Consider the following 47,707-nt stretch of genomic DNA (forward strand, 5'->3'; position numbering starts at 1 on the left):
GCCGACCGTTGAGGTTTCCACCATGCCCCAGACGTGCACGACGTCGACGCCGTAATGCTCCTCCCACATCTTGATAAGCTGCGGCGGTACAGGGGAGCCGCCGGCGAAAATTTCCGTCAGCGTCATGCGCTCTGGCGGATTGTGCATGTAGTGCACGAAGAGCTGGATCCAGATGGTGGGCACGCCGTGGGCCACGCGCGGCGACGTGGCTGCAATGACCTTGGCGAGGGTGGGGGCGGAGACATCGGCATCGGGAAGCACGAGCGGGGTGCCCGTCATGAAACACGTAAAGGGAACGCCCCAGCTCAGCACGTGGTAGATGGGAATGCAGCACAGGAAGGTCTCGCCGTGGGTAATGCACAGCGAATCCGAGGAACGCAGCTGCATGGCCTCGAGGTAAAGCGAGCGATGGGAATATAAAACGCCCTTCGGCGCGCCGGTGGTGCCGGTGGAATAACACAATGCGGCGGCGGTGCGCTCATCGAGCTCGGGCCAATCGTAGATGGTAGAGCGGCCATCCAGCAGCGCCTCGTAGGAATAAAACTCGATGCCGCGCGGGAAATGGTGGGCAAAGCGCTGCGGCGATTGGGAACCGGTAAAAATCACCGAATGCACAGATGGCGCGCCGTTTAAAACCGTGCCCAACTGCGGGGCGAGCCGGGGATCGCACACGATGACGGAGACCTCGGCGTGGCTGATGATGTGGCGAATCTGGTCATTCATTAGCTGCTTATTCAGCGGGGTGAAAACCGCGCCCTTGCAGGCAGAGCCAAACATGACCTCGAGGTGCTCAGCGCAATTCCACATGAAGCTACCCACGCGCTGATCGCCGGTGATGCCAAGGTCATCGTGTAAAACATGGGCAAAGGCTGCTGCGCGTGCAGCGATATCGCGGAAGGTAACCTTTTCTGCGGGGCCAAACTCGGACCCGGTTCCCTCGCCGTGCCAAGTGGTAACAGTGGTATTGCCGTGCACTGACGCGCCGTATTCCAAAATACGGGTTAAAGACAGGGGAATATCCATCATCGTGGAAAGCATGCTTCCACTGTAGCGGTGTCCAAGTACTCACCGCGAAGCGAATGCGCTATAATGGCCTTCGACTGATAGGAAAGCGGGAAAATCTTCCCAATCCTATGCAATCGGGCCCAGTGACAGGTCCCATCGTTATACATTGCCCACAGTCGTTTCTTGAATTCTTCCGCCCCCGCGTACTGGCTACAAGGGGGATTTCCCTTAAGGTAACCGGAAGAGGCCTCATGCTTATTGCCCCGGCAAGGCGCGTTAGCGCCTTGGCACGAGGGCGAAAAGATAAGAAAAATACACATCGGCTTCCAGTGCACCCGCCCAAGCTTCCCTGAAGTGGGGGAGGGCGGATCCCAACTATGGACCTGGTCAAGCAACGAAAGGATATCCGTGAGCGATACGGACAACACCGCGGCACAGGATCTCGCATCCCTGAAGCTGCCGGAATTGCGCAAAATGGCCGCCGAGCGCGGTCTTCGCGGCGTTTCAGCCCTGCGCAAAGGGGATCTCATCACCGCCATTAAGACCGGTCAGGTTCCCGCAAAGGCGAAGGCAAAAATAGAGCAGGCAGAAAAGGTAGAAAAGGCCGAGAAACCCGCGAAGGATGCGGCGCCTGCCAAGCAGAAAGAAAAGCCCTCCAAGAAGGATGATCGCAGCGAGAGCGATAACGGCAAGTCCGGCGAACAGCAGGACAATCGCGGCAAAGACCGCAAGGACAACGGCGACGACCAGCGCTATGAGTCGCGGTCGCAGGCCCGCCGCGCGCGCCGCAATCGCGCCCGCCGTCAAGAGCGCCAAGAGCAGGGCGACAATAACCGGGGCGAGAATAACCGGGGTGATGCGCAGGAGCAGAACCAGAATCGCCACCAGGACCGCCGCGAGGACTCCCAGGATGGCTCCGATAACCAGGGGGACAAGCAGGGCGAGAAGAACGGCGATAATAATCACCGCAATAATCGCAATGACGATAATAATTTTGACCGCGGTAACCGCCGTGGCCGTCGCAACCGCCGGAATCGCCGGGGCGGCCGGGGCAATAATGATAACCACGGCGGCGGCAATGACCTGCAGGTACGCGAGGGCGATGAGCTGCAGGCTGTCGGCGGCATCTTAGATGTCGTAGACAATAACGTCTCGTTCCTGCGCACCACTGGGTACCGCGCGGGCGATGCGGATGTCTTTGTTAATAAGAACATCGTGCGCCGTTTGGGCCTGCGCTCTGGCGATGCCATTACCGGTCAGGTCAAGGTGGCTGGGCCTACCCACACGCACGGCAATGGTCGCAACCGCCGCAAGTACAACCAGTTGGTGCAGGTCGATACCGTCAATGGGATCGATCCCGAAGAGGCAAAGCACCGCCCGCACTTTAATAAGCTCACGCCGCTGTATCCCAATCAGCGCCTGCGCTTGGAAACGGACCCGAAGATCCTGACCACCCGCGTCATCGACCTGATTATGCCGATTGGTAAGGGTCAACGCGCGCTCATCGTCTCGCCGCCGAAGGCCGGTAAGACCACAATCTTGCAAAACATCGCGAATGCGATTGCTACCAATAACCCCGAGTGCTACCTCATGGTGGTGCTGGTGGATGAGCGCCCTGAAGAGGTCACGGACATGCAGCGCTCCGTGAAGGGTGAGGTCATTTCTTCTACCTTTGATCGCCCGCCATCAGAGCACACCTCCGTTTCCGAGCTGGCCATCGAGCGCGCAAAGCGCCTGGTGGAGCAGGGCAAGGATGTCGTGGTGCTGCTGGATTCCATCACCCGCTTGGGCCGCGCGTACAACAACTCCTCCCCGGCATCGGGCCGCATCCTGTCTGGTGGTGTGGATTCTAATGCACTCTACCCGCCAAAGCGCTTCTTGGGCGCTGCCCGCAATATTGAAGAGGGCGGTTCGCTGACCATCATCGCCACCGCAATGGTGGAGACCGGTTCTACCGGCGATACCGTCATCTTCGAGGAATTCAAGGGGACGGGCAACGCGGAATTGAAGCTGGACCGTGGAATCTCGGAACGCCGCGTATTCCCGGCTGTGGACGTCAATCCCTCCGGTACCCGCAAGGATGAGCTCCTGCTAGTGCCTGAAGAGGCGCGCATCATGACCAAACTGCGCCGCATCCTGTCGGCTCTGGATTCCCACCAGGCAATTGACCTGTTGATCAAGCAGCTTAAGAAGACCCGCTCGAATGGCGAGTTCCTCATGCAGGTAGCTTCTTCTGCACCGATGGCTGCGGATAAGGACGAGGAAGACTATGTCTAATCAAGTTTCCATGGTTGATGACATTGTGTCGGAATACCAGGGCATTGAAATGCAGATGGGCGACCCAGAAATCGCCGGCGATCAGCAGGCTTTTCGCAAGCTGTCCAAGCGGTACGCGGAGTTGCGCCCCATCATCATGGTCAACGACGAGCTGACCCAGGCACGGGAGGATCTCGCGGACGCCAAAGAAATGGCTTATGAAGACCACGACTTCCAAGAAGAAGCAGACCGCCTAGCCGAGTCTGTGGAAGAACTGGAAGAAAAGCTGGCTGACCTGCTCGCCCCGCGCGATGAGCAGGACTCGGAAGACATCATCATGGAGATCAAGGCCGGTGCCGGCGGCGAAGAGGCCGCGCTCTTTGCCGGCGACTTGGCCCGCATGTACGAGCGTTTTGCCGATAAGATCGACTTTAAGTGGGAGGTCTTGGGCCTTAACGAATCCGACTTGGGCGGCGTGAAGGACATGACTATCTCCTTCCGCGCTAAGTCCCCGACGCGCGATGGCGCATGGTCCGTCTTCAAGTTTGAAGGGGGCGTGCACCGCGTGCAGCGAGTGCCGGTCACGGAATCGCAGGGCCGCATCCAGACTTCTGCCGCCGGCGTGCTGGTGTACCCAGAGCCCGAAGAGGTCGAATCGGTCAATATCGATGACAAGGATATCCGCGTCGACGTGTACCGCTCCTCCGGTAAGGGTGGTCAGGGCGTGAACACCACCGACTCGGCGGTGCGCATTACCCACCTGCCCACGGGGTTGATTGTTACCTGCCAGAAGGAACGTTCACAGATCCAGAACAAGGCCCGTGCCCTGCAGGTGCTGCAGGCTCGCCTGGACCAGATGGAGCGCGATGCCCGCGAGGCCGAGGCTGGCGAGCAGCGCGCCTCCCAGGTGCGCACCATGGATCGCTCCGAGCGCGTGCGCACTTATAACTGGCCCGAAAACCGCATCACGGATCACCGCATTGGTTACAAGGCCAATAACCTGGATTCCGTGTTGAACGGCGATATGCAGGATCTCATCAAGGCCCTGCAGGACCAAGAGCGTGCCGAGCGCCTTGAGGCCGAGGGGTAATCGCGGTCGATGGAATCGTACGGTGAGGCGCTGCGCCAAGGGGTGCAGCGCCTTCGCGTTGCTGGAGTAGGAAGCCCCGAATGGGACGCACGAATTCTTATGTCCCACCTCATTCACTGCGGGCATTTGGATATTCCGCTGCATGAGCCACCCATGCCCGGCTTTGACGTGGCCTTTGAGGCGCTTTTGCGTAGACGGGAACAGCGCGAGCCGCTGCAATACGTGCTGGGCACGGGGTGGTTTGGGCCCCTAGAACTAAAGGTGGGTCCAGGCGTGTTCATTCCGCGCCCGGAAACTGAGGTGATGGCGGATTGGGCGGTCCACCACGCACCGGGCCCGCGCATGGTGGATTTGTGCTCGGGTTCGGGCGCGCTGGCGCTCTACCTGCAGCATTACGTACCGCAGGCGGAGGTGAGGGCAGTCGAGCTTTCCGATGCCGCCCTCGAGTTCACCCGCGCCAATACCAATGGCACCCGGGTCGAGGTGGTGCAGGCGGACGCGATCGACAGCCAGACTCTGGCGGACTGGAATGGCACGGTCGATCTCGTAGTGAGCAACCCGCCTTATGTACCGGAAGATCCAAATTTGCAACCGGAGGTATATCACGATCCGTACGTGGCAGTCTTCGGTGGCGATGACGGCATGGGAGTAATCCGCGGGTTGATTCCCACCATCGCCAGGCTTTTGCGGCCTGGTGGGGTCATGGCGATTGAACATGACGATACGACTGGCGATGTCGTGCGCGATGCGGTGCGTGACCACGGTGGCTTTGCCCATATCGCGCCGCTTAGGGACTTAACAGGCACGCCGCGCTTTATTACCGCGCAGCGCGCGGTAAACTAAAGCATCACCGTCGGGCAAGAAGGGGATTATTGATGCAAGGAAAAATTTATAATTGCGCCGATGACACCGAGCGTGAGGAAGGCGTGAGCATCGCCACCAAGGCAGCCAAGTCTGGGCGGCTCGTGGTCATGCCCACCGATACGCTGTACGGCTTGGGCTGCGATGCCTTCGATAATGACGCGGTAGCCAATTTGCTCGCTACCAAGCAACGTGGGCCGGATATGCCGGTTCCCGTGCTCGTCGGCTCCTGGAACACCGTTCGCGGCCTTGTCGCCTCGTATCCCGATTCCACCCGCGACCTCGTCGAAGCCTTTTGGCCAGGCGGACTATCCATCGTCGTGCCTCAGGCCCCGTCCCTGCCGTGGAACTTAGGTGATACCCGCGGCACTGTCATGCTGCGGATGCCCCTTCACCCGATCGCCATCGAGCTTTTGCGCGAGGTTGGGCCGATGGCGGTTTCTTCTGCCAATATTTCTGGCCACCAACCGCCGACGACCGCGCAAATGGCCAAGGCTCAATTGGGAAAGGCCGTCACTGTGTATTTGGACGGGGGAGAAACGGACATCGGCAAGCCCTCGACCATCATCGACCTCTCCGGTGACCATCCATTCCTACTGCGCGAGGGTGCATTATCCGCGGAGGAGATTGGTGAGGTGCTCGGCGTCTCCGCTGACTCGTTGCGCACCCGGCCCCAAGGATAGAAGGAGCATTTCGCGTGAGCGGCACTGGCGTACCGCTGCGCGAGTTGGCCTTGGTCATCCTCGTAGCAGCGACATTTACCTACCTGACCACCGGAGTGGTGCGGTCCTTTTTGGTCCGCACGGGCCGGGTGGCAGAAATTCGCCTGCGCGATTCCCACTCACAGCCGACGCCCCGCATGGGCGGGCTCGCCATGTTTACCGGCTTTGCGGCGGCGATATTCCTCGCAGCCCAGCTCCCAGCCTTGACTCGCGGGTTTATGCCCGTGACCCCAGAGATGAGTGCGGTGTTGTGGGCGGCGCTGGCCATCGTGCTTTTGGGGATTGCCGATGACTACCTGGAACTCGGGGCCCTCATTAAACTTTTTGGGCAGCTCTTTGCCGCCGCCCTTATGAGTGGTCTAGGCCTAACCTGGACGCTGCTTTTTATCCCCTTCGGTGGCGGTACCACGGTAGTCCTCGACCAGATTCAAAGCACCCTCCTTACCGCTTTTTTCACGGTCCTGCTCATCAATGCCATCAACTTCGTTGACGGCCTTGATGGCTTAGCCGCGGGCCTTGGGCTCATTGCGGGCGGCGCCATCTTGGTCTTCTCGCTGACCGTCCTGCATGACCAGGGCGGGGCGGTATCGGCGTATCCACCCGCAATTATTAGCGCCGCTTTGGTGGGGATGTGTGCGGGCTTTTTGCCCCATAACTTTGAGCCCTCCCGAATTTTTATGGGTGATTCCGGCTCCATGCTTATCGGCCTCTTGCTCGCTGCGGCCTCCACCTCCGCCTCCGGCAAGATCAACATGTCCCTCTACGGCACCGTGGACATCGTGGCGCTTTTGTCACCCATCCTCGTGGTGATCGCTGCGGTGTTTATTCCAGTCTTAGACCTTGTCTGGGCGGTAATTCGCCGCCTATCCCAGGGGCGCTCGCCGTTTTCTGCGGACAAGGCACACATCCACCACCGCCTTTTGTCTCTGGGGCATACGCACCGACGCACCGTGCTCGTGTTGTATCTCTGGGTGTCCGCGGTAGCCTTTGGTGCGGTGTCGTTTTCCATCGTGCCAGCGCCAGTTGCAATCGGCCTGTCCATCATGGCGTTGTTGATTGCCTTTGGCGCGACGCTGATTCCACTGCGGCAGGGTAAGATTGGGCTCAGGTCGTCGGATGATTGCGTATTGCGTGACTCGCCGAGTGCGTGAGGTAGGGTGAATGTCCGTGAGTGACACAACGGAAAATCCTAATTTCGATGACCCGCGCCTGCCGCTGCAGCGCGCCGTAAAGAAGGGGGCTACGGCCCTCGGCATCTTTACCATCATTTCTCTCGCCGTCTGGGGCGGGGCACAAGGTGTCGCCGGGCTTTGGGGCGTTCTCGTCGGCGCTGCCCTCGGCGGCGGCTTTGTCCTGTTTACCGCGCTGTCGGTGCTCTTTACCGCCCACTCGACGCCCTCCACCACCATCGCGGTGGTATTGGGCGGTTGGCTTATCAAGTTGATCGTCCTCATCGGAGTTCTGGCCATTATCCGGGACATGGATTTCTATGACACGTGGGCGCTGTTTCTCACCGTCGTCGTAGCACTCATCGTTACCTTAGGCTCTGAGGTCTGGGCCGTGGTCACCTCCAGGATCACCTACGTGTCCTGAGTAGGGCAAAAAGAGTTAAGCCGTCGCGCACCAGGCTTGCGCGGCGGCCTTTTGGGTTAAGTAGCAAAATGTGTGTCTGGTGGGTGTGTCGTCGGCTGGGCACCTTTTGTCATTTCATGGGTCCTTTTCTGATTCCTATGGAGTGTGAGTATTCGGTTGGGATAGCGTTGTCGTAGAAGGCTGGTCGGCCTGTTTCCGGGTCGGCTGTGTTGTGGTCTTCTGGGGTAAGGCCTTTGACTTTGGCGAGTTGGTCTTGCCCGAAATTGCACTGCCTGGCGATCTCTAATGGGTCGTCAGGCAGTTGTGTTCGTGAATACAGGTACCATTCCAGCATTTTGCGTTGACGTTCTCCTGTTCTTCCACGGTGAGCATCAGCGATGCGTTTGAGCGGGGCGTTGACTCCGCCTTCGAGGCTGTTTGTTGTTGCTACCCAACGCTGTGGCATAAGAGCATGTGGTGGTGGCTGCAGGTAGGTAAATAGATGTTGTTTCTGCGAAAGGTTCCGCAGTGATTTATAGGCTTGGCGAACGCGTAAATGGGTCCATTCCCACTTGCGGTTGGACCTGCGGCGATGTGTAGGCGCCAGGGTTTTCTCGCAGAGGAAGTGCTTATAGACCTGGCCGAAGTCATGCAGGTTCTTCGTCCATTCCCGTGCTTGGTCTAGAGTGCTGATTTTGGTTAATTGCAGCGCTAGGCCATAGATGGCTTTGCCGGCATCGGTACGTGGCCGGCTGGTGGTGTATCGGCGGATTACGCGTTGGGCATGGACTAGGCAGCGTTGAATTGGTGTGTTTGGCCAGCATGTTGCGATGGCTGATTGGGCGCCGAGTCCGCCATCAAGTACGACGCATAAAGGTGGCGCTATGTTTTTAAGTAATTGAATATAGGCATCGGTGGATTCTCTTTTAGCCCAGTGCCAGGCAATGACGTGGTCATGGCTTGCTGCGACAAGCAGGCAGCCTGCAGCGGTGTAGGTGCCGTCGATGAAGATTTGGTCGTAGATTCGGTGCGGGTCCGGGGCATTAGGGATATCGATAAGCCATAAGGGCTCAAACCGGCGGTTGAGAGTCCACCGGCTTATTCCTTGCTGCTGGGCGAGCTGCGTCAAAGACGTTGTAGATACCGCGTAGCGGTAGAAGGCGCGGAAGTCTCGGGCCTGGGTGTGGTCAGTTCGTTGGCGGGTTAAGGAGCTTCCGCAGTTGGGGTCTTTGCATCGCCATCTGGTTTTCCCTTTGGATGTTGTGCCATTTTTCTTCATCTGCCCTGCACAAATAGGGCATCGTGGTCGGTTAGTAGTCACCGGAAAATTCAACCAGCCCACCACATACCACATGCAGGTGCCATTCCGGTGGATTGAACAAAAAGCAGGGCCGAATAAGCCCCAACAGCTTATTCAGCCCCTATTTAAACAAGCTCACCAGCGCTTACCCTGAAACCGAGACACACTTCCTGCTACTTAACCCGGCCTTTTTATGCCTGCATGCTGGCATTAATGGATGCTGGTCACCCCCGAGGAGGTGTGTTGACCTGAGGGTGTGATCAAATGCACGTTTGTGAATTGGGCAGGAATAGCGCGGTTTTGTATGGCAAAAGGCGGAAATGGCGCTATCGGGTGTGGCTTATGGGGCCCCCACGTGCGAAAACTGTTGATCCAGCTGATACGATTTGCAACGGGTTACCGCGGGGTTAAGTGTTGCGCTTGAATCCTGCACGGTAAATCCCTGTCTTGTTCACGCTGATGTGCGACGGAGTCCGTGTTCAAGGCAGAGAGTTTGAGACGTCCATCGCACCACAGAGACCAGCTATTGGCTGTGTGGCCCGAACACGGGAGAGAACGCTGAGCGTTACAACATTGGCTATGAAAGGGCACTTCCATACGCCCGATCTAGGTGAAGAATTCTTCCCGGGGCAAATTGATGCCGACCATCTGTTTTTTGGCGACTTCGCCGATGGATGGTTCGCGCTTGATCGCCTGATGCTGATTCGCATTTTGATGACGCTAATTGTGGTGATCCTTTTCTGGGCTGCCTTTAAGAACCCTAAGTTGGTTCCTTCTGGCATTCAGAATGTAGGCGAGAACGCGGTCGACTTCGTCCGTGTACATATCGCCGAGGACATTTTGGGTAAGAAGGAGGGAAAGCGATTCCTGCCAATTATCGCTAGCATCTTCTTCGCGGTTCTGTTTATGAACGTCGCGACCGTTATCCCGGGACTTAACGTCTCGCCAAACGGTCGTATTGGTATGCCAATTGTGTTGGCAGCCGTTTCGTACATCGTCATGATTTACGCCGGTGCCAAGCGCTACGGCTTGGGCAAGTTCATTCGCTCCTCCGTAGTGATTCCGAACTTGCCACCGGCATTGCACCTTTTGGTGGTACCGATTGAGTTCTTCTCTACGTTCATTCTGCGACCGGTTACCCTTGCAATTCGTCTCATGGCGAACTTCCTTGCTGGACACATCATCCTGGTTCTTCTCTTCTCTGCTACGAACTTCTTCTTCTGGCAGCTAAATGGTTGGACCGTCCTGTCTGGACTGACCGTGGTCTTGGGCTTGGCTATGAGCCTGTTCGAGATTCTGGTTATCTTCTTGCAGGCGTACATCTTCGCCTTGTTGACGGCGGTGTACATTGAGTTGTCCTTGCACGCTGATTCGCACTAAGGACGAGGTCGACGAGCGCGACCGAGTAATCCACCTAATTACACAACACTGACATTCGGTCCGATACGGACTGAAGATTTTTACGAAAGGGAACGACTTTCACCATGAACGAAATCATTCTGGCACAGGATGCTGCTACGACGTTCGAAGGCTTCGGCACCATCGGCTACGGCCTTGCTGCTATCGGCCCTGGTATCGGTATCGGCATCGTCGCCGGCAAGACCGTTGAGGCTATGGCTCGCCAGCCGGAGATGGCCGGCCAGCTGCGTACCACCATGTTCCTGGGTATCGCCTTCACCGAGGCCCTGGCCCTTATCGGCCTCGTTGCCGGCTTCCTGTTCTAAAAGTACGAGTTTTCCAAACCGAAACTTTTAAGACGGGAGACCTATGAATAACGTCGTTTATTTGCTTGCAGCAGAGGGCGAGGAGAACCCAGGTTCGGGTAGCTTCTCCGTTCTTCTGCCCAAGAACTATGACATTTTCTGGTCTTTGCTGTGCTTCATCGTAATTCTCTGGTTGTTCTGGAAGTTCGTACTTCCTCGTTACACCAAGTTGCTCGAAGAGCGTGAAGACCGGATTGAGGGCGGCATGAAGCGCGCTGAGGCTCAACAGGCCGAGGCTAAGGCTGCTCTAGAAAAGTACAATGCTCAGCTGGCTGATGCCCGCGCAGAGGCAGCCGAGATCCGCGAGCAGGCGCGCGAGCGCGGCAAGCAGATCGAGGCTGACGCGAAGAGCCAAGCGGAAGAGGAATCCCGCCGCATCGTCGCCAATGGCGAAAAGCAGTTGGAAGCTTCTCGTGCGCAGGTTGTTACTGAGCTGCGTTCCGAAATGGGACAGAACTCCATCAACTTGGCAGAAAAGATTCTGGGCGGCGAGCTTTCTGACGCCTCCAAGAAGTCCTCTACCATCGATGGCTTTTTGTCCGAGCTCGACTCTGTGGCACCGGCCGGAAAGTAGGCAACTATGAAGGCAGCTAGCCGCGAAGCACTCGCGAACTCACAGTCCCGTGTGGATGAAATCCTCGCTGGCGATAAGAATGTTGCTAGTGCAGTCCAAGCGGGCCTAGACATTTTCGAGGTCGTCGACGTTTTGGATGGGGACCGCGAATTGCGCGTGTCCTTCATTGACGTCGCAGCCCCGGCTGAAGCGCGCAAGTCCTTGGCCGAGAATCTCTTTGGCTCCAAGGTTTCTGCCGGTGCGCTGAGCATCCTGCAGGAAGCTGCGGCGAACCAATGGTCTTCGCCGAAGGACTTCGTCAACGGGCTTGTTTCCTTGGGCCGCCGCGCATTGTTGCGTGCCGCCGAGGCACAGGGCCAGTTGGGCCAGGTCGAAGACGAGCTTTTCCGCTTGGCACAGATTCTGGACCGCGAGGGCGAGCTTACCCAGCTGCTTTCCGATCGAACTGCTGAATCCGCACGCAAGCGCGGATTGCTGGCAAATGTGCTCTACGGCAAGGTGACGATGTTTACTGAAGCGCTCGCGCTGCAGGCCATCAGCCGCCCAGAGCAGAACCCCATTGATGACGTTGCCGGATTGGCCGATACTGCAGCAGCGCTGCAGGATCGCACCATCGCGCGCGTAGTCGCTGCGGGTGAATTGAATGAAGGCCAGCAGGCAGTACTCGCTGAGAAGCTGGGCAAAATTTATGGTCGTGCGATGTCCATTCACTCTGAGGTTGACACCAGCCTCCTCGGTGGCATGCGCATCCGCGTCGGCGATGAAATCATTGACGGCTCGACGGCAGGCAAGATTGCCCGCTTCCGTGCCCAGATGGTGTAGCCGAAACGACAGAAACGATTTAAGTAAGTGCTGGAAGATACTACCGAGAGCAGGAAGAACATGGCGGAGCTGACGATCTCCTCCGACGAGATCCGTAGTGCGATTGCGAACTACACCTCGAGCTACTCCGCGGAGGCCTCCCGTGAGGAGGTCGGCGTGGTCATTTCGGCAGCTGACGGTATTGCGCAGGTTTCTGGCCTGCCATCCGTTATGGCGAATGAGCTGCTCGAGTTCCCCGGCGGCGTAATTGGCGTCGCACAGAACCTTGACACCAACTCCATTGGTGTCGTGGTCTTGGGTAACTACGAGTCCCTCAAGGAGGGCGACGAGGTTAAGAGGACCGGCGAGGTCCTTTCCATCCCCGTGGGCGAGGACTTCCTCGGCCGCGTTATTAACCCACTGGGCCAGCCCATTGACGGCTTGGGCCCAATCGAAAGCGAAGAGGAGCGCGTCCTCGAGTTGCAGGCACCTTCGGTGCTGCAGCGCCAGCCGGTTGAAGAGCCAATGCAGACCGGCATCAAGGCTATCGATGCGATGACCCCGATCGGCCGTGGTCAGCGTCAGCTGATCATTGGTGACCGTAAGACCGGTAAGACCGCGGTGACCATCGATACCATTTTGAACCAGAAGGCTAACTGGGAGTCCGGCGACAAGGACAAGCAGGTCCGTTGTATTTACGTCGCCATCGGCCAGAAGGGCTCGACCATCGCCAGCGTGCGCCGCACCCTTGAGGAGCACGGCGCGCTGGATTACACCACCATCGTGGCGGCCCCAGCTTCTGATTCCGCCGGCTACAAGTGGCTGGCACCGTTCTCCGGTGCTGCATTGGGCCAGCAGTGGATGTACCAGGGCAACCACGTCCTGGTTATCTACGATGACCTGACCAAGCAGGCTGAGGCATACCGCGCAATTTCGCTGTTGCTGCGCCGCCCGCCGGGACGTGAGGCTTACCCAGGCGACGTCTTCTACCTGCACTCCCGCTTGCTGGAGCGCGCTGCCAAGCTTTCCGATGACATGGGTGCCGGCTCCATGACCGCACTGCCCATCATCGAGACCAAGGCTAATGACGTCAGTGCCTTCATTCCGACCAACGTCATTTCCATTACTGACGGTCAGGTCTTCTTGGAGTCCGACCTCTTCAACCAGGGTGTTCGCCCGGCTATTAACGTCGGTGTGTCCGTCTCCCGTGTTGGTGGTGCGGCACAGACCAAGGGTATGAAGAAGGTTGCCGGTAACCTCCGTCTTGACCTGGCTGCATACCGTGACCTGCAGGCATTCGCTGCCTTCGCATCCGACCTGGACGCTGCCTCCAAGGCACAGCTGGAGCGCGGCTCTCGCTTGGTCGAGCTGCTGAAGCAGTCCGAATCCTCGCCGCAGCCGGTGGAATACCAGATGGTATCCATCTACCTCGCCGAGGCAGGCATCTTCGACGTCGTTCCCGTCGAAGACGTTCGCCGCTTCGAGGCCGAGGTGCACGAGTACCTCAACGCCAATACTCCAGAGGTCTTTGAGCAGATCGCCGGCGGCAAGGCGCTCAGCGATGAGTCCAAGGAAGCACTCGAGGCCGCAGCCAAGGAGTTCGCTCCTACGTTCCGCACCTCCGAGGGCACCAACTTGGGCACCGAAGAGCCTGTAGATCCTTTGGACGAAAATGACGTGAAAAGCACCGAGCTCAACGTCTCCCGGAAGACGGCTAAGTAGAGTTCAGCTCTCGTAATTAACCGTCTATATGAAAGAAGGGAGGAGAAACGATGGCTAATCTTCGCGAATTACGCGACCGCATCCGGTCCGTGAACTCGACTAAGAAGATCACTAAAGCCCAGGAGCTCATTGCTACCTCGCGCATTACCAAAGCGCAGGCTCGGGTGGAAGCCTCTCAGCCGTACGCGATTGAGCTGACCAACGTCATGAACAGGTTGGCTGCAGCGTCGACGCTAGAGCACCCCATGCTGCGTGAGCGTGAAGACGGCAATGTCGCCGCGATTCTCGTAATCACCTCTGACCGAGGCATGTGCGGTGGCTACAACAACAACGTCTTCAAGAAGGCAGCCCAGCTCAAGGCCCTCCTCGAAAGCAAGGGCTACGAGGTAGTTCGCTACGTCGCCGGCAGCAAGGGCATCGGCCACTACAACTTCCGTGAGGAAGAGGTAGCGGGCAGCTGGGATGGTTTCTCTCAGGATCCGACCTGGGAGGGCACCCACGATGTGCGTCGCCACATGATCGATGGCTTCGTTGCTGGTTCTAAGGGCACTACCAAGGGTCGCGAGGGCCTGCACGCGGAAGGTGAAGGCGCAGGTGTTACCGGCTTTGACCAGGTGCATGTGGTCTACACCGAGTTTGAGTCCATGCTGACCCAAACCGCGCGTGCACAGCAGCTTTTGCCCGTTGAGCCGGTAGTGCAGGGCGAGGAGTACGAGATGGGTGACTCCGCACTGGAGGATCCGGAGCCAGTGGATAACATTTCTGCGGACTTCGAGTTCGAGCCGGACGCGGATACCCTGATGGACGCGCTGCTTCCGCAGTACGTCTCGCGTATCCTGTTTGCTATGTTCTTGGAGGCTTCGGCTTCCGAGTCCGCTGCACGCCGTACAGCTATGAAATCTGCTACTGACAACGCAACCGAGATGGTCAATGACCTATCTCGTGTGGCCAACCAGGCCCGTCAGGCGCAGATTACCCAGGAAATTTCAGAGATCGTCGGTGGCGCTGGCGCGCTATCTGACAGCGCAGAAAGTGACTAGATTATGACTACAGCTCTGCAAGAGCAGAATGCACAGTCTTCGGCAGTCGCCGGTCGTGTCGTGCGCGTCATCGGTCCGGTGGTGGACGTGGAATTCCCACGCGAGGCACTTCCGGCCCTGTACAACGCACTCCACGTCGAGATTAAGCTCGAAGCTGTGGCAAAGACCGTCACCCTCGAGGTCGCTCAGCACCTCGGTGACAACCTCGTTCGTACCGTGTCCATGGCACCTACCGATGGCCTTGTCCGTGGTGCCGAGGTAGTCGACTCCGGAGAGCCTATCTCCGTTCCCGTCGGCGACGTCGTCAAGGGCCACGTTTTCAACGCCCTCGGTGACTGCCTCGATGAGCCGGGCCTCGGCCGCGATGGCGAGCAGTGGGGCATCCACCGCGAGCCACCAGCGTTCGACCAGCTCGAGGGCAAGACCGAGATCCTCGAAACCGGTATTAAGGTCATTGACCTGCTGACCCCATACGTTAAGGGCGGCAAGATTGGCCTCTTCGGCGGTGCAGGTGTGGGTAAGACCGTCCTGATCCAGGAAATGATTACCCGTATTGCCCGCGAGTTCTCCGGTACGTCGGTGTTCGCCGGCGTCGGCGAGCGAACCCGTGAGGGCACCGACCTCTTCCTGGAAATGGAAGAGATGGGCGTTCTGCAAGATACCGCACTTGTCTTCGGCCAGATGGACGAGCCACCAGGAGTTCGTATGCGCGTGGCTTTGTCCGGCCTGACCATGGCGGAGTACTTCCGCGATGTGCAGAACCAGGACGTGCTGCTGTTCATTGACAACATCTTCCGTTTCACCCAGGCCGGCTCCGAGGTATCCACCCTGCTGGGTCGTATGCCTTCCGCCGTGGGTTACCAGCCAACCTTGGCTGATGAGATGGGTGTGTTGCAGGAGCGCATTACCTCCACCAAGGGTCGTTCCATTACCTCTCTGCAGGCCGTTTACGTGCCTGCCGATGACTACACTGACCCGGCCCCAGCTACGACCTTCGCCCACTTGGATGCGACGACCGAGCTGGACCGTGCCATTGCTTCTAAGGGTATTTACCCGGCAGTGAACCCGCTGACCTCTACCTCTCGTATCCTCGAGCCAGGCATTGTGGGCGAGAAGCACTACGAGGTAGCACAGCGCGTCATCGGTATTCTGCAGAAGAACAAGGAACTGCAGGACATCATCGCCATCCTTGGTATGGACGAGCTGTCTGAAGAAGACAAGGTGACCGTGCAGCGTGCCCGCCGTATCGAGCGCTTCCTGGGCCAGAACTTCTTCGTCGCGCAGAAGTTCACTGGTCTGGAGGGGTCCTACGTGCCGCTGCAGGACACCATCGATGCCTTCGAGCGCATCTGCAACGGTGAGTTTGACCACTACCCAGAGCAGGCCTTCAACGGCTTGGGTGGCTTGGACGACGTCGAAGCTGCATACAAGAAGTTGAACGAGAAGTAGGGAGAGGCACATGGCTGACATCACCGCCGAATTGGTTTCCGTCGAGCGCTCATTGTGGTCTGGTCAGGCCTCCATAGTGACGGCTGAGACCACCGAGGGTGAGATCGGCGTGCTTCCCGGTCACGAGCCTGTGATCGGTCAGTTGATCGACAATGGCGTAGTGACCATCCACCCAGTTGATGGCGCGCGGCGCGTTGCCGCCGTCCAGGGTGGCTTCCTCTCCGTTACCCAGGACAAGATTACCGTCCTCGCTGATTGGGCCATCTGGTCCGATGAGGTGGATGAGGCCAAGGCGGAAGAGGATTCCTCTTCGGCTCATGAGCTCACCAAGTCCCGCGGTGAGGCTGCATTGCGTGCACTTCGCCGCGCAGCAAAGGCTGAATAAACCTTGGATTGGTAGGAGAGGGCAGCAATAGCCGCCCTTCCTGCTCTCAGAAAAGCGCACTGGAGTTTATCCGGTGCGCTTTTTCACGTTTTCTTTGTCTTTGCCTATTGGCGCAGAAGCGGAATCAGGCGCTACAATCCAAATAAATGTTCTTTCACTAACCAAGGATGGCGTGTGGAGCCCATGAATTCGACGGTTATCTCGGTGGTCCTGTGGGCCTTAGCGTTGGTGGTATTGCTAGTGGTTCTGCTGGCGGCCCTGCGATTTTTTACTCTGCGCTCGCGCGGAACCCCGGTGTTGTTGCGCTCAATGCCGGCGAAAGATAGCTTTTCTTGGCGCCATGGCGTGCTGCGCTATACCGGCGAAGTCGTGGAATATTTCAAGCTGCGTTCTGTATTTCCGCGCTATAACTTGTGGTTTAACCGCCTCGACATCACCATTTTGAACTCCCGTTCTTTGGATGATGACGAGGCTTCTTTTATGTCTGATGCCACCGAAGTGGTGCACTTTAGCACCGGGGATGCGGAATACGAGCTGGCTTCCGATGCCCGCGGGATTATGGCTTTCGAAGCTTGGATCGAGGCGGCGCCGTCCAAGCGGCAACAGCGCTTTGATTACCAGCAGTTGCGAGAGCGAGCCACCCGGCAGTCCAAGCGCCAATAGCAACAGGCTAGGGTAGTAGCCATGCGCTTAGTGATCGCCCGTTGTTCAGTTGATTACGTGGGACGGCTCGACGCCCACCTGCCCTTGGCGGACCGCCTGCTCATTGTCAAGGCAGACGGCTCGGTATCAGTGCATGCCGATGACCGCGCGTATAAGCCCCTGAATTGGATGACGCCGCCGTGTACGGTGCAGGAATCCGTCATTGAGGACGTGGATGGCAATGACACGGGTGAGGTCTTGTGGCTAGTGGAAAACCCGAAGGGCGAGCAATTGCGCATTACAATTGCGGAAATCCACGAGGACATCTCCTATGACATGGGCGAAGATCCAGGCCTAGTAAAAGACGGTGTGGAGGCGCACCTGCAGGAGCTATTGGCCGAAAAGATCGACACGCTGGGCTCCAATTTCACCCTCGTGCGCCGCGAGTATCCCACGGCCATTGGCCCAGTAGACATCATGGCTAAAGATGCCGATAACCGGAATGTCGCCGTGGAGGTCAAACGCCGCGGTGGGATTGACGGGGTCGAGCAATTAACCCGCTATCTGGAACTGCTCAACCGCGATGAGTTAATCGCCCCAGTATCTGGTATCTTTGCGGCGCAAGAAATTAAGCCGCAGGCCCGAACGCTGGCTGAAGACCGCGGGATCCGGTGCGTGGTTCTGGACTATCAGGAGCTGCGCGGACTCGAGTCGAAAGAATTGCGGTTGTTTTAATGCCCCGGCGAAATAGGCGAAAACCACAGGAATTCCGGCCACTGCCCAAGGACGGCTCCACCTTCTTTGGTTCGCAGACGGTCGAGGGGCCGAGCTGGACCCACGGGGAGCCTTATATAATGCGGCATATTGGCTCCGCGCGGGCGCAAAAATTCTATATTTGCCCGGGGTGTAATCAAAATATTCCGCCTGGGGTTGCCCACATCGTCGCCTGGCCGCGCGATACCGGCAGGCAGGGCGATGACCGCCGTCATTGGCACCGGCACTGCTGGGAGCGAAGGTAGACTTGCGGGCATGATTGTTGCATTTTCAGTAGCACCCGCAGTGGTGGATGATGACTCCGGCGAGATGGCCGATGCCGTGGCGGAGGCGGTCCGCGTGGTGCGGGAATCAGGTCTGCCTAATGAAACCAACGCCATGTTCACCCTTTTAGAAGGCGAGTGGGACGAGGTTTTCGGCACGATTAAGAAGGCCACCGAAGCGGTGCGTGCGGTATCGCCGCGTACCTCATTGGTGATTAAGGCCGATATCCGCGAAGGCGTGAAGAATCAACTGACAGATAAAGTAGACGCCGTGAATCGGCGTTTAGCTAAGGAGGATTAATGACTTCTGCGAATAATGCTTATGTAGGTGGTGCCCTCGATCTCAGCTAGGTCAAGGCCCGTGCGGAAGCCCGCCAGCAGGCGCAAGAGCAGCCGGCGGCTGCGCAGGCTAGTGGAGTCCAGCCATTCTTTACCGTCACCGAGGCGAATTTTGAGACCGAGGTGGTGCGCCGCTCCACTGAGGTGCCGGTCGTCGTCCTTGTCGGCACCCCGCGCTCTACCCAGTCCGACCAGCTAAAGCAGGACCTGCAGGAACTAGCTACGGCTGGCAACCTTAGCTTCCTCGTAGGCTATGTGGATGCGGATGCTACTCCACAGGTGGCGCAGGCTTTCGGCGTGAAGAACCTACCTACCGTGGTTGCCATTGGCGCCGGTCAACCGCTGACCAATTTCGAGGGAGCCCAGCCAAAGGATGCTCTCAAGCAGTGGCTGGATAGCTTGGTAGAAAACGTCGGACCGCAGCTCAAGGGACTTGAGTCTGCACCGGTCGCAGCGGAAGAGGAAGAAGAGGACGACCCTCGCCTGCAGGAGGCAGAATCTTTCCTGAACTCCGGCGATTTCGATGGTGCGATTAAGGTTTATGAATCCATCTTGGAAGCGGAACCGGATAATACGCAGATTAAGCAGGCCCGAGACACCACCAAGCTTCTCAAGCGGTTGGATCCAGCAAACCAAACCGAGGACCCGATTGCTGCTGCAGATGGGGATAAGGGGGACATCGATAAGCAAATGCGCGCCGCTGACGCCGAGGTGGTGGCAGGTGCCCCAGAAAAGGCCTTTGACCGCCTCATTGAGACCATGAAGGTCACTGCCGGCGATGAGAAGGCGCAGCTCAGGGAACGCCTGCTCGAGCTCTTCGGCCTTTTTGCCGGCAATGATCCGCGCGTTCTTGAAGCGCGTACGAAGCTGGCAAGCGCGCTGTATTAAAGTCGGCGGAGCTGTGTCAATTACTGCGGGCGGTGAATAGATCAGTCACAATGGAAGGCGTGAACGACGTAACCCCAACTGATCAAGACTGGCTCATCGACTTCCGCGGCGTGGAGCTTCGCCGCGGTGGCAAGAACTTGGTAGGGCCCGTGGACTGGCAGGTCGAGCTCGATGAACGCTGGGTCATCATCGGGCCGAATGGTGCCGGAAAGACCTCCCTGGTACGCATGGCGGCCGCGGAGGAATTTCCTTCCAAAGGCACGGCCTTTTTGATGGGCGAGCAAATTGGCAGGACCGATATGCGTGACCTGCGCGCACTGATTGGTCTGTCCTCTGCCGCCGTGCAATCGCGCATTCCCGCGGATGAGCGGGTCTACGACCTCGTTATTTCCGCCGGTTATGCGGTTTTGGGTCGGTGGCGCGAAGAGTACCAAGACATGGACTTTTCCCGCGCCGATGACATCTTGGCCCAGGTAGGTGCCAGCCACTTGAAGGATCGCACGTGGACCACGCTTTCGGAAGGCGAGAAGAAGCGCGTCATCCTCGCCCGCGCTTTGATGTCCAATCCGGAGCTGCTCATCCTGGATGAGCCTTCTGCCGGCATGGACCTCGGCGGGCGCGAGGACCTCGTGGGGTACTTGGGCAATCTCGCGATGGATCCGGACGCCCCAGCAATCGTCATGATTACCCACCACGTGGAAGAAATCCCGTATGGCTTTACCCACGCAATGCTTCTGGATGACGGAGAAGTAGTAGCGAAGGGGCTCATTAACTCCGTGCTGACCTCGGAGAACCTATCCCAGGCCTTCCACCAGCCCATTCAGGTAGATCGCATTGGGCAGCGATACTTTGCCCGCCGGACATCTTAATGACCAACGAGATTCATGACCAGCTCGATGCGATCGACGCCAGCGATACCACCGGGTTTAACGGTGGGCGCATGGCGGCGACTGTGCTCTTGCTTCGCGATGGCCCCGGAGGGCTCGAGGTCTGGGTGCAAGAACGCGTAAGCACCATGCGGAACTACCCGGGCCATGCCGTATTTCCTGGCGGTGGGGTAGACCCGCGCGATTTCCCGCCGCGTTCGTGGGATTCCGGTGAGTTGTGGGCCGGAAAGTCCGTCGTGTCCATGGCGCGGCGGATGGGCGTGACCAAGTACAAGGCCCACGCCTTGGTCTTTGCCGCGGCCCGCGAGCTCTTTGAGGAATCCGGTACCCTGTTTGCGATCCGGGATGACGGCACTATTTCTAATGCACGCCGCTATCACCACGAGCGCCGGCTCTTAGAAGACCACACCATTTCCTTTACCGAGTTTCTTAGCAATAACGGGATGCGCGTCGATGCCGATATGCTTCTTCCATGGGCCCGGTGGGTGGGGCAAAGCAAAAACCATTGGTTCGATACTTTTTTCTTCGTCGGCCTGCTACCTAGCGGGCAAGAACCGGACGGGGACACGCATGAGGCCGATGATGCTGGGTGGTTTTCGCCGCAGCTTATCTTGGAGGGCTGGCGTGCCGGACTCGTCCGTCTCGTAGTTCCCACGTGGGCGCAAATGCAACGGTTATGCAAATACTCCACCGTCCAAGAGGTGCTTGATGATGCCTCTTCGTCCGACCTTCGCCCCGTTATCGGCGACCTCCGCGACGATCCGCAATACGCGGAATATTTCGCGACCACCCCTACAGAGCGAATATGAGCTTTAACATTGATGAAGTCCGTTTCTTAAGCGAGCATAACGCCGAGCTTGCCAGCTGGGACTTGGAGCTGAGCAAGGCTGCGCAGCTGAAGGATCTGGAAAAGCTGAAAGCGGCCTACGGCGATTATGCGCGCTGCGCCATGGAGCTACTTACTGCCCGGCGGGGCGGAAAGCTGCCTGAGACCTGGCTTATGGATGCCGATTCTGCCCAGCAAGCCACCCCGCTGCCTGTTGCGCGCTATCGCTCAGAATTCCTGCAGCAGAAAGGGATGCGCACCGTCCACGATGTCACGTGTTCCATCGGCACCGAAGGCTACGGGTCGGGCCTTGACTACTTCGGCTCCGATATCGACGCCTCGCGCATTGCCATGGCCCGGCATAATTTGGATTCTGACTCGTTCTTTCAAGCAGATGCGCTCACTACGACCACTACGGCTGATGTCATTATCGCCGATCCCGCCCGCAGGAAGGCAGGGCGGCGGATTTCCCGCCCGGAGGATTTGCTGCCACCGCTGCCGGACCTAATCGCTGCGCACAGGGACGCACACCTGGCCATCAAGTGCGCACCCGGTCTCGATTTCAGTGACTGGGACGGATTGGTCACCGTAAGCAGCGTCAATGGAGCAGTTAAGGAGGCGTGCCTCTACACACCTGGCCTCGGCACGGGCAGGCACGCGGTGATGATTCAGGGCGAGTCAGTTGACGTCCTCACGGATGAAGAGCACAACCTGCCAGAGGCGGGCGAGATCGGTACGTATCTCATTGACCCCGATGGGGCAGTGGTGCGCGCGGGCCTCGTGCAGCATTATGCGGCGCGCGAAGGATTGTGGCAGATCGATCCGCGGATTGCGTACCTAACAGGGGATCGCATCCCGCAGGGAATGTCGGGATTTCCATTCATAGAAAAGGTCCCCCTAAAGCGCCTAAAATCGGTACTAAAATCTTATGATGCAGGCAGCCTAGAAATCCTTGTGCGCGGCGTAGACGTGGACCCTGACCAGCTAAGAAAGCAGATGAAGTTGAAGGGCTCGCGGCCATTCGCGGTCATCATTACGCGAATTGGCTCACAGGGTATCGCGTTGCTTTGCCAACCCCGAGTATTATCGTCCGAAGAGAATTACGCAACATAAATCTATCGGAAAGGTGAGTGCCCCCAATGCCAACGATTGTGGCTCTGGTCAAGCATGTACCGGATACGTGGTCCACCAAATCTTTGGAGGATGACCACACCCTGGATCGCACCTCCGTGGACAACATCATTGATGAGATTAATGAATACTCCGTGGAACAGGCGCTACGCTTGCGCGATGATAATCCGGATGAAAACTACCGTGTTGTCGCTTTAACGATGGGCCCCGCACAAGCAGACGAGGCCCTCCGCAAGGCGCTTGCGATGGGTGCAGATGACGCGGTCCTCGTATCTGACGATGCACTGGCCGGCGCCGATGCACTGTCTACCGCGTGGACCCTGAACGCAGCGATTAACACGCTAGAGGATGTCCAACTGATCACCTTGGGCAATGAGGCTTCCGATGCCTCGACCGGAACGCTGGCTGGATTGCTCGCTGAATACCGCCAACTGCCTGCCTTGACCGAGTTACATCAGGTAGAACTTTCGGGCAGCGCGGTAAAAGGCAGCCGCGAAGACGCCCGCGGAACCTGGGAGCTCGAGGCCGCCCTTCCTGCGATTGTGTCCGTCACCGATAAGGCTGATAAACCGCGTTTCCCCAATTTCAAGGGGCTTATGGCAGCTAAGAAGGCAGAGATCACCACTTTGAGCGTGGCCGACCTGGGCATTGATGCCATTGCACCGACCACGACGGTCACTTCTTCTTCCAAGCGCCCACCGCGCACGGCCGGCGAGGTTATCTCGGAGCCACAGCCGCAGGATGCTGCGAAGAAGATTGCTGACTTCCTTGCCGCAAAGAATTTGATTTAGGAGTAGAAATGTCTCACGTTTACGTACTTGTTGAACACGATGCAGACAGCATTCTCCCCGTTACCGGTGAGCTCATTACCGCCGCACGCGAATTGGGGACGGTGTCTGCGGTGGTCGTCGGCAAGCAGGCAGATGCCTTCGATGCCGAGCTAGCCGCCCTCGGCGCCGCCCAGGTGGTGCAGGCAACGACGGAGGATTATGACCAGCGCCTGGTGACCCCCGAGGTTGATGCTTTGCATGCCCTGGGCGCAGCCAATCCGGCGCCCATCGTTCTGGCCGCCAGCCCGACGAATAACGAGATTGCGGGCCGCTTGTCCGCCCGCTTGGCCTCCGGTGCGCTCGTCAATGTGGATTCCATTGAGGCGGATGGTTCTGCAACCATGACCATTTTCGGCGGCACCTACGAGACCACTTCGCAGGCCACTGGCAGCTGCCCGATTTATACCCTGCAGCCGGGTTCCGTTGCGGCGGAGCCCCAGCAGGTGGAAACGAAGGCGGCCCCAATGCCACTGCCTGCGGCAACCGATAAGGATGTCAAGGTTAATTCCTTTACTCCGGCCGAGAAGTCCGCCCGTCCCGAGCTCACCGCAGCCAAGGTTGTGGTTTCCGGCGGCCGCGGCGTCGGCGATAAGTTCGGCGAGATCGTAGAGCCGCTTGCCGATGCCCTCGGTGGCGCCGTCGGTGCCACCCGCGACGCCGTCGATGAAGGCTTCTACGACGCTACCCACCAGGTGGGCCAGACAGGCGTGACCGTGTCGCCGGATCTCTACATTGGTTTGGGCATTTCCGGTGCCATTCAGCACACCTCGGGCATGCAGACCTCCGGCACCATCGTGGTGATTAACCAGGACCAAGATGAACCGTTCTTCCAAATCGCCGATCTCGGCGTCGTCGGAGACCTGCACGAAATCGCCCCAGCTTTGACCGAGGAATTGAAGGCGCGCCAGTAATGCCGCACTATTTCGACTACGCAGCAACCCAGCCGATGCGCCAATCCGCCATCGACGCATGGGTTGCCGCCTCCGGATCGCTCAACTCCAGCGCGCAGTACGCCTCTGGCCGTAGGGCCCGCTCCGTGCTTGACGATGCCCGCGAGAAAGTCGCCTCTCTCCTTGGGTGCGAACCCATCGAGGTCATTTTTACCTCCTCTGGGACCGAGGCGGATAATATCGCTATCCAGGGGCTTTATGCGGCGGGAAATACCAACCGCATCATCTCGACGGATATTGAGCACCCAGCGGTGCGCGATACCGTGAGCAAGCTTGCCCAGGGTGGCGCCACCGTGGATCTGCTCCCTGTGGACCGCAACGGGCATATCAGCGATGGGGGCGCCTTCGCGGAACCTGCCGACCTTGCCACCTGCATGTGGGCCAATAACGAAACCGGTGCGATTCAGCCCATCGAGGATCTCGCATCCCTCGCGCAACAATCCGGTATTCCCATGCACGTGGATGCGGTGCAGGTATCGGGCAAGCTGCCCATCAATTTTGCGGAATTGGGCATCACAACGCTTGCCGCCAGCGCCCACAAGTTTGGCGGCCCGCGCGGTATTGGCGTGCTTTTGGCCAAGCGCACCCCTGCGCTGCAGCCGATTTCCTTCGGCGGCGGGCAAGAACGCGGACTTCGCCCTGGCACGGTAGACGTAGCTAGCGCCTCCGCGCTCGCCGCTGCGTTGGAGGAGTCGATCGCAGAAAGCGCTGCCGAGGGCGAGCGCATCGCTGCACTTCGGAATAAGCTGCGGGATGGGATCCTCTCATCCATCGACAACGTTGTAGTGAATTCCACCGAGCCATGCTTGCCGTCGCACCTACACGTTTCTTTCCCCGGCACCGATGGCGATAGCCTCATCATGTTGCTGGACTCGCTGCAGATTGAGGCATCGACTGGCAGTGCCTGCAGCGCAGGCGTCAACCGCATGTCCCATGTGCTTTCTGCAATGGGTGTCAGCGAGGAAGAAGGAATTGGGTCCCTCCGGTTCACTCTGGGACGCCTTACTTCCGAAGACGATGTGGATTACGTGCTCGCGCATTTACCAGAGGTCGTCGCCCGAGCCCGCACGGTTTAAGTATCAGCCCTTTCTTTGGCAGCATTCCTCCGGGCGGCGATTGCCTGGGCAACGGTCAGTGCCCAGTTCCTATTCTTCGTCGCTAGCGGACCCTGCGGCTCATCGTATTCCCACCGTCCGTCTTGGAAGAGCCAGATGGTATCCCCGCTGTGCGGATCCATGATGTAAAAGGCGCTTTTATCCGTCTTTACGTTGTGGTGGTGCTGGCACAGCGAGGCTAAATTTCCAGCCGTCGTCTTTCCTCCCTCTGAGAAATCGATCCGGTGGTCTTTTTGGCACCTGTAGGCCGGGCGGTTGCACCCAGGCCAGCGGCACGCACCATCGCGACCCTCCACATAGGCACCGATGAGCGATGGAGTGGAGTAGGCCGGGCTTACCCTTGTTGCCGCTTGGTCCATATCCCGGATGGTGGTCGGGGTCAGGCGGTCTGCGGTATCTGGGTGAATCCACCCGTAGCCCTGGATAAATCCTGGAGCCGCTTTTACGTCGCTGGCGCGGTACATATAAAGGTGTACCTGAGATTTATCTTCGATGGTTCCGAGGATCAGCTGGGCCAGTGCATCGGCCTTACTGAGCCCGTGCCCTTCCGAAGTACGCTGAACAACCTCGTCAATGAGGATGAGTGTATCTTCATCGAACTCTACGTTTAACCCTGCTCGTCCGCCCGCGGTGGGGTAGATGAAATAGGAGTCATTTCGCCCGTCTTCTTCCTCGGATTCCTTATCACCTGTTGTGTCCGGTGATTCCATTGTGATGAGGCCATCGAGCTTTCGGCGAAGGGCAGCATTTGATGGAAAGTTTTGACCCGGCTTTGTGGGAGTCAGGTATTTTTCCAATTCGGCGTCTATGCGTTGAAGGACGCCGCTGTCTACCTTGCCAAGTTTGCTTAAGACCGCATCAATGGTGATAAGCCGAGAGAAGTCGAGGAAGTAGTAGGTTTCCTGCAGCAGTTTTGTGCGTGGCAATTCCTCTAAGCGGTATAGCGCCATGGTGATATCCCTCGTGCGCCGTTCGCTTAAGCCGGTGCGACCTGCCAGCGTATGACAGGCAATATCGAAATCAGCTTCTAAACCTGGTCGAATTTCCTTCCAGAGTAGGTAGTCGGATTTTCTATTACACGTGGCACTAACTGCTATTTCATCGTGTGGATCAGTGATGAGGTAGTAGGGTTCCATGGCGATTATCCCCCGAGTTTCGCACTAAGTGTCTAATGTTCATAGGTTTACCATAAGTTATCCGTTTGACTCCCGCAAGCCGAAAAGCAAATATGTGTTCTAAATGGTACATTTCCGAAAAACTGGATAGGGGAGTGAAAAATTCCCATGCATGGTACGCGTGTTGCAAATGTGGTTAGTGTGAATGATTGTTAGACTTTCGCGCATGACAACTATGAGGGCACTCCGCAAGAGCATCATCGCGGTTATCGCTGCAGTTGCAGTCACGGTGAGCGGGACCGCTGCCGCGCAGGCAGCATTGGGAAACAGCGCACCGAAAGGCATCGATATTGCTGCCCACCAGCACCCCGGTGGCATGCCTATTGACTGGAATAAGGTGAAATCTGACGGCCAGTCCTTCGCCTTTGTTAAGGCCACCGAGGGCGGGGACTGGATTAACCCGCACTACGTTAAAGACATCCAAGCAGCCAATGCGCACGGCCTGAAGACTGGCGCATACCACTACGCGCGCCCAGCTGGCGATGCGAAGACGCAGGCGGCTAACTTTGCGGCGCAGATTGCGTTGGCGCCGAATCAGACGTTGCCGCCGGTGCTTGATATCGAGGTCTCCGAGGGCAAGTCGGCCTCCCAGTTGGAGAGCTGGATCGAGGAATTTACCTCCGAGCTCAAGCGCCTGACCAACCGCACCCCAATGATTTATACCTACAAGTACTTCTGGATGGGCGAGATGAATAACTCCCAGAAGTTCACCAATATGCCACTGTGGTTGGCGGCATACCAGGATGAAGCCCCGGATCCAGTGGGTGGGTGGAAGAACCTGTCCTTCTGGCAGCGCTCTGGATCGGGCAAGGTCGCTGGTATTCCTACCGATGTGGACTTGAACCTCTTTAATGGCTCGAAGCAGCAGCTAGAGTCTTTTAGCGGCGGCAATTATGTCGATATCGGCGGCGCGCTCGATAGCCTCGTCCTCGACGATGGTGTGGACCTTAGCTCCGATAGCACGCCGGTGATTGGTGCAATCTTCGCCCTTGCGGCTGGCCTCATTGCAATGCCCCAGCTTGCCGATGCCGCCAAAGACGCCGGCCTCGATGCCCAGGCTGCTGAGGGCTTGGCGGCCTTTGTGAAGGCCTTGGAAGACGAGGACGCTCTACCTCTGAAGCAACTTGGCAAGATGGCGGTCGGTGATTTCACCGTCGGCGACTTGGCACTACTGCTTGACAACGCGGGCCATGTCAACGGCGTCGCCAAGGGCGAGGTCTCCGGCAATCAGGTCGAAGAAGCTAAGGATGCGGCGAAGAAGGCCGGTGCTGATGTGCCGGACTTCGATGCCAATCAAGTAGCTGACTTGCTCAATCGCGTGCTGAAGTAGCTCCCGCAAAGAATTTGCGGGTCCAGTTTTCATCCTTAAAGTGTGCGGGAACGGCCCCGCCTAAGAGTGCCTTTGCCAGTTGAGCAGCTTGTAACGAGCCCTCAGCTGGCAGTTGTGTCTCTGAAGCCAGCAAGATGATGTTTCCATATCGGCGCCCCTTGAGCATGGGCGGGTCAGCGATTACAGCGAGGTGATCGAAGACCTCAGAAAGCCCGGCCAATTCTTTCTTCGCCAATTGGAGGTCCGAGTGATCGCCGCAGTTGGCCACATAAAGGCCGCCGGCAGACAGGGACAATTTGGCCGCTTGGAAAAACTCCGCCGTCGTTAGATTTTTCGGCGTGGTGTCCCCAGAGAAGACATCGCGGATAATGATATCGCGGCTGGCGGGCAGAAAACCTTCGGTTTCCCTTCGGGCATCGCCGGCACGGATCTTGACGGTGGGAGAACGGGGGACATCGAAAAGCTCGCGGACTAATTCGCCCAGCTTGGCATCAAGCTCGACTACCGTATGGCGGCTGTCCGGCCAAAGGTCGGCGAAGTAGCGCGGGAGTGAGCAGCCGGCCCCGCCGAGGTGGGTAACGCGCAGCTTATTAGGGGAGACCGTATTAAGCTGTTCTACCGCCGCTGCGATCCAGCGCATATATTCAAAGTCGAGTTCCTGCGGCTCGCCCAGCACGATATGGCTGCTAGGAACGCCATTGACGTTAAGGATATAAGCTCCGTCGCGGAATTCATCCGGTACGACCTCGGCGGTGCCGGTGGATATCTCGTAGGTCCCGGTGATGCCTGACCTGTTCGCAGCTCGCTTTCTACCCATGGGATTCAAGCTTAGGGAATGGAATCGATTTAAGCTGCGTTGGGGCAAGGGAGTACACTTTCGGGCCTGTAGTCGAGGTATTTAAAGGGGAATGCAATGCGAGTATTGGTGGCAATGTCTGGCGGCGTGGACTCATCTGTCGCCGCCGCCCGTGCGGTGGAGGCTGGCCACGATGTCGTCGGCGTGCACCTGGCCCTGCATAAGGACGCGCAGCAAACGCGCGAAAAGGCCCGCGGCTGCTGTTCGTTGGAGGATTCCGCCGATGCCCGCCGCATTTGCGATAAGTTGGGCATTCCGTTCTATGTCTGGGACTTTTCGGAGGAATTCAAGGAAGAGGTCATTACGGACTTCGTGGATTCCTATGCCCGCGGTGAAACCCCGAATCCCTGCCTGCGCTGCAATGAGAAGATTAAGTTCCGTGCGCTGCTGCAAAAGGGCATGGCCCTAGGCTTTGATGCCGTTGCGACCGGCCACTACGCCACCCTTGATGATGACGGTTATATGCGCCGCTCCAAGGATGAGAATAAAGACCAGTCTTATGTGCTCGGCGTCATTTCCGCCGAGGAGCTGGAGCACTGCTTTTTCCCTATCGGTGATACCCCCAAGCCGCAAATCCGCGAAGAGGCTGCGGCGCACGGTTTTTCCACCGCGAAGAAGCCGGATTCTTATGACATCTGCTTCATTCCAGACGGAAATACCCAGCAGTTCCTTGGATCGCGGATCGGCCTTCGCCCCGGCATGATCGTCGACCAAGAGGGAACGGAGCTTAAGGAACATGATGGTGCGTGGAACTACACCATCGGTCAGCGCAAGGGCCTGGACATCAAGGCCCCGGCTGCCGATGGCCGCCCGCGCTACGTCACCGATATCGATGCTGCAACGGGTACGGTGACCGTCGGCGCGCGCGAGGACTTGGCGGTTACCGCCATCCGGGCTGACCGCTTGAAGTATCTGCACCCTGGCATGGACGGCGACTTTGAGTGCGAGGTGCAGGTTCGTGCGCACGGTTCCGTAGTGCCGTGCATTGCCCACGTGGACCGCGCCGCTGATTCGATGCGATTGGAGCTCAAGGAGCCACTGTCTGGCGTTGCCCGCGGACAGGCTGCGGTGCTGTACTTGCCTTCCCCAGATGACTTGGGCGATATCGTCATCGGTTCCGGCACCATCTGCGAGACCGTGTAAATGACCGGATTCGCACTCGGGCCCATGCCCGGCACCTCTATGGCGGAGGCAGCGGACATCATTATGGGCGAGACCGAGCTTCCCGCCATCCCGCAGCTACCGGAACGCGGGCTGGGCTCCGATTCGGTGGGGCGTACCGCAAGCATGCTCGAGGCCATCACCATCGATCGCGGCCCCCGTTCGTGGCGCATGACGGCCCGTCCCCAGCTGCTTACTCGCCGCGCGTGGGACCGCCTCGAGCGCGATCTCGATGAGGTGCAGCAGGTGTGGGGAGAGACCGTGCCTCGCATCAAGGTGCAGGCGCTCGGCCCGTGGTCGCTGGCGGCCAGCATTGAGCTTGCCGATGGACACCGCGTCCTCACCGATTCCGGTGCCTTTGCAGAGCTTTCCGATGCCCTGCTGCACGGCATCCGCGCCCACGCTACTGACGTCGCACGCCGCTTCCACGGCGAGGTCGTGGTGCAACTGGATGAGCCGCTGCTTGCCGATGTCATCGCTGGCCGCATTCCAGGAACCACCGACTTTGATTCGATACCCGCCGTCCCTGACGAGGTGGCACTCGAGACCCTCCTGCGCTTTGAGGCGGATTATCTTTATCGTCCGCCGCTGTGGTCGGTGGCTGGGGCCGCGAAAACATTCCTCGTTGATGCGCACTACCGCGACCGCCTTTCTACCCCGGAGCATTTCGATGGGATGGGTGAGCACCTGTCCGAAGGCCGCCGGGTCGGTGTCGCACTTTCCGGCAAAGACGCGCGGGCCGAGGCGATTTCACTTGCCCGCCACCTGGACCGCATTGGCATGCCGCGTGAGTTGCTCGTGGATCACTTTGATGTGTTTCCGGCTCGGGCATCGGCAAGCACCTTGCGCTCTGTAACCGAGACTGCCGCGATCCTCACCCGCGATGCGGGCGACCTTTAAGCGGCGCGCACGAGGCTATCTGTCTTCGGAGACTTTTCACTGCGGTCTGTGTAAATACGCCAGGCGACGGCGCCCATGTGTAGGGAACAAGCGGTTACGAGAGCGTACCACCATCCGTAGTTGACTTCCCTGTACCACGGAACTGCGTTACCAATGAAGGCGATTATGACGATGCTGATAATCGCTGACGCGATAAGCATCCCCGGGGAAGATGGTTTTTTGAGCGCTTTCCATGTGCCCCACACTTCGGATGCGGTGATGGCGGCAAGGACTAGGGTGGTAATCATTGGAATTCCTTAAATGTCATCGAATAGCGCTTGGGCGAGGGCACTAGTCCACATCGGAGTGTCATTATTGGCGAAGGCTGCGCGCTTATTTTCCGGATCTATGATGAGCATTGTGGAGTAGCCACCCGTTCCGCCGTCGTGCCAGAAGCTTTGGTTGTCTTCGCTTTTTTGCCAGCCATAGGCCATATCGCCGTTATCCATAATCCACTCAGCGAAAGCTGCCATGTCATGTGCAGTCGATCGTATTGCGCCCGCTGCGGCATTGCTGCCTTCCATCTCCCATGGATCGGCCTCCCGGCCGGTGGCAGTAAGGCCCCGTGGGGCATCATCGGGGACCGCCCCTGGGGTCATGAGGTAGGTCTCTGTCATTCCGGCAGGTTGAAAGATTCTCTCCTGAAGCAGGTCTTCATAGGATGTATCTGCTGCCGTTTCCAGGAGGTGGCCGAGTAGTCCATACCCCATATTGGAATAAGTCTCTGTTCCACGATCTTTAAGATCCGCTTCGGTGGCGGCATCGAGGATATCTTGGGTGGTCTCACCTGCGTAGGGATTAGCACCAGTGACCGCCGTGATTGCATCAGCGAAAATATTCCCTTGTGCTAGCCGGGGTAATCCGGAGGTGTGGTTGAGCAACTCTTGTACCGTGACCTCGGAAATGGGTGCTTGGCCAACATCCAGTACATCGCCCACGGTAGTATCAAGGCTTATCTTTCCTTCTTCCACAAGCTGATGAGCTAATTCTGCGGTGAACATCTTGGTTACCGAACCGATTTCTACCTCGGTGTGTTCATCCGCGCCAAGTCCCGCGAAGGTGGCTTTCCCTTCGTGCAGCGTGAAGGCGGTGAGATTATTGAAACCCGGTTCGGTGTGTTTGCGCAGTGTGGCGGACAGAGTGGCGTCGCCTGTTTCCGTGGTGGCCACAGCGATCCGCCGCGGCCCAATCATGAGTAAGAGGACCGCTGTCATGATGGTGACGGTGATGGCTAGCGCCATTTTTTGCTTTCGCATTAGTGATCCTCGCTTGCGGTAATGATTGTGAGCAGGGGGATGACGCGGGCCGCTCGGATTGAGTATTCCCCGTTTGTCTTGGTGGTCCAGCCACCATTAGTAAGCGCACTGAGGTGGTGGTACGCAGTACCAGTGGAGGTGACGATTTCCTCTTCCATAAGTTCTGTGGCAGTGGCTGGTGAGCTGAGGAGGCGGCGCAGGATTTCACCGCGCACGGGGTGCGCCAATGCGGCGAGGCGCTCGAGATTATCGGACCAGTCTCCACCGGTCACTGTGTCTGTTGGGCGCTGCCATTGGTAGACATAGGAGCCTAGGCCGGTGGTGATGTTGCCGCCAAAAATGACGGACCCCTCAGGAAGCAGGGCAGAAGGTTCACGCGCATCCGCAAGCCACATGGTGGACTCGTCTGCGGATGATTCGATGGGGTCAGGGGCGGGGTTTTCGAGTTTTGTGACGCGAGCCTCGAGATCGGAAATGCGCGATTCTAAGGAATCCATATTTCTAGAATTCCAAAATTTTAGAAATATGGCAAGGGGTGGGGAGACTAGGAAATCATGGGCCATGCGGTGGAGACATCCGAGGCATCGCGACCCTTGCCTTCCAGATACTTCTTAAACGCGATGCGATCCTCGTACCACTTGACCGCTTGGAATTCCATGAGCTCGTTTTCGTCCATCTGCGCGAGGTTCGGGTAGTGCTGGCGTACCTGCTTCCAGGCCACGCGGGCGGCAGCGAGGGCATCGGCAGTGGCCTCATGCGCATTGCCCAAATCCACGCCGTAGTGCTCACACACCGCGCCAAGGGTGCGCTTGCCCTTGCGCCATTTATCGCTCACGCGGTCAATGACGTACGGATCAAAGACGGGGCCGGTGACTGTGAAATCGCCGGTAAGGCTGCGCAGGACGGTAAGGTCAAAGGCCGCGTTATACACAATGAGCGTCAGGCCGTCGTCCCACGCTGCTTTGATGGCATCAACCGTGTCTTTGAGGACCTCCTCGTGCGGGCGGCCTTCTGCCTGAGCCTTTTCCGTTGTGATTCCATGCACGTCTGTTGCGGCTTGGGGGATCTCGACGCCGGGATCCGCAAGGTGCTCTACCTTCTGGACATCGCGTCCGTCAATTCGGACTAGGGCTGAGGTAACGATACGAGCGTCTTTGGGGTTGGCGGAGGTGGTTTCAAGGTCGAAGGCGAGCATGCGGGAGGCGTCGAAGTTCATGGTCCATACCTTAGTAGCTAGCCCAGACATGGGGGATCGCTAGACTTGGATACCGTGACTAATCCAGCTGATGTGCAACGTGAATGGAACGACTTGGCGCAGGAAGTGCGCCGCCACCGCAACCTGTATTACAACGGTGAACCCGCGATTCCCGATGCCGACTTTGATGCGCTTTTCCAGCGCCTGGTGGACCTAGAAAAGCAGCACCCGGAGCTGGCGGTTCCGGATTCGCCTACCCAGCAGGTAGGCGCCGCGCCGAACGCCGGTGAGGATATTGAGCACCTCGAGCGCATGATGAGCCTAGACAATGTCTTTAGCGCCGGTGAGATGCAGGACTGGTTGGATAGGACGCCCGCCAAGACCTACCTAACGGAGCTGAAGATCGATGGCCTCTCTATCGACTTGGTTTACCGCAATGGGCGTTTGGATACCGCTGCCACCCGTGGTGATGGCACCGTGGGCGAGGAGATTACCGCCAATGCGCGGGTAATTTCTGATATCCCGCACGAGCTTACGGGCACCGAAGAGTACCCAGCCCCGGAACTCATTGAAATCCGCGGTGAGGTCTATATGCGCCCCGAGGATTTCGAAGAAATCAATGAGGAGCGCGCGGCGGACGGCAAGGCGCGGTTTGCCAATCCCCGCAACGCTGCGGCCGGCGGACTGCGCATGAAGGATCCCGCCGAGGTGAAAAAGCGCCGACTGCGCATGGTTTGCCATGGCCTAGGCGCGCGCGAGGGATTTTCCCCCTCCTCCCAGCACGATGCCTATAAGGCGATCGCCGCATGGGGGCTGCCCGTATCTCCCTATACCAAGCAGGTGCACTCCGCCGCAGAAGTACAAGAGGAAGTATCTTATTGGGCCGAACACCGCCACGATGCGATTTTTGAAATGGATGGGCTCGTGGTCAAGGTCGACGATTTGGGCTCACAGCGCCAGCTCGGGGCGACCTCCCGCGCACCGCGCTGGGCCATTGCCTATAAGTACCCGCCGGAAGAGGTCACGACGAAGCTGAAAAACATCGAGGTTGGTGTCGGGCGTACGGGGCGCGTTACCCCCTTTGCCATCATGGAACCGGTCTTTGTCTCCGGCTCCACGGTATCCATGGCCACCCTGCACAACCAGTCTGAGGTCAAGCGCAAGGGCGTGCTCATCGGAGATACCATTATTATTCGCAAGGCCGGCGAAATCATTCCAGAGGTACTAGGCCCCGTGCGCGAACAGCGCGATGGCAGCGAATATGAATGGAGCTTCCCCACGCAGTGCCCAGCCTGCGGCACGACGCTCGCCCCACAAAAAGATGGCGATGCTGACTGGCGATGCCCCAATACTCAATCCTGCCCAGCCCAGCTCTCCGCGCGCCTGGAATACCTCGCCTCCCGCAAGGGCCTCGATATCGAGGCACTGGGAGAGAAGGGGGCCATGGACCTCATTGAGAACGGCATCCTTACCGATGAATCCGAGCTCTTTGAGCTAACGGAAGAAAAGCTGCTTGCTTCCGATGTCTATACGGCCAAGCGCGATACGAAGGATAAGCGCAGCAAAAAAGAGGGCAACGCCAAGGTCAATACCGCGGGCAAGAACCTGCTCCAGAACTTAGAAGAGGTTAAAGACCGCGACTTCTGGCGGGTGCTGGTCTCGCTGTCCATTCGCCACGTCGGGCCCATTGCCGCCCGCGCCTTGGTAGCGCGCTACGGCTCCATGAAGAAGCTGCGTGCCGCTAAGACCGAGGACCTTGCAGAGGTAGACGGTGTGGGTGCAGTCATTGCTGAGTCCTTCCACGCCTGGTTCGAGGTGGACTGGCACCGCACCATCGTCGAGAAATGGGCAGAAGCCGGCCTAGCCATGGAGGTAGCCGCCGAGGACAGGAAGGAACAGACCCTAGAGGGGCTAACCATCGTTGTCACCGGCAGCCTCGAAGACTTCACGCGCGATTCCGCCAAGGAAGCCATCATCAGCCGCGGCGGAAAGGCAACCGGTTCCGTATCGAAGAAAACTTCCTACCTTGTCGCTGGGGCGAATGCCGGCTCCAAGGAGGATAAGGCCCGCGATCTCGGGGTGCCTATCTTGAACGAAGAGCAGTTCCACACGCTCTTAAACACCGGGGAGGTGTAGCCGCGCCGGGCTGGGCTTATTTGAGGAAGGCACCCAAAATCGTGCCGATGTGGCCGAGGTGCTCGACCTCAGAGGCTAAGTATTCTGGACCGCCGGTGCGGCCCATGGCGATGACCATCCCGGTATCTCCCAGGGGAGCGGCCGCCAGGGCGGAATCGAGCAGTGCCCAGCTTTCTGGCACCCACTCGTCCTTATCGGGGTGCAAGGTGCGTGCGCTGTCGATGTTGAGGTCGACAGGAATCGTATCGTCATCGGCAGGGGCTGCGTTTGAGGAAGCGACGCGGTGAATCGGCTCATTATTGTCAATGACGATGGCCCACGTGGAGGTCGCTGCCTTTGGAATGGCCGCGACGACTTCCTCCATTGCTGCCGTGACGTTTGAGGCATTGGCGGCCACGCGCGCTAATAACTCGATCTGTCCGCGCCGGTCCACGCGGCCGCTGAAGGGCCGAATCGAATCTATTTCCACGCCATGGACGGAGGAGGCGGCGGTGATGAGTGCATCAGCCATCGCGTCTGCGGGAAGCTCAATGACAATGTCATCCATGACGGTGCCATCCGGGAAGGTTTCTACGATGTCAACCGATTGGATATTTCCGTCAACCAGCCCGAAGGCCTCCGAAAGCTGGCCCAAACTACCAGGGGTATCGGGAAGCAGGACACGGATTAGGTAAGACATTAAGTCGCACGCTTTCAGTAGCTTGTAGTCCCATTTACGATACCTGGGTCACAGTGCGGCGTTCAAGGGGCAATAATTCGGGGTGACTCGGCAACTGCGCGGGTTGGTGCAGTATTATGGTGCCTTAGCAATTTACATAGTACGCGCGGGAAAATAATTTTCACCTGCGCGTCGATTATGGAAAAAGGATGGAGTTCGCGTGTCTGAGATTTCGCGTGATGAGGTAGCCCACCTTGCCAAGCTTTCCCGCCTGGCATTAAGCGATGAAGAGCTAGCCCAATTCGCAAGCCAGATTGATGAAATTGTTGATTCCGTTTCCGCAGTAAGGAACGTGGACACTGAAGGCGTGGAACCGATGAGCCACCCGCACTCCGTGGATGCACCGATGCGCGAAGACGTCATCGTGCGCACCCTTACCGCCGAGCAGGCCTTGGACCAGGCGCCGGCCGTGGAAGATGAGCGATTCGTCGTGCCGCAGATTTTGGGAGGAGAGTAAATGACCAACGTTGTCGTACCTGCGGAGGGACTGACCTCTTTGACCGCCGCCGAGCTGGCGGACAAGATTCACGCGCGCGAGGTGACCTCCCGCGAGGTCACCCAGGCCTTTTTGGATCGCATCGCAGAAACCAACCCGGAGCTTAACTCCTTCCTGCACGTGGGGCAGGAGGAAGCATTGGCGGCTGCCGATGCCGTGGATAAGGCCCTCGACGCCGGCGAAAAGCCTGCCTCGGCACTTGCCGGTGTGCCGCTGGCCCTAAAAGACCTGCTGGTTACTACCGATGCCCCCACCACCGCCGCATCCAAGATGCTCGAAGGCTACATGTCTCCCTACGACGCCACGGTGACCAAGCGCCTGCGCGAGGCCGGCATCCCCATCCTTGGCAAGACGAACCTGGACGAGTTTGCGATGGGTTCATCCAATGAGAACTCCGCCTTTGGCCCGGTTCACAACCCGTATGACACCGAGCGCACCCCGGGCGGTTCCGGTGGCGGCACTGCAGCGGCGCTGGCTTCGGGGCAGGCTCCTTTAGGTATTGGTACCGATACCGGCGGATCCATCCGCCAGCCGGCGGCGCTCACCAATACCGTGGGCGTAAAGCCTACCTACGGCACGGTGTCTCGCTACGGCCTGATTGCAGCCGCATCCTCGCTGGACCAAGCGGGTCCCTGTGGCCGTACCGTTCTGGATACCGCACTCCTGCACGAGGTTATTGCCGGCCACGATGCCTTCGACGCCACGTCTGTGGATAAGCCGGTTGCCCCCGTGGTGGAGGCAGCCCGCGAAGGTGCGAATGGCGATCTGAGCGGCGTCAAGGTTGGCCTTATCAAGCAATTCGAGCGCGATGGCTGGCAGGACGGCGTGATGGAGAACTACCACGCCGCCGTGGAACAGCTGCGCGAGCAGGGCGCGGAAATCGTCGAGGTGGACTGCCCGCACTTCGATGAGGCTTTGGCCGCCTACTACCTGATCATGCCGTGTGAGGTCTCGTCCAACCTGGCCCGCTTTGATGGCATGCGCTATGGCCTGCGCGCTGGCGATGACGGCTCTCACTCTGCGGAGCAGGTCATGTCCCAGTCCCGCGCAGAGGGATTCGGACCCGAGGTCAAGCGCCGCATCATGCTGGGCACGTATGCGCTGTCCGTGGGCTATTACGATGCCTACTACCTGCAGGCGCAGCGCGTGCGCACCCTGGTTGCCCAAGACTTTGCCCGCGCCTTTGAGCAGGCTGACGTGCTGGTTTCGCCAACCACCCCGACCACGGCGTTCAAGCTGGGGGAGAAGGCCGAAGACCCCATGGCTATGTACAACTTCGACCTGTGCACCTTGCCGCTGAACCTGGCCGGCCTGTGTGGCATGTCCGTGCCTTCCGGCATGGCTGCAGATACCAACCTGCCTACCGGTTTGCAGATCATGGCACCGGCTTTCCAGGATGACCGCCTGTACAAGGTGGGCGCAGCCTATGAAGCCAAGCGCCAAAAATAGCCGCGCTATCTAAAATCGTTGTCACTGTGAAATAGCTGCGGATTAGATAACGATTCGTTTACACCCCTGTCGGACGCCCATCCGGCAGGGGTAAATTATTGGGTATGACTTTGAAAAAGATTGCAACCGCGACGTTGTCCGTCTCCGCAGCTGCGCTCATGACCATGGGCGTCGCAAACGCTGAGGAACCCGCAGCAAACCCCGCACCGGCTGAGTCCGGTACCGAGGTAGCAGACACCACCGCCAAGAGCGACTTGGTGGAATCCCTGCCGGCAGACGCTGACAAGCTGGTACCGAATATTGAGGGCCAGACCATCACCGGTGAGCTGCACTCCGTCAAGGAAGACGGCCAGTTCACCGTGCAGTTCGACAAGGATCAGTCCCTGGTTCTCGATGATGGCTGCAATACCTACACCACCTCCTACGATGTGGATAAGGATGGCACCATTCACGTAGGTGACTTCGTCTCCACCAAGGTGGCGTGCGATGACCACACCCAGGCACTTTCTGATTCCCTGCGTGACGTCCTCGAGTCCGAGCCTTCCTTCTATGCTCTGCCTGACGGCCAGGCCGCACTGGGCGCTGAGGACAACGCCGTTGTCTTCAATGTTGTTGAGTAAATACTCATAAAACCATTCAGCACCATGTTCCTCCTTAGTGGGGGACCATGGTGCTGTTGTGTATGTGGCGGGGTGGACTACTTGGCATCGGAAAGCGCGTAGGCGGCTCCGGCAGAGGCGGCCGTCACGGCGAGGACTGCTGGCCAAGAGCCAATCTTCTTTGCCAATGGGTGGGAGGCGCCGAACGCGCCGACATACAGGGCGGATAGGCCCGCGGTCGTGGCTGGATTGGTTTTCTTGGCCCAGGAACGGCCGGCCCACAGGCCCGCTGCGCCGAGGATGACGCCGCCGAGCGGGCGAATACCGGTCTCCCGGGCGGTGACCCAACCACCGATAAGGCCGAGGGTAACGGTGGTGGCGGTGGATACGTCTTGTGGCTTTTTGATATCAATCATGGACATGGTGGCCAGTCTAGGCCTGATTTGTGTGCCCCGCTAGAATTCCTGCCATGACTGTGGAGACTAACCTGCCATCGGAGCGCCAGGCATGGCTCGCCATGTTCGCCCTATCCCTCGGTTTCTTTGTATCCCTGTTGGACCAGTCGATGGTGGCCATCGCCCTGCCGGATATTCAGGCGGATTTGGGCGCCACGGTCAATGAAATCATGTGGGTTTCGGCAGCCTTTTTGCTTGCCGTGGTGGTGCCGCTACTTTTTACGGGGCGGCTTGGTGATGTCCTAGGCCAGCGCGCCCTGTTTTGTATCGGGGTGGCGCTATTTGGGATCGGCGCAGCAGCGTGTGCGCTGGCGCCGTCGATAGAAGTGCTCATCGTCGCGCGCATCGTGCAGGGCCTGGGCGCATCGTTGGAGATGCCACAGACGATGTCCGTTATTAACCGGGTATTCGCCCGCGAGCGGCGCGGGCGTGCGCTCGGCGTGTGGGGGATTATCGGCTCGGTGGCGTCATTGGCCGGGCCGCTAGTCGGCGGGTTCCTCGTGGCTTCTTTTGGCTGGCAGGCGGCCTTCTGGGTGCATATTCCATTTGTTATCGCCGCCATTGTGTTGGCCCTGCTGTGGATACCGAAGCTGCCGACGACGGCCCAGGACATCGATAAGCCCTCGGCCATAGTCTCGCTCATTGCGCTTGGCTCGATTGTCTTTGGCATCCAACAAGGCCCAGAGCTGGACTGGGATTGGCGGGTGCTGGTGGTGCTTGCCATCGGCATAGTTGCAAGCATCGCGTTCGTGCGCCTGCAGGCTAGTGCGCAGGATCGCGGCTCCACGCCGCTCTTTCCGGTGGAGCTCTTCCACAACCGCAACTATGCGGCCGGCTCCGTAGGTATTTTGACCATGGGCTTTATGGCGGCTTCGGTCATGTTGCCGGTGATGTTGTGGCTGCAATCGGTCAAGGGGTTATCCGCCGGGGAAGCCGGCATCATCGTGGCTCCCATGGTGCTGGTTTCGATGCTGATGTCACCCATCGCGGGCATCCTTACGGACGCGGTGAATCCGCGCTTGATGGGGCTGGTGGGATTTAGCCTCATGATCGCCTCGCTGTGTGTGGCCTGGTGGGTCATGCATGCCGATGTCAATCCGTGGTGGCTGGCATTGCCCATCGCCGCCCTAGGAATTGGCCAGTCCTTTATCTGGGGCTCCAACGCGGCAACGACGCTGCGCGATATTTCACCTCATCACATGGGCGCAGCGTCGGGGGCGTATAACACCTCCCGCCAGGTGGGATCCGTGGTAGGCGTGGCTTTAGTCTCCGCCGTCATGCAAACGGGTAATCCGACCACAGCGATCATCAATTCGATTCTCGTGATTGTTATCGCGCTGGTGGTGGGACTTATCTCCTCGCTGCGCTACGTGGACACGCTGCATGGATAAAAATCCTGCGCTAAATTGGGGATCATGCGTCTAGCTGTACTGACTTCCGGTGGCGATTGCCCCGGCCTGAATGCTGTAATCCGTGCGGTTGTGCGAACCGCATCCAACGAATTCGGCGATACCGTCGTGGGTTACGAAGACGGGTGGGTTGGCCTTTTAGAAGACCGCCGGCGCGATCTTTACGACGATGCCGGCATCGACCGAATTCTCTTGCGCGGCGGCACCATTTTGGGCACCGGCCGGCTGCACCCCAATAAATTTAAGGCCGGCCTGGAGCAGATCAAGACGAATATGCGCGAGGCCGAAGTCGATGCCCTCGTTGCCATCGGCGGCGAAGGCACGCTCAAGGGCGCTAAGTGGCTTAACGATAATGGCATCCCCGTCGTGGGCGTGCCGAAGACCATTGACAATGACGTCAACGCCACGGACTATACCTTCGGCTTTGATACCGCGGTATCGGTGGCAACTGATGCGATCGACCGCCTGCACACGACGGCGGAGTCCCACAACCGCATCCTCATCGTGGAGGTCATGGGCCGCCACGTAGGCTGGATTGCTCTGCATGCCGGCATGGCCGGCGGCGCACACTACACCGTGATCCCGGAAGAGCCCTTTGATATCGCGGAAATTACCAAGGCGATGGAACGCCGCTTCCAGATGGGCGAGAAGTACGGCATCATTTGCGTGGCTGAAGGAGCCCTGCCGAAGGAGGGCACCATGGAATTTGAAGCCGGCGGCGTCGACCAATTTGGCCACCAAACCTTCAACGGAATTGGCCAGGTCATTGGTGATGAAATCAATAAGCGCACCGGATACGACGTGCGCACCACCGTGTTGGGCCACATTCAGCGCGGCGGCACACCCACCGCGTATGACCGCGTCCTAGCGACCCGCTACGGCGTGCACGCTGCCCGCGCGGCGCATAACGGGGATTCAGGAATGTGTGTTGCCCTGCACGGCGAAGATATCGAACTGGTGCCTTTGGAAGAGGCCGTGGGCACGTTGAAGACGGTGCCCGATGCCCGCTACCGCAATGCGCAGGCCCTCTTCGGCTAAGGCCCGTTAAACACCGCCGTCTCGAATATTAAGATCGCTCTCTCACATGGTGGGAGGGTATTCTTTTGTCTATGAGTACCAATAGCGCTACAGAAAAACAGGAAGAACGACAGGCGCTCATCGCGGCGCTCGGCTTTCCCGTGCTCGTTATCATCGGTGGCATTATTGGCTATATCGCCCCTGACACCGCGGCATCCTTTGCACCGCAGGTAACCCCGCTGTTAGGCATCGTCATGTTCGGCATGGGGCTTACCCTCAAGCCCGTCGATTTTGCACTCGTGGCGCGCCGGCCGCTCCCGGTGGTGCTCGGCGTGGTGGCGCAGTTCGTCATTATGCCGCTTATCGCGCTCGCCGTGGTGGCAGTAATGGATCTGCCAGAGGCGGTTGCGGCCGGCGTGATTTTGGTCGGCTGCGCCCCGGGTGGCACGAGCTCTAACGTGGTGTCCTACTTAGCGCGCGGCGATGTCGCGCTTTCAGTGACCATGACCTCTATCTCTACGCTTTTGGCGCCCATCCTCACCCCGCTATTGACCTTGTGGTTGGCGGGCGAATACATGCCGGTCTCCGCGGCATCGATGGCGTGGTCCATCGTGAAGGTGGTGCTCGTTCCGGTCATCGCGGGCATCGTCATCGGCATGCTGCTTCCCCGGCTCGTGGCAAAGATTCAGGCGGCTTTGCCGTGGATTTCCGTTACCGCGATTGCCTTGATCGTGTGCATCGTGGTCGGCGGCGCGCATGACAATATCGCCACCGCCGGTGCGCTGGTCTTTGCTGCCGTGGTCATTCACAATGCGTGCGGCTATGGCCTGGGATACCTCGCAGGCCTCTTTACCCGCCAGCCGGTTCCGGTGCGCCGCACCATGGCTGTGGAGGTTGGAATGCAAAATTCCGGGCTGGCCACCAGCCTTGCCTCGTCCTACATGAGCCCGCTGGCCGCCTTGCCCGGCGCCGTCTTTTCCGTGTGGCACAACTTGTCCGGCGCGATTTTGGCAGCGCTGTGCCGCTTTAGCGATGCCCGCAGGGCACAGTCAGCTAAAAATTAATGGTGACAGCGGGGAAGTCTTGGTCTACGAACCAGGGCTCTTCCGTAATGGTGAGCGGAGGTTGGCCTTCCTCGAAGGCCAAGGTATCGCCGCCTTTGACGGTGGCGCCTTGCAGGATGTGGTTGGCGATATTCGCCAGCTTGTAATAGAGGTCCGTCGGATCCATCGAGCTGGTGCGTGCCTGGATCTCCGGGTGGCCTGCTTGGACGAGGCCGATGGAATAGCCGCGGAGCTCGCCGCCAGATTGGGTAATCCACACCGGTGCAATGTGCATGGGTGCGAGGTTATTGCGCACGGCGTCATTAAACATCGCCGGGGAGATGGAGACGTTCCCGCGCGGGTTGTGGATGATGAGGCAATTGGGGTGCTGGGCTACGGCGGACGTCGCCTGGGACAGCAGCTCGAGGTGCTCGCGGCGCGGCTCGCGAAATTGATGGGAAAGGTCGTGTTCCTTGCTATCAGGAAGGACCGAGACGAGCACCTGGGATCCCGCAGTGTTGAGGTCGCCGGCATCGGCGCTCAAAATGGGGTGGAGGCCGTAACTATCTGGGGTGGGTGCAGAATCAATGGTCTGGTAGTGCAGGAGAAACGCGCCATCGATAGGCACCACGAGGCTACCCGGGTTCTTGCCAGGAGTAATCTCGCCGACGCGCCCCGAAAAGGTGCTGCTGACGGCGTCTTTGATCTCATCGGTAGTAGGGGCGGTGGAAAAGACCGCGATGTTAATCAGTGGGGCATCGACAAGCGAATTGTCTACGGTATGTGGAGTCGTCATGACAGTCACCCTAGGGGCTAGCGCGCGAGAGTGCACGGACGTATTAAGATGGCACGCATGACTGCTGCGATGTATGACCTGATGGACTTCGACGAGGTCCTCGACAAGTATGAACCGGTAATGGGCATGGAAGTCCACGTGGAGCTGGATACGGAAACAAAGATGTTTTCTACCTCCGCCACGAACTTCAGCGCAGCCCCTAACTCCAATACCGATCCGGTATCGCTGGGCCTTCCCGGGGCACTTCCCGTGGTTAACTCCAAGGGCGTGGAGGGTGCAATCAAGATTGGCCTGGCGCTTAATTGCTCCATCGCGGAATCCTCGCGCTTTGCCCGCAAGAATTACTTCTACCCGGACCAGCCAAAGAACTACCAGATTTCCCAGTACGATGAGCCGATTGCCTATGACGGCTACCTCGACGTTGTGCTGGAAGACGGCACGGAATGGCGCGTAGAGATTGAGCGCGCCCACATGGAAGAAGACACCGGTAAGCTGACCCACCTGGGTGGCGCCGATGGCCGCATTCATGGCGCCACCGCATCCTTGGTGGACTGCAACCGCGCGGGCATTCCGCTCATTGAGATCGTCACCAAGCCCATCATCGGTGCTGGCGAGCGCGCCCCCGAAGTGGCTAAGGCCTATGTCTCGGCGCTGCGCGAGCTCGTCGCCGCCTTGGGCGTTTCCGATGCCCGCATGGACCAAGGTTCCATGCGCGTGGACTCCAACCTTTCCTTGCGCCCTATCGGCCAAGAAGAATTCGGTACCCGTACCGAGACGAAGAACATCAACTCCATGCGCTCGGTCGAACAGGCGGTGCGCTTTGAGATGCAGCGCCAGGCACAGGTGCTGGAAGATGGCGGCAGCATCGAGCAGGAGACCCGCCACTACCAAGAAACCGATGGCTCTACTTCTAAGGGCCGCCCGAAGGAGACCGCGGAAGACTACCGCTACTTCAACGACCCGGATTTGCCGCCGGTCATCGCCCCGCGCGAGTGGGTAGAAGAGCTGCGCGCAACCCTTCCGGAGCTGCCGTGGGTCCGCCGCGCCCGCATCCAAAAGGAGTGGGGTATTAAGGACGAGGAGATGCGCGACCTGGTCAACGCGGGCGCGCTGGATCTCATCGTGGAAACGGTTGAAGCCGGCGCGAAGCCGGATGAGGCTCGTTCCTGGTGGGTGTCTTATCTTGCAGGTAAGGCCAATGAGCAGGACAAGACCTTGGCCGAGCTGGATATCACCCCAGCCCACATAGCCCGCGTCATCGCCCTGGTCAAGGAAGGAAAACTGACCACCAAGCTGGCGCGCCAAGCCGTCGATGGCGTGTTGGCGGGGGAGGGCGACGTTGACGAGGTCGTCGCCAAGCGCGGCCTCGAGGTCGTACGCGATGACGGCGCCATCGAAAAAGCTGTGGATGATGCATTGGCCGCAAACCCGGACATCGTGGAGAAGTACCGCGCCGGCAATAAGAAGGTTACCGGTGCGATTGTCGGCGCCGTAATGAAGGCGACGCAGGGCAAGGCGGATCCGGGTCAGGTTAATAAGCTGATCGCGGAAAAGTTGAGCTAAAACGCCTACTAATCCAGCCAGTCTTCGGCCCTGCATCCGGCGGGGTTGGAGGCTGGCTTTCGTGGTTTTTAAATTGACCATAATTTTCATTTGGGCAGGTCAGGCAGGTAAAGCGTAGACTACGTGACATGCCAATTAAATCTAAAGTTCTGCAAAAAACGAGCCCAGATGCACCATTTCGCACCGTAGAAATCGAGCGCCGCGACCCGCGCGAAGATGACGTTGTCATTGACATCAAGGCGGCGGGCATTTGCCACTCGGATATCCACACCATTCGCAATGAGTGGGGAGAGGCCCACTTCCCGCTGACGGTGGGCCACGAGATTGCCGGCGTGGTGGAAGCCGTGGGGGACAAGGTCACCAAATTTAAGGTGGGTGACCGCGTGGGAGTGGGCTGCTTGGTCAATTCCTGCGGGGTGTGCGAGCAGTGCCGCAATGGGCAAGAGCAAAACTGCCTAAACGGCTCGGTGGGAACCTATAACTCTGAAGATGTTGATGGAACAATTACCCAGGGCGGCTATGCGCAAAAAGTCGTAGTCAATGAGAATTTCGTGTTGACGATTCCAGAAGGCCTCGACTTTGACGTTGCTGCTCCGTTGTTGTGTGCCGGAATTACCACCTACTCGCCCTTGGCCCGGTGGCAGGTCAAGGAAGGCGATAAGGTGGCCGTCGTTGGCCTCGGCGGTTTGGGCCACATGGGTGTGCAGATTGCCGCCGCAAAGGGCGCTGAGGTTACCGTCATCTCTCGCTCCCTGCGCAAGGAACAAGAAGCCTACGAGCTTGGCGCGAAGCGGGTACTGGCAACGGGCGAGGCCCCCGATTTCTTTGCCAACCACAAGGGCGAGTTTGACCTGATTTTGTCTACCATTTCCGCCTCCTATTCCCTCAATGATTACCTGCAGCTTTTGAAGCCGCGCGGAATCATGTCCGTGGTCGGCCTGCCGCCGGAGGAGCTGGGAATCACGATGGGCAACCTCGTTGGTGGCGGTAAAGTGTTGACCGGAAACAATATCGGTGGCATCGCAGAAACCCAAGAGATGCTGGACTTTTGTGCAGAACACGGCATTGGAGCGGTCATCGAAAAGGTGGGCGTTGAGGACGTTGATGCAGCCTATGAGCGGGTTGTTGCCGGTGACGTAAAGTTCCGTTTCGTCATCGATACGGAAACTTTCGCGAATTAAGTATGTAAGCTACTTCATCGATGAGCGATGATGTATTGTATTTCACGCACGTGCAAGTAGGATTTCGTTATTAGCTTACGTACCATGTGCACAGGAGCACACTCCTGCGCCGCGCCTCCCTGCATGCGTTGGGGGATAAGGAGGGGGCCTGGAACGCGCGCACTGGTGTGTGAAAATTATCCGCTACAAAAGTTAGGCAACTGTGTCTTATAAAAATATTCTCGCCATGGCCATGTCCTTCGTGGGACTGCTGGTAGGCGCAGGCTTTGCTACGGGCCAAGAGGTCGTGCAATATTTCACCGCCTTCGGCTCCTGGGGTATTGCCGGCATTATTGTCGCAGCGGCCATTATGACGCTGGCGGGCACCGTGTTCTTGCAATTGGGCAGCTATTTCCACGCCACTGAGCACAACACGGTCTTCCGCAAAGTCACCCATCCCATCGTGTCCAAGCTATTGGACGTCGCCGTTATCATCACGCTTTTTGCCATCGGCTTCGTGATGCTGGCCGGCGCCGGTTCCAATATGGAGCAGCAATTTGGCTGGCAGGCTTGGATCGGCTCCACGCTGATGCTGGGGCTTGTGATTGCCGTCGGCATGATGGACGTCAATAAGGTGTCCAAGGTCATCGGTATGCTCACGCCGTCCATCATCATCGCCGTCATTGGTGTGGCCATCTACACCATGTTCCATATGCCGGACGATGTTGGCGCGGCAATGGAAGCATCCAGCCAAATCGATACCCCGATTGGTAACTGGTTGGTCTCCGCGCTGAACTACAACGGTCTGGCTTTGATGCTGGCGGTTTCGATGTCCTTGGTTATCGGCGGCGATAACATTAGCCCCCGTGAGGCCGGTTGGGGCGGCATCGTAGGTGGCATTGTTTACTCCATCATGATGGGACTGGCAGGCTTCGCGCTGCTGATGAACGCCGAAGAGATCGAGGGCTCCGATATCCCGATGCTGTCCTTGGTCGATAGCGTCAACCCTGTCTTGGGCGCAATTATGGCCATCGTTATTTACCTGATGATTTTCAATACCGCCATTGGTATGTTCTACGCATTGGGTAAGCGCCTCTCCGCAGGTAACGAGGCCAAGTTCCGCGTTATCTTTATCGCAGGCTGTCTTGCAGGCTTCGGCGTTTCCTTCTTCGGCTTCAAGACTTTGATGCAGTACGTCTATCCAGTCATCGGCTACATGGGCATTGCGATGGTGGCCGTCTTGGTCTTCGCATGGTTCCGCAGCCAGTCCAAGATTCAGGATGAGGCGCTGCGCCGCGAGCGCGTGCGTTCGCTGATGCACCTTAAGCTGAATCCGAATAAGGACTACGACGCAGAGCGCTATGACGATGAGATTGGCCAGCACCTCGAGGATTCCAACATGGATAGCGAGGCCCTCTATGAAGAGCTCGTGACCGAGGTGACGGAGAAGCTCGACGGTGATGACGATGTGGACTTTGATAAGGAAGAATTTGAGAAGGAAAACCAGGACGATCACACCTACTACGTCGAGCGCGATGGCGTAGAGCACGACCGCTCGCCGGAAGAGATTGAACAGTGGATCGAAGAAACCGGTGCTATCGGTGACCCAGAGGAAGACAACGAGTCTTCCGAAGCGGAAAGTTCCCAGAAGTAATCTTTCCTTCAGACAATAAATTTCCCTCCCCAGGAATTTGAACTGGCCCCCGAAAGTTGGACTGGTTTAATTCTAGGCGATGAGGGGTTCAAGGGTCTGATTCCGATATTGCATC

The 47,707-nt window shown here is 58.5% G+C and carries 48 protein-coding genes and 1 pseudogene; 38 read left to right on the forward strand and 11 right to left on the reverse strand.

The window, feature by feature from the left end; all coding sequences use genetic code 11:
• Positions 1–1,038 (reverse strand): AMP-binding protein (locus ABRP98_RS07075; protein WP_349838647.1); only part of this gene is annotated, 1,038 nt, incomplete at its 3' end.
• Between the two features lie 375 nt (positions 1,039–1,413).
• Between ABRP98_RS07075 and rho the strand changes: the two genes are divergently transcribed.
• Genes rho through ABRP98_RS07105 form a run of 6 tightly spaced genes read left to right on the forward strand, consistent with a single transcriptional unit; the run spans position 1,414 to position 7,527 of the window.
• A complete protein-coding gene (gene rho / locus ABRP98_RS07080) occupies positions 1,414–3,282 on the forward strand; it encodes a transcription termination factor Rho (RefSeq protein WP_349858316.1) in 1,869 nt (622 codons plus the stop codon).
• Positions 3,275–4,351 carry a peptide chain release factor 1 gene (prfA, locus tag ABRP98_RS07085; RefSeq protein ID WP_284769840.1) on the forward strand — a complete coding sequence of 359 codons (1,077 nt, stop codon included), beginning with the start codon at positions 3,275–3,277 and terminating at the stop codon, positions 4,349–4,351. Before rho ends, prfA begins: the two co-directional genes overlap by 8 nt.
• A 9-nt stretch (positions 4,352–4,360) precedes the next feature.
• The gene (gene prmC / locus ABRP98_RS07090) at positions 4,361–5,194 is read left to right on the forward strand and encodes a peptide chain release factor N(5)-glutamine methyltransferase (RefSeq protein WP_349858318.1); all 834 of its coding nucleotides are present in this window, start codon (positions 4,361–4,363) and stop codon (positions 5,192–5,194) included.
• Positions 5,195–5,226: 32 nt separating this feature from the next.
• A complete protein-coding gene (locus ABRP98_RS07095) occupies positions 5,227–5,895 on the forward strand; it encodes an L-threonylcarbamoyladenylate synthase (protein ID WP_023026353.1) in 669 nt (222 codons plus the stop codon).
• 14 nt (positions 5,896–5,909) lie between these two features.
• Positions 5,910–7,085, forward strand: coding sequence for a glycosyltransferase family 4 protein (locus ABRP98_RS07100; RefSeq protein ID WP_349858320.1), 1,176 nt, complete (start codon positions 5,910–5,912; stop codon positions 7,083–7,085).
• Positions 7,086–7,095: 10 nt separating this feature from the next.
• A complete protein-coding gene (locus ABRP98_RS07105) occupies positions 7,096–7,527 on the forward strand; it encodes a Cg1360 family ATP-synthase-associated protein (RefSeq protein ID WP_284784710.1) in 432 nt (143 codons plus the stop codon).
• Positions 7,528–7,636: 109 nt separating this feature from the next.
• Here the strand turns inward: ABRP98_RS07105 and ABRP98_RS07110 are convergent, their stop codons facing one another.
• Complete coding sequence (locus ABRP98_RS07110; RefSeq protein WP_349858322.1) at positions 7,637–8,827, reverse strand: IS1249 family transposase; 1,191 nt, start codon at positions 8,825–8,827, stop codon at positions 7,637–7,639.
• A 558-nt stretch (positions 8,828–9,385) separates the two neighbouring features.
• On the opposite strand from ABRP98_RS07110, the gene atpB reads away from it, so the two are divergent.
• The 19 genes and pseudogenes from atpB to ABRP98_RS07205 all read left to right on the forward strand — a co-directional run bounded on the left by atpB (position 9,386) and on the right by ABRP98_RS07205 (position 25,146).
• Positions 9,386–10,186, forward strand: a complete 801-nt coding sequence (gene atpB, locus ABRP98_RS07115; protein WP_023026356.1) for a F0F1 ATP synthase subunit A — start codon at positions 9,386–9,388, stop codon at positions 10,184–10,186.
• Between the two features lie 104 nt (positions 10,187–10,290).
• Positions 10,291–10,530 carry an ATP synthase F0 subunit C gene (locus tag ABRP98_RS07120; RefSeq protein ID WP_005280196.1) on the forward strand — a complete coding sequence of 80 codons (240 nt, stop codon included), beginning with the start codon at positions 10,291–10,293 and terminating at the stop codon, positions 10,528–10,530.
• Between the two features lie 43 nt (positions 10,531–10,573).
• A complete protein-coding gene (locus tag ABRP98_RS07125; protein WP_023026357.1) occupies positions 10,574–11,143 on the forward strand; it encodes a F0F1 ATP synthase subunit B in 570 nt (189 codons plus the stop codon).
• 6 nt (positions 11,144–11,149) lie between these two features.
• Positions 11,150–11,965 (forward strand): F0F1 ATP synthase subunit delta, encoded by an 816-nt coding sequence (locus ABRP98_RS07130; protein ID WP_023026358.1) that lies wholly within the window; start codon positions 11,150–11,152, stop codon positions 11,963–11,965.
• Between the two features lie 60 nt (positions 11,966–12,025).
• Positions 12,026–13,666, forward strand: coding sequence for a F0F1 ATP synthase subunit alpha (gene atpA / locus ABRP98_RS07135; protein WP_349858364.1), 1,641 nt, complete (start codon positions 12,026–12,028; stop codon positions 13,664–13,666).
• Positions 13,667–13,716: 50 nt separating this feature from the next.
• A complete protein-coding gene (locus ABRP98_RS07140; RefSeq protein WP_284782567.1) occupies positions 13,717–14,706 on the forward strand; it encodes a F0F1 ATP synthase subunit gamma in 990 nt (329 codons plus the stop codon).
• 3 nt (positions 14,707–14,709) lie between these two features.
• Complete coding sequence (gene atpD, locus ABRP98_RS07145) at positions 14,710–16,155, forward strand: F0F1 ATP synthase subunit beta (protein ID WP_005280201.1); 1,446 nt, start codon at positions 14,710–14,712, stop codon at positions 16,153–16,155.
• A 10-nt stretch (positions 16,156–16,165) separates the two neighbouring features.
• On the forward strand, positions 16,166–16,540 hold the full coding sequence (locus tag ABRP98_RS07150; RefSeq protein ID WP_023026361.1) for a F0F1 ATP synthase subunit epsilon: 375 nt from the start codon (positions 16,166–16,168) through the stop codon (positions 16,538–16,540).
• A gap of 183 nt (positions 16,541–16,723) precedes the next feature.
• Positions 16,724–17,203, forward strand: coding sequence for a DUF2550 domain-containing protein (locus ABRP98_RS07155; RefSeq protein WP_349858324.1), 480 nt, complete (start codon positions 16,724–16,726; stop codon positions 17,201–17,203).
• 21 nt (positions 17,204–17,224) lie between these two features.
• Positions 17,225–17,917 carry an endonuclease NucS gene (gene nucS, locus ABRP98_RS07160; RefSeq protein ID WP_284632021.1) on the forward strand — a complete coding sequence of 231 codons (693 nt, stop codon included), beginning with the start codon at positions 17,225–17,227 and terminating at the stop codon, positions 17,915–17,917.
• Positions 17,917–18,201: an Rv1322 family protein gene (locus ABRP98_RS07165; RefSeq protein ID WP_237791990.1), complete on the forward strand. Its 285-nt coding sequence runs from the start codon at positions 17,917–17,919 to the stop codon at positions 18,199–18,201. Before nucS ends, ABRP98_RS07165 begins: the two co-directional genes overlap by 1 nt.
• A 10-nt stretch (positions 18,202–18,211) precedes the next feature.
• On the forward strand, positions 18,212–18,520 hold the full coding sequence (locus ABRP98_RS07170) for a thiamine-binding protein (RefSeq protein WP_349858327.1): 309 nt from the start codon (positions 18,212–18,214) through the stop codon (positions 18,518–18,520).
• Positions 18,520–19,446: pseudogene (locus tag ABRP98_RS07175) on the forward strand (tetratricopeptide repeat protein). The gene ABRP98_RS07170 and the pseudogene ABRP98_RS07175 overlap by 1 nt, the downstream one beginning before the upstream one ends.
• 50 nt (positions 19,447–19,496) lie before the next feature.
• Complete coding sequence (locus ABRP98_RS07180) at positions 19,497–20,315, forward strand: ABC transporter ATP-binding protein (RefSeq protein ID WP_349858330.1); 819 nt, start codon at positions 19,497–19,499, stop codon at positions 20,313–20,315.
• Positions 20,315–21,142, forward strand: a complete 828-nt coding sequence (locus ABRP98_RS07185) for an NUDIX hydrolase (protein WP_284853524.1) — start codon at positions 20,315–20,317, stop codon at positions 21,140–21,142. Before ABRP98_RS07180 ends, ABRP98_RS07185 begins: the two co-directional genes overlap by 1 nt.
• Positions 21,139–22,272: a THUMP-like domain-containing protein gene (locus tag ABRP98_RS07190; RefSeq protein ID WP_349858332.1), complete on the forward strand. Its 1,134-nt coding sequence runs from the start codon at positions 21,139–21,141 to the stop codon at positions 22,270–22,272. The genes ABRP98_RS07185 and ABRP98_RS07190 overlap by 4 nt, the downstream gene beginning before the upstream one ends.
• Before the next feature lie 26 nt (positions 22,273–22,298).
• Positions 22,299–23,081 (forward strand): electron transfer flavoprotein subunit beta/FixA family protein, encoded by a 783-nt coding sequence (locus tag ABRP98_RS07195; protein ID WP_284782573.1) that lies wholly within the window; start codon positions 22,299–22,301, stop codon positions 23,079–23,081.
• Between the two features lie 8 nt (positions 23,082–23,089).
• Positions 23,090–24,031 carry an electron transfer flavoprotein subunit alpha/FixB family protein gene (locus tag ABRP98_RS07200; protein WP_349858335.1) on the forward strand — a complete coding sequence of 314 codons (942 nt, stop codon included), beginning with the start codon at positions 23,090–23,092 and terminating at the stop codon, positions 24,029–24,031.
• The gene (locus tag ABRP98_RS07205; RefSeq protein WP_349858338.1) at positions 24,031–25,146 is read left to right on the forward strand and encodes a cysteine desulfurase family protein; all 1,116 of its coding nucleotides are present in this window, start codon (positions 24,031–24,033) and stop codon (positions 25,144–25,146) included. The genes ABRP98_RS07200 and ABRP98_RS07205 overlap by 1 nt, the downstream gene beginning before the upstream one ends.
• On the opposite strand, the gene ABRP98_RS07210 is transcribed toward ABRP98_RS07205, so the two are convergent.
• Positions 25,143–26,321 carry an HNH endonuclease signature motif containing protein gene (locus ABRP98_RS07210; RefSeq protein ID WP_349858340.1) on the reverse strand — a complete coding sequence of 393 codons (1,179 nt, stop codon included), beginning with the start codon at positions 26,319–26,321 and terminating at the stop codon, positions 25,143–25,145. The genes ABRP98_RS07205 and ABRP98_RS07210 overlap by 4 nt on opposite strands.
• Positions 26,322–26,526: 205 nt before the next feature.
• On the opposite strand from ABRP98_RS07210, the gene ABRP98_RS07215 reads away from it, so the two are divergent.
• Positions 26,527–27,690 carry a glycoside hydrolase family 25 protein gene (locus ABRP98_RS07215; protein WP_349858341.1) on the forward strand — a complete coding sequence of 388 codons (1,164 nt, stop codon included), beginning with the start codon at positions 26,527–26,529 and terminating at the stop codon, positions 27,688–27,690.
• On the opposite strand, the gene ABRP98_RS07220 is transcribed toward ABRP98_RS07215, so the two are convergent.
• Entirely contained in the window at positions 27,671–28,507 is an 837-nt protein-coding gene (locus ABRP98_RS07220; RefSeq protein WP_349858342.1) for a spermidine synthase, read from the reverse strand. The genes ABRP98_RS07215 and ABRP98_RS07220 overlap by 20 nt on opposite strands.
• 96 nt (positions 28,508–28,603) lie before the next feature.
• Between ABRP98_RS07220 and mnmA the strand changes: the two genes are divergently transcribed.
• Complete coding sequence (gene mnmA, locus ABRP98_RS07225) at positions 28,604–29,689, forward strand: tRNA 2-thiouridine(34) synthase MnmA (RefSeq protein ID WP_284643707.1); 1,086 nt, start codon at positions 28,604–28,606, stop codon at positions 29,687–29,689.
• Positions 29,690–30,607 (forward strand): uroporphyrinogen decarboxylase/cobalamine-independent methonine synthase family protein, encoded by a 918-nt coding sequence (locus ABRP98_RS07230; RefSeq protein ID WP_349858343.1) that lies wholly within the window; start codon positions 29,690–29,692, stop codon positions 30,605–30,607. It begins immediately after the preceding gene.
• Here ABRP98_RS07230 and ABRP98_RS07235 read toward each other — a convergent pair.
• Genes ABRP98_RS07235 through ABRP98_RS07250 form a run of 4 tightly spaced genes read right to left on the reverse strand, consistent with a single transcriptional unit; the run spans position 30,604 to position 33,118 of the window.
• Positions 30,604–30,894, reverse strand: coding sequence for a hypothetical protein (locus tag ABRP98_RS07235; protein ID WP_349858344.1), 291 nt, complete (start codon positions 30,892–30,894; stop codon positions 30,604–30,606). The two genes, ABRP98_RS07230 and ABRP98_RS07235, sit on opposite strands and share 4 nt — an antisense overlap.
• Before the next feature lie 9 nt (positions 30,895–30,903).
• A complete protein-coding gene (locus tag ABRP98_RS07240; protein ID WP_349858345.1) occupies positions 30,904–31,902 on the reverse strand; it encodes a serine hydrolase domain-containing protein in 999 nt (332 codons plus the stop codon).
• The gene (locus ABRP98_RS07245) at positions 31,902–32,399 is read right to left on the reverse strand and encodes an ArsR/SmtB family transcription factor (protein ID WP_349858346.1); all 498 of its coding nucleotides are present in this window, start codon (positions 32,397–32,399) and stop codon (positions 31,902–31,904) included. Before ABRP98_RS07245 ends, ABRP98_RS07240 begins: the two co-directional genes overlap by 1 nt.
• Positions 32,400–32,446: 47 nt before the next feature.
• Positions 32,447–33,118: a 3'-5' exonuclease gene (locus tag ABRP98_RS07250; RefSeq protein WP_349858348.1), complete on the reverse strand. Its 672-nt coding sequence runs from the start codon at positions 33,116–33,118 to the stop codon at positions 32,447–32,449.
• Between the two features lie 45 nt (positions 33,119–33,163).
• On the opposite strand from ABRP98_RS07250, the gene ligA reads away from it, so the two are divergent.
• A complete protein-coding gene (gene ligA / locus ABRP98_RS07255) occupies positions 33,164–35,233 on the forward strand; it encodes an NAD-dependent DNA ligase LigA (RefSeq protein ID WP_410763635.1) in 2,070 nt (689 codons plus the stop codon).
• Positions 35,234–35,249: 16 nt separating this feature from the next.
• Here ligA and ABRP98_RS07260 read toward each other — a convergent pair whose 3' ends face one another.
• A complete protein-coding gene (locus ABRP98_RS07260; RefSeq protein ID WP_284796341.1) occupies positions 35,250–35,912 on the reverse strand; it encodes an ACT domain-containing protein in 663 nt (220 codons plus the stop codon).
• A 199-nt stretch (positions 35,913–36,111) separates the two neighbouring features.
• Here ABRP98_RS07260 and gatC point away from each other — a divergent pair, with 199 nt between their 5' ends.
• From gatC to ABRP98_RS07275, 3 genes are all read left to right on the forward strand, one after another.
• Positions 36,112–36,408, forward strand: a complete 297-nt coding sequence (gatC, locus tag ABRP98_RS07265) for an Asp-tRNA(Asn)/Glu-tRNA(Gln) amidotransferase subunit GatC (RefSeq protein WP_005280231.1) — start codon at positions 36,112–36,114, stop codon at positions 36,406–36,408.
• Positions 36,409–37,896, forward strand: coding sequence for an Asp-tRNA(Asn)/Glu-tRNA(Gln) amidotransferase subunit GatA (gatA, locus tag ABRP98_RS07270; protein ID WP_349858350.1), 1,488 nt, complete (start codon positions 36,409–36,411; stop codon positions 37,894–37,896).
• A 104-nt stretch (positions 37,897–38,000) separates the two neighbouring features.
• Positions 38,001–38,516, forward strand: a complete 516-nt coding sequence (locus ABRP98_RS07275; protein ID WP_349858351.1) for an META domain-containing protein — start codon at positions 38,001–38,003, stop codon at positions 38,514–38,516.
• 77 nt (positions 38,517–38,593) lie between these two features.
• On the opposite strand, the gene ABRP98_RS07280 is transcribed toward ABRP98_RS07275, so the two are convergent.
• Positions 38,594–38,917 (reverse strand): membrane protein, encoded by a 324-nt coding sequence (locus ABRP98_RS07280; RefSeq protein WP_005282483.1) that lies wholly within the window; start codon positions 38,915–38,917, stop codon positions 38,594–38,596.
• Between the two features lie 47 nt (positions 38,918–38,964).
• On the opposite strand from ABRP98_RS07280, the gene ABRP98_RS07285 reads away from it, so the two are divergent.
• From ABRP98_RS07285 to ABRP98_RS07295, 3 genes are all read left to right on the forward strand, one after another.
• On the forward strand, positions 38,965–40,341 hold the full coding sequence (locus ABRP98_RS07285; RefSeq protein ID WP_349858353.1) for a DHA2 family efflux MFS transporter permease subunit: 1,377 nt from the start codon (positions 38,965–38,967) through the stop codon (positions 40,339–40,341).
• 24 nt (positions 40,342–40,365) lie between these two features.
• The gene (locus ABRP98_RS07290) at positions 40,366–41,397 is read left to right on the forward strand and encodes an ATP-dependent 6-phosphofructokinase (RefSeq protein WP_349858355.1); all 1,032 of its coding nucleotides are present in this window, start codon (positions 40,366–40,368) and stop codon (positions 41,395–41,397) included.
• Positions 41,398–41,468: 71 nt separating this feature from the next.
• Positions 41,469–42,440 (forward strand): bile acid:sodium symporter family protein, encoded by a 972-nt coding sequence (locus ABRP98_RS07295; protein ID WP_349858357.1) that lies wholly within the window; start codon positions 41,469–41,471, stop codon positions 42,438–42,440.
• On the opposite strand, the gene ABRP98_RS07300 is transcribed toward ABRP98_RS07295, so the two are convergent.
• A complete protein-coding gene (locus tag ABRP98_RS07300) occupies positions 42,430–43,215 on the reverse strand; it encodes a DUF4261 domain-containing protein (RefSeq protein WP_349858359.1) in 786 nt (261 codons plus the stop codon). The two genes, ABRP98_RS07295 and ABRP98_RS07300, sit on opposite strands and share 11 nt — an antisense overlap.
• Before the next feature lie 57 nt (positions 43,216–43,272).
• Between ABRP98_RS07300 and gatB the strand changes: the two genes are divergently transcribed.
• The 3 genes from gatB to ABRP98_RS07315 all read left to right on the forward strand — a co-directional run bounded on the left by gatB (position 43,273) and on the right by ABRP98_RS07315 (position 47,592).
• Positions 43,273–44,778 carry an Asp-tRNA(Asn)/Glu-tRNA(Gln) amidotransferase subunit GatB gene (gatB, locus tag ABRP98_RS07305; RefSeq protein WP_034658400.1) on the forward strand — a complete coding sequence of 502 codons (1,506 nt, stop codon included), beginning with the start codon at positions 43,273–43,275 and terminating at the stop codon, positions 44,776–44,778.
• 128 nt (positions 44,779–44,906) lie between these two features.
• Positions 44,907–45,959 (forward strand): NAD(P)-dependent alcohol dehydrogenase, encoded by a 1,053-nt coding sequence (locus tag ABRP98_RS07310; RefSeq protein ID WP_349858361.1) that lies wholly within the window; start codon positions 44,907–44,909, stop codon positions 45,957–45,959.
• 202 nt (positions 45,960–46,161) lie between these two features.
• Positions 46,162–47,592, forward strand: coding sequence for a YkvI family membrane protein (locus ABRP98_RS07315; RefSeq protein ID WP_349858363.1), 1,431 nt, complete (start codon positions 46,162–46,164; stop codon positions 47,590–47,592).
• Positions 47,593–47,707 lie beyond the last annotated feature (115 nt).

The organism is Corynebacterium sp. KPL2838 (genome assembly GCF_040225455.1).
In the GTDB taxonomy this organism is placed as follows: Bacteria; Actinomycetota; Actinomycetes; order Mycobacteriales; family Mycobacteriaceae; genus Corynebacterium; species Corynebacterium rhinophilum.

Excerpts from the sequence above, each read along its gene's own strand:
- ABRP98_RS07295 (WP_349858357.1), top strand. The coding sequence starts at position 41,469 with ATGAGTACCAATAGCGCTACAGAAAAACAGGAAGAACGACAGGCGCTC.
- gatB (WP_034658400.1), top strand. The coding sequence starts at position 43,273 with ATGACTGCTGCGATGTATGACCTGATGGACTTCGACGAGGTCCTCGAC.
- atpA (WP_349858364.1), top strand. The coding sequence starts at position 12,026 with ATGGCGGAGCTGACGATCTCCTCCGACGAGATCCGTAGTGCGATTGCG.
- ABRP98_RS07310 (WP_349858361.1), top strand. The coding sequence starts at position 44,907 with ATGCCAATTAAATCTAAAGTTCTGCAAAAAACGAGCCCAGATGCACCA.
- mnmA (WP_284643707.1), top strand. The coding sequence starts at position 28,604 with ATGCGAGTATTGGTGGCAATGTCTGGCGGCGTGGACTCATCTGTCGCC.
- ABRP98_RS07205 (WP_349858338.1), top strand. The coding sequence starts at position 24,031 with ATGCCGCACTATTTCGACTACGCAGCAACCCAGCCGATGCGCCAATCC.
- ABRP98_RS07235 (WP_349858344.1), bottom strand. The coding sequence starts at position 30,894 with ATGATTACCACCCTAGTCCTTGCCGCCATCACCGCATCCGAAGTGTGG.
- nucS (WP_284632021.1), top strand. The coding sequence starts at position 17,225 with ATGCGCTTAGTGATCGCCCGTTGTTCAGTTGATTACGTGGGACGGCTC.
- ABRP98_RS07275 (WP_349858351.1), top strand. The coding sequence starts at position 38,001 with ATGACTTTGAAAAAGATTGCAACCGCGACGTTGTCCGTCTCCGCAGCT.
- ABRP98_RS07170 (WP_349858327.1), top strand. The coding sequence starts at position 18,212 with ATGATTGTTGCATTTTCAGTAGCACCCGCAGTGGTGGATGATGACTCC.
- ABRP98_RS07125 (WP_023026357.1), top strand. The coding sequence starts at position 10,574 with ATGAATAACGTCGTTTATTTGCTTGCAGCAGAGGGCGAGGAGAACCCA.
- ABRP98_RS07150 (WP_023026361.1), top strand. The coding sequence starts at position 16,166 with ATGGCTGACATCACCGCCGAATTGGTTTCCGTCGAGCGCTCATTGTGG.
- ABRP98_RS07195 (WP_284782573.1), top strand. The coding sequence starts at position 22,299 with ATGCCAACGATTGTGGCTCTGGTCAAGCATGTACCGGATACGTGGTCC.
- ABRP98_RS07300 (WP_349858359.1), bottom strand. The coding sequence starts at position 43,215 with ATGACGACTCCACATACCGTAGACAATTCGCTTGTCGATGCCCCACTG.
- ABRP98_RS07190 (WP_349858332.1), top strand. The coding sequence starts at position 21,139 with ATGAGCTTTAACATTGATGAAGTCCGTTTCTTAAGCGAGCATAACGCC.
- ABRP98_RS07210 (WP_349858340.1), bottom strand. The coding sequence starts at position 26,321 with ATGGAACCCTACTACCTCATCACTGATCCACACGATGAAATAGCAGTT.
- ABRP98_RS07245 (WP_349858346.1), bottom strand. The coding sequence starts at position 32,399 with ATGGATTCCTTAGAATCGCGCATTTCCGATCTCGAGGCTCGCGTCACA.
- atpB (WP_023026356.1), top strand. The coding sequence starts at position 9,386 with ATGAAAGGGCACTTCCATACGCCCGATCTAGGTGAAGAATTCTTCCCG.
- ABRP98_RS07250 (WP_349858348.1), bottom strand. The coding sequence starts at position 33,118 with ATGAACTTCGACGCCTCCCGCATGCTCGCCTTCGACCTTGAAACCACC.
- ABRP98_RS07105 (WP_284784710.1), top strand. The coding sequence starts at position 7,096 with ATGTCCGTGAGTGACACAACGGAAAATCCTAATTTCGATGACCCGCGC.
- ABRP98_RS07140 (WP_284782567.1), top strand. The coding sequence starts at position 13,717 with ATGGCTAATCTTCGCGAATTACGCGACCGCATCCGGTCCGTGAACTCG.
- ABRP98_RS07215 (WP_349858341.1), top strand. The coding sequence starts at position 26,527 with ATGACAACTATGAGGGCACTCCGCAAGAGCATCATCGCGGTTATCGCT.
- ABRP98_RS07280 (WP_005282483.1), bottom strand. The coding sequence starts at position 38,917 with ATGTCCATGATTGATATCAAAAAGCCACAAGACGTATCCACCGCCACC.
- ABRP98_RS07230 (WP_349858343.1), top strand. The coding sequence starts at position 29,690 with ATGACCGGATTCGCACTCGGGCCCATGCCCGGCACCTCTATGGCGGAG.
- ABRP98_RS07130 (WP_023026358.1), top strand. The coding sequence starts at position 11,150 with ATGAAGGCAGCTAGCCGCGAAGCACTCGCGAACTCACAGTCCCGTGTG.
- ABRP98_RS07290 (WP_349858355.1), top strand. The coding sequence starts at position 40,366 with ATGCGTCTAGCTGTACTGACTTCCGGTGGCGATTGCCCCGGCCTGAAT.
- ABRP98_RS07260 (WP_284796341.1), bottom strand. The coding sequence starts at position 35,912 with ATGTCTTACCTAATCCGTGTCCTGCTTCCCGATACCCCTGGTAGTTTG.
- prmC (WP_349858318.1), top strand. The coding sequence starts at position 4,361 with ATGGAATCGTACGGTGAGGCGCTGCGCCAAGGGGTGCAGCGCCTTCGC.
- atpD (WP_005280201.1), top strand. The coding sequence starts at position 14,710 with ATGACTACAGCTCTGCAAGAGCAGAATGCACAGTCTTCGGCAGTCGCC.
- ABRP98_RS07165 (WP_237791990.1), top strand. The coding sequence starts at position 17,917 with ATGCCCCGGCGAAATAGGCGAAAACCACAGGAATTCCGGCCACTGCCC.
- ABRP98_RS07220 (WP_349858342.1), bottom strand. The coding sequence starts at position 28,507 with ATGGGTAGAAAGCGAGCTGCGAACAGGTCAGGCATCACCGGGACCTAC.
- ABRP98_RS07155 (WP_349858324.1), top strand. The coding sequence starts at position 16,724 with ATGAATTCGACGGTTATCTCGGTGGTCCTGTGGGCCTTAGCGTTGGTG.
- ABRP98_RS07120 (WP_005280196.1), top strand. The coding sequence starts at position 10,291 with ATGAACGAAATCATTCTGGCACAGGATGCTGCTACGACGTTCGAAGGC.
- ABRP98_RS07180 (WP_349858330.1), top strand. The coding sequence starts at position 19,497 with ATGGAAGGCGTGAACGACGTAACCCCAACTGATCAAGACTGGCTCATC.
- ABRP98_RS07240 (WP_349858345.1), bottom strand. The coding sequence starts at position 31,902 with ATGCGAAAGCAAAAAATGGCGCTAGCCATCACCGTCACCATCATGACA.
- gatA (WP_349858350.1), top strand. The coding sequence starts at position 36,409 with ATGACCAACGTTGTCGTACCTGCGGAGGGACTGACCTCTTTGACCGCC.
- ABRP98_RS07095 (WP_023026353.1), top strand. The coding sequence starts at position 5,227 with ATGCAAGGAAAAATTTATAATTGCGCCGATGACACCGAGCGTGAGGAA.
- prfA (WP_284769840.1), top strand. The coding sequence starts at position 3,275 with ATGTCTAATCAAGTTTCCATGGTTGATGACATTGTGTCGGAATACCAG.
- ABRP98_RS07200 (WP_349858335.1), top strand. The coding sequence starts at position 23,090 with ATGTCTCACGTTTACGTACTTGTTGAACACGATGCAGACAGCATTCTC.
- ABRP98_RS07185 (WP_284853524.1), top strand. The coding sequence starts at position 20,315 with ATGACCAACGAGATTCATGACCAGCTCGATGCGATCGACGCCAGCGAT.
- ABRP98_RS07285 (WP_349858353.1), top strand. The coding sequence starts at position 38,965 with ATGACTGTGGAGACTAACCTGCCATCGGAGCGCCAGGCATGGCTCGCC.